Source organism: uncultured Holdemanella sp. (assembly GCF_934754935.1).
Classification (GTDB): Bacteria; Bacillota_I; Bacilli_A; order Erysipelotrichales; family Erysipelotrichaceae; genus Holdemanella.
The window spans coordinates 1-43,029 of sequence record NZ_CAKVJB010000020.1; the positions used below are offsets into that span (position 1 = coordinate 1).

At 35.3% G+C, this 43,029-nt stretch carries 38 protein-coding genes, 1 tRNA gene and 1 pseudogene; 33 read left to right on the forward strand and 7 right to left on the reverse strand.

Features of this window, described 5'->3' with window-relative positions:
- Positions 1-197 precede the first annotated feature (197 nt).
- The gene (gene cls, locus Q0E86_RS06500; RefSeq protein WP_295755522.1) at positions 198-1,733 is read left to right on the forward strand and encodes a cardiolipin synthase; all 1,536 of its coding nucleotides are present in this window, start codon (positions 198-200) and stop codon (positions 1,731-1,733) included.
- Positions 1,734-1,753: 20 nt separating this feature from the next.
- Here the strand turns inward: cls and fumC are convergent, their stop codons facing one another.
- Positions 1,754-3,127 carry a class II fumarate hydratase gene (gene fumC, locus Q0E86_RS06505; protein WP_295755523.1) on the reverse strand — a complete coding sequence of 458 codons (1,374 nt, stop codon included), beginning with the start codon at positions 3,125-3,127 and terminating at the stop codon, positions 1,754-1,756.
- Positions 3,128-3,226: 99 nt separating this feature from the next.
- Between fumC and pulA the strand changes: the two genes are divergently transcribed.
- From pulA to Q0E86_RS06550, 9 genes are all read left to right on the forward strand, one after another.
- Positions 3,227-5,335 (forward strand): type I pullulanase, encoded by a 2,109-nt coding sequence (pulA, locus tag Q0E86_RS06510; protein WP_295755525.1) that lies wholly within the window; start codon positions 3,227-3,229, stop codon positions 5,333-5,335.
- A gap of 45 nt (positions 5,336-5,380) precedes the next feature.
- Positions 5,381-6,892: an IMP dehydrogenase gene (locus tag Q0E86_RS06515; RefSeq protein WP_295755527.1), complete on the forward strand. Its 1,512-nt coding sequence runs from the start codon at positions 5,381-5,383 to the stop codon at positions 6,890-6,892.
- 55 nt (positions 6,893-6,947) lie between these two features.
- The gene (locus Q0E86_RS06520) at positions 6,948-8,084 is read left to right on the forward strand and encodes an anaerobic ribonucleoside-triphosphate reductase activating protein (protein ID WP_288519435.1); all 1,137 of its coding nucleotides are present in this window, start codon (positions 6,948-6,950) and stop codon (positions 8,082-8,084) included.
- A gap of 1 nt (position 8,085) precedes the next feature.
- Entirely contained in the window at positions 8,086-10,044 is a 1,959-nt protein-coding gene (gene nrdD, locus Q0E86_RS06525) for an anaerobic ribonucleoside-triphosphate reductase (protein WP_295755532.1), read from the forward strand.
- Between the two features lie 11 nt (positions 10,045-10,055).
- A complete protein-coding gene (gene proC / locus Q0E86_RS06530; protein ID WP_295755534.1) occupies positions 10,056-10,862 on the forward strand; it encodes a pyrroline-5-carboxylate reductase in 807 nt (268 codons plus the stop codon).
- Between the two features lie 2 nt (positions 10,863-10,864).
- Positions 10,865-12,154 (forward strand): leucyl aminopeptidase family protein, encoded by a 1,290-nt coding sequence (locus tag Q0E86_RS06535; protein ID WP_295755537.1) that lies wholly within the window; start codon positions 10,865-10,867, stop codon positions 12,152-12,154.
- A 69-nt stretch (positions 12,155-12,223) separates the two neighbouring features.
- A complete protein-coding gene (locus tag Q0E86_RS06540) occupies positions 12,224-13,285 on the forward strand; it encodes a branched-chain amino acid aminotransferase (RefSeq protein WP_270484396.1) in 1,062 nt (353 codons plus the stop codon).
- 109 nt (positions 13,286-13,394) lie between these two features.
- A complete protein-coding gene (locus Q0E86_RS06545) occupies positions 13,395-13,580 on the forward strand; it encodes a hypothetical protein (protein WP_295755539.1) in 186 nt (61 codons plus the stop codon).
- On the forward strand, positions 13,567-13,746 hold the full coding sequence (locus Q0E86_RS06550; protein WP_295755541.1) for a hypothetical protein: 180 nt from the start codon (positions 13,567-13,569) through the stop codon (positions 13,744-13,746). The genes Q0E86_RS06545 and Q0E86_RS06550 overlap by 14 nt, the downstream gene beginning before the upstream one ends.
- A 227-nt stretch (positions 13,747-13,973) precedes the next feature.
- Here the strand turns inward: Q0E86_RS06550 and Q0E86_RS06555 are convergent, their stop codons facing one another.
- Entirely contained in the window at positions 13,974-14,462 is a 489-nt protein-coding gene (locus Q0E86_RS06555; RefSeq protein ID WP_295755543.1) for a DUF1836 domain-containing protein, read from the reverse strand.
- Positions 14,463-14,574: 112 nt separating this feature from the next.
- On the opposite strand from Q0E86_RS06555, the gene Q0E86_RS06560 reads away from it, so the two are divergent.
- Entirely contained in the window at positions 14,575-15,420 is an 846-nt protein-coding gene (locus Q0E86_RS06560) for a DegV family protein (protein WP_295755544.1), read from the forward strand.
- Positions 15,421-15,471: 51 nt separating this feature from the next.
- Here the strand turns inward: Q0E86_RS06560 and Q0E86_RS06565 are convergent, their stop codons facing one another.
- Positions 15,472-16,998: an L-lactate permease gene (locus Q0E86_RS06565; RefSeq protein WP_295755546.1), complete on the reverse strand. Its 1,527-nt coding sequence runs from the start codon at positions 16,996-16,998 to the stop codon at positions 15,472-15,474.
- A 248-nt stretch (positions 16,999-17,246) separates the two neighbouring features.
- Between Q0E86_RS06565 and mraZ the strand changes: the two genes are divergently transcribed.
- The 9 genes and pseudogenes from mraZ to ftsZ form a co-directional block, all read left to right on the forward strand.
- Entirely contained in the window at positions 17,247-17,678 is a 432-nt protein-coding gene (gene mraZ / locus Q0E86_RS06570) for a division/cell wall cluster transcriptional repressor MraZ (protein WP_295755548.1), read from the forward strand.
- 6 nt (positions 17,679-17,684) lie between these two features.
- The gene (rsmH, locus tag Q0E86_RS06575; protein ID WP_295755550.1) at positions 17,685-18,611 is read left to right on the forward strand and encodes a 16S rRNA (cytosine(1402)-N(4))-methyltransferase RsmH; all 927 of its coding nucleotides are present in this window, start codon (positions 17,685-17,687) and stop codon (positions 18,609-18,611) included.
- A 5-nt stretch (positions 18,612-18,616) separates the two neighbouring features.
- The gene (locus Q0E86_RS06580) at positions 18,617-18,892 is read left to right on the forward strand and encodes a hypothetical protein (protein WP_295755551.1); all 276 of its coding nucleotides are present in this window, start codon (positions 18,617-18,619) and stop codon (positions 18,890-18,892) included.
- 18 nt (positions 18,893-18,910) lie between these two features.
- Complete coding sequence (locus Q0E86_RS06585; protein ID WP_295755553.1) at positions 18,911-21,103, forward strand: penicillin-binding protein; 2,193 nt, start codon at positions 18,911-18,913, stop codon at positions 21,101-21,103.
- A 116-nt stretch (positions 21,104-21,219) separates the two neighbouring features.
- Entirely contained in the window at positions 21,220-22,638 is a 1,419-nt protein-coding gene (locus tag Q0E86_RS06590) for an APC family permease (protein WP_295755555.1), read from the forward strand.
- Positions 22,639-22,696: 58 nt separating this feature from the next.
- On the forward strand, positions 22,697-24,019 hold the full coding sequence (locus tag Q0E86_RS06595) for a M18 family aminopeptidase (RefSeq protein ID WP_295755557.1): 1,323 nt from the start codon (positions 22,697-22,699) through the stop codon (positions 24,017-24,019).
- Positions 24,004-24,552, forward strand: a complete 549-nt coding sequence (locus tag Q0E86_RS06600; RefSeq protein ID WP_295755559.1) for a hypothetical protein — start codon at positions 24,004-24,006, stop codon at positions 24,550-24,552. Before Q0E86_RS06595 ends, Q0E86_RS06600 begins: the two co-directional genes overlap by 16 nt.
- Positions 24,553-24,678: 126 nt before the next feature.
- A complete protein-coding gene (locus tag Q0E86_RS06605) occupies positions 24,679-25,938 on the forward strand; it encodes a hypothetical protein (protein ID WP_295755561.1) in 1,260 nt (419 codons plus the stop codon).
- Between the two features lie 10 nt (positions 25,939-25,948).
- A pseudogene (ftsZ, locus tag Q0E86_RS06610) lies at positions 25,949-27,064 on the forward strand (cell division protein FtsZ); the annotation flags it as partial.
- A 176-nt stretch (positions 27,065-27,240) separates the two neighbouring features.
- On the opposite strand, the gene Q0E86_RS06615 reads toward ftsZ, so the two are convergent.
- Positions 27,241-27,316: transfer RNA gene (locus Q0E86_RS06615), tRNA-Gln, on the reverse strand.
- Between the two features lie 191 nt (positions 27,317-27,507).
- Here Q0E86_RS06615 and Q0E86_RS06620 point away from each other — a divergent pair.
- Genes Q0E86_RS06620 through gltX form a run of 6 tightly spaced genes read left to right on the forward strand, consistent with a single transcriptional unit; the run spans position 27,508 to position 34,681 of the window.
- Positions 27,508-29,721 (forward strand): SpaA isopeptide-forming pilin-related protein, encoded by a 2,214-nt coding sequence (locus Q0E86_RS06620; protein ID WP_295755562.1) that lies wholly within the window; start codon positions 27,508-27,510, stop codon positions 29,719-29,721.
- The gene (locus Q0E86_RS06625) at positions 29,718-31,289 is read left to right on the forward strand and encodes an isopeptide-forming domain-containing fimbrial protein (RefSeq protein WP_295755564.1); all 1,572 of its coding nucleotides are present in this window, start codon (positions 29,718-29,720) and stop codon (positions 31,287-31,289) included. Before Q0E86_RS06620 ends, Q0E86_RS06625 begins: the two co-directional genes overlap by 4 nt.
- Positions 31,261-32,016: a class C sortase gene (locus Q0E86_RS06630; RefSeq protein WP_295755567.1), complete on the forward strand. Its 756-nt coding sequence runs from the start codon at positions 31,261-31,263 to the stop codon at positions 32,014-32,016. Before Q0E86_RS06625 ends, Q0E86_RS06630 begins: the two co-directional genes overlap by 29 nt.
- Complete coding sequence (locus tag Q0E86_RS06635) at positions 32,013-32,876, forward strand: SpaA isopeptide-forming pilin-related protein (protein ID WP_295755569.1); 864 nt, start codon at positions 32,013-32,015, stop codon at positions 32,874-32,876. The genes Q0E86_RS06630 and Q0E86_RS06635 overlap by 4 nt, the downstream gene beginning before the upstream one ends.
- A gap of 36 nt (positions 32,877-32,912) precedes the next feature.
- On the forward strand, positions 32,913-33,176 hold the full coding sequence (locus Q0E86_RS06640; RefSeq protein ID WP_295755571.1) for a GIY-YIG nuclease family protein: 264 nt from the start codon (positions 32,913-32,915) through the stop codon (positions 33,174-33,176).
- A gap of 41 nt (positions 33,177-33,217) precedes the next feature.
- Entirely contained in the window at positions 33,218-34,681 is a 1,464-nt protein-coding gene (gene gltX / locus Q0E86_RS06645; RefSeq protein WP_295755572.1) for a glutamate--tRNA ligase, read from the forward strand.
- Between the two features lie 643 nt (positions 34,682-35,324).
- Here gltX and Q0E86_RS06650 read toward each other — a convergent pair.
- Positions 35,325-36,158, reverse strand: coding sequence for a Cof-type HAD-IIB family hydrolase (locus Q0E86_RS06650; protein ID WP_295755574.1), 834 nt, complete (start codon positions 36,156-36,158; stop codon positions 35,325-35,327).
- A 77-nt stretch (positions 36,159-36,235) separates the two neighbouring features.
- On the opposite strand from Q0E86_RS06650, the gene Q0E86_RS06655 reads away from it, so the two are divergent.
- From Q0E86_RS06655 to Q0E86_RS06685, 7 genes are all read left to right on the forward strand, one after another.
- Positions 36,236-36,934 (forward strand): hypothetical protein, encoded by a 699-nt coding sequence (locus Q0E86_RS06655; RefSeq protein ID WP_295755576.1) that lies wholly within the window; start codon positions 36,236-36,238, stop codon positions 36,932-36,934.
- Positions 36,935-36,953: 19 nt separating this feature from the next.
- Positions 36,954-38,732 carry an aminopeptidase P family protein gene (locus tag Q0E86_RS06660; protein WP_295755578.1) on the forward strand — a complete coding sequence of 593 codons (1,779 nt, stop codon included), beginning with the start codon at positions 36,954-36,956 and terminating at the stop codon, positions 38,730-38,732.
- An 11-nt stretch (positions 38,733-38,743) separates the two neighbouring features.
- Complete coding sequence (locus tag Q0E86_RS06665) at positions 38,744-39,214, forward strand: CpXC domain-containing protein (protein WP_295755580.1); 471 nt, start codon at positions 38,744-38,746, stop codon at positions 39,212-39,214.
- Between the two features lie 31 nt (positions 39,215-39,245).
- The gene (gene galE / locus Q0E86_RS06670; protein ID WP_295755582.1) at positions 39,246-40,247 is read left to right on the forward strand and encodes a UDP-glucose 4-epimerase GalE; all 1,002 of its coding nucleotides are present in this window, start codon (positions 39,246-39,248) and stop codon (positions 40,245-40,247) included.
- A 12-nt stretch (positions 40,248-40,259) separates the two neighbouring features.
- Positions 40,260-41,318 (forward strand): tryptophan--tRNA ligase, encoded by a 1,059-nt coding sequence (trpS, locus tag Q0E86_RS06675; RefSeq protein ID WP_295755584.1) that lies wholly within the window; start codon positions 40,260-40,262, stop codon positions 41,316-41,318.
- A gap of 11 nt (positions 41,319-41,329) precedes the next feature.
- Positions 41,330-41,674, forward strand: coding sequence for a cupin domain-containing protein (locus Q0E86_RS06680; RefSeq protein ID WP_288519484.1), 345 nt, complete (start codon positions 41,330-41,332; stop codon positions 41,672-41,674).
- Between the two features lie 331 nt (positions 41,675-42,005).
- Entirely contained in the window at positions 42,006-42,176 is a 171-nt protein-coding gene (locus Q0E86_RS06685; RefSeq protein ID WP_295755586.1) for a hypothetical protein, read from the forward strand.
- Positions 42,177-42,279: 103 nt separating this feature from the next.
- Here Q0E86_RS06685 and Q0E86_RS06690 read toward each other — a convergent pair whose 3' ends face one another.
- A complete protein-coding gene (locus Q0E86_RS06690; protein WP_295755588.1) occupies positions 42,280-42,567 on the reverse strand; it encodes a type II toxin-antitoxin system YafQ family toxin in 288 nt (95 codons plus the stop codon).
- Positions 42,564-42,839, reverse strand: a complete 276-nt coding sequence (locus tag Q0E86_RS06695; RefSeq protein WP_295755590.1) for a type II toxin-antitoxin system RelB/DinJ family antitoxin — start codon at positions 42,837-42,839, stop codon at positions 42,564-42,566. Before Q0E86_RS06695 ends, Q0E86_RS06690 begins: the two co-directional genes overlap by 4 nt.
- Positions 42,840-43,029 lie beyond the last annotated feature (190 nt).

Below are 43,029 nucleotides of genomic sequence, written 5' to 3' on the forward strand. Positions count from 1 at the left end.
AGAAAATTTGACATAAAAAAAGCGCTACATAAGCGACATTTGGAATATTTACGATTTTACAACTGTCGAACTACCGTTTCACGGCGACAATAGTTGGGCTTGCACCTGCGAAGATAGCTAGCTGCCGGGTCTTTTTTTATACTTTTAAGGACTTTTGTCCGCTTTTTTTTTATACGCTTCAAGGGTATAATATACATATGCAAAAATTATTAAAATATTGTAAATCCAAACCTATATATATCATATTAGCCTTATTATTACAGATGATCACATTGTTTGTTCTAATGAGTTATTTTAGTCAACGCTTCTTCATAGTGAACTTTATTCTAATCGCATTTAGTTTATGTGTTTCATTACATATTATCAATCGTGATTCGGATTCAAGTTCAAAATTATTATGGGTCTTGTTGATTATGGCATTTCCGATTTTTGGTGGAGTTGTCTATTTATTGATTGGCAATCGTAAGATTCCTAAAGCTTTAATGATCAAAGATAGACAAGCGTATTCGGATTATAAGAAATATGCGCTTCAAAATGTTGAAATCCTAGAACACCTACATGAAGATGATTATGTATTAGATAAGATGATCTCTATGGCTTGGTCTAATGGATATTTTCCTGTATATGAAAATTGTTCAGTTCAATATTTTCCTTCTGGCGAAGAACAATATCAAGCATTTATTGAAGAATTGATCAAAGCGAAAGACTTTATCTTTATTGAATTTTTTATCATCAATAAAGGTGTCATGTGGAATACGATCTTACAGATCCTTCTAGATAAGGCAAGCATGGGAGTTGATGTTCGTGTTATTTATGATGATATGGGATCATTAACCTATTTACCTAGAGACTATGCGAAATGGTTAAATGATCGTGGTATTAAAACACATGTATTTAACCCTTTGCGCCCTCAACTCGCAATGCAGATGAATAATCGAGATCATAGAAAAATCTTGGTCATTGATGGCAAGGTTGCCTTTACGGGTGGTTGTAATATATCGGATGAGTATATCAATACGAAAAAACGCTTTGGACATTGGAAAGATATGGGATGTTTGATCAAAGGACCTGGTGTAGAAATGTTTACCATTTCTTTTCTACAGATATGGAACTATCAAGCGAGTGAATATACTTCTTATTCTCGTTTTATTCAAGATCGAGCTTGTTTTTCTAAATTGAAAGAAAAAGGGTTCATTATTCCATTTTCGGATTCTCCAACGGATCAAAATAATACAGGACTTCATATGCATTTAAATATGCTTGGATGTGCCAAAGATTATTTCTGGATATCTACACCCTATTTAATTTTGGATGCTGAAATGATCTCATCATTAAAACTTGCGGTATCTAATGGTGTAGATGTACGTATTGTAGTTCCTGGTATTCCCGATAAAAAGATGGTGTATCAAGTCACAAAAGCTAACTTTGATGTGTTGATCAAGGCTGGCGTTAAAATCTATGAATATACACCGGGTTTTATCCATGGTAAAGTATGTATTATCGATGATTCAAGTGCTGTGGTTGGAACCGTGAATATGGATTTTAGATCATATTATCAGCATTATGAATGTGGTGTGTGGATGCATGAAGTCAATTGTTTGAAAGATATAAAAAATGACTTTGAAGAAATATTCAAAGTCTCACATGAAGTTTCATTAGAAGAGTGTATAAACACCAATCCAATTGTAAAAATTTATCGAAATGTATTAAAGGTATTTAGTCCTATTCTATAGGATCAAATACCTTTTGTGTTTTATTTATGAATCATTTTTTCGGGTTGAACATACAAATCAAATTCATCGCTAGTCAAATAACCCAATTCTAAAATGGCTTCTTTTAAAGTTAAATTATTTTTGAACGCATATTGACTTGCATGACCTGCTTTTTCATAGCCAATGACTGGATTTAAACAAGTCACCAACATTAATGAATTATGTAAGTTTTTATCCATAGTTTCTTTGTTGGCTTTTAATCCATCTAAACAATGAATTGTGAAAGAGTGGATTGCATCACTTAATAATTGAATGCTCTGATCCATGTTGTAGGCAATTAATGGCATAAATACATTCAATTCGAAGTTTCCTTGACTTGCACCAATGCCAATAGCTGCATCATTTCCCATGACTTGTACGGCAACCATTGTCAAGGCTTCACATTGTGTAGGATTCACTTTTCCTGGCATGATACTTGATCCTGGTTCATTGCTTGGAATATCAATTTCATGAATGCCACTTCTTGGACCGCTCGCAAGCCATCTTACATCATTGGCAATCTTCATGCAGTTGGCCGCAAGACCTTTTAGAGCACCACTCGTATAGACCATGGCATCTTTACTTGTTAGGGCATGGAATTTATTTGAATCTGGAATAAAGGGTAGCTTTGTTTTTTCAGAAATGATTTTTGTGACGATTTCATCAAAACCTTCTGGACAATTGATTCCAGTACCTACTGCTGTTGCACCACAAGCGAGTTCATAAACATATTTTAAACTGTCTACAATTTGAGCTTTACTATGCTCAATCATAGAACGGTATCCACTTAATTCTTGTGAAAAATATAATGGTGTCGCATCTTGAAGATGGGTTCTACCAATCTTGATAATACCTTCATTTTCTTCTTCTAATTTTTTGATTTGGTTAATCATTTCATCTAATTGAGGAAGAAGTTCTGTATTGATTTTTTGTGCCACCATGATATGTAAAGCAGCTGGGAAAGTATCGTTTGAACTTTGAGATGCGTTTACGGTGTCATTAGGATGAAGAATGTTTTCTTTTGCGTATTCATTTCCTAACATCGAAATGACTTCATTGGCATTCATATTGGTTTGTGTACCAGAACCTGTTTGCCAAACATGCAAAGGAAATTGATCTAAGTATTGTCCGTCTTCTATATTTTGACATACATGGACAATGGCTTCACATTGTTTTTCACTGATTTTATTGAAATGAAGGTTGGCTTTGGCACAAGCTTCTTTCAAAATCGCAAAACTATGAATTAAAGATTTTGGCATTAATTCTTGTCCAATCTTAAAATTCTCTAAACTTCTTTGAGTTTGTGATTTCCAATATTTATCGGCTTCGACTTTGATTTGGCCTAAGCAATCTTCTTCTATACGATATGTACTCATTTTGTTCACCTCTATGCAGTAGTTTAACATTTTTTTAAAAAATTGTCTTTATACATGTTACAATATAGTCGTAACTTAAGGAAATGAGGAGTGCTACATATGCGAATGAAAGAGCCATATGAGGCTTATTTAGATGATTATAATTGTTTGGATGTTTATATGTCCAAAAATTTTTTTGGTGGAAAAAGCCGAATCTTCCACATGAAGGATACAAAGAACCGTATTATCCCTTTGACAATACAGTCACAATCCGATTTATATAATGGATTTACCCATTATGCACTATCTTTAAATGGAAATTTAGAGATTGGCCAAGAATATACAGTCTATGATGAACATTGTAAGACTTGTGTTGCCAAATATTCTCATATTGTCAAAACAGAGCGTTTTGCGAAAGAGTTTAAGTATGAAAAAGATGATTTGGGTGTGATATATACACCTGAAAAAACTACTTTTAAAGTATGGGCACCAACAGCCTTAGCCGTCAATGTTGGATATGTCTTGAATGGTAAGAAGATCGTTGAATCGATGACTCGAGAAGATAAAGGAGTTTTTTCACTTACTATCAATAAAGATCTAAATGGAGTACATTATTCTTATTTAGTTCGAGTCAATGGTGAATATAAAGGGGTAACAGATCCATATACTTGTTTTAGTGGTCCGAATGCACAATATAGTGTCATTATGGATCCTAAAAGTTTAAAGCTTCCCGAAAAAATCAAATTGAAACCTATGGATAGTGAATGTGATGCGATCATATATGAAGCAAGCATTCGTGATATGACAAGTCAAACTGGAATTGGTGTATCGCATCCTAAAAAGTTTGCGGGTTTTACGGAAGAAAATGAAGTCACAAAGGCCCATAATACAGGCTTTAGTTATTTAAAATCATTGGGTATTACGCATGTACAATTGATGCCTGTGTTTGACTTTGGCAGTGTTGATGAAGTATATCCAAATATCTTCTATAACTGGGGATATGATCCGGTGCAATATCGTTGTTTAGAAGGGGCTTATTCATTAGATCCATCTAATGCGAAATTAAGAATTGAAGAATTTGCGAAACTAGTACATGATTGTCATAAAGCAGGAATTCGTGTCAATTTAGATTTGGTGTTTAATCATGTGTATGTTAAAGAAAACTTTGCGTTAGAAAACATGGTTCCCGATTATTATTTCTTAATGAATCGTGAGGGTGAATTCTCAAATGGTAGTTTTTGTGGAAATGATATTGATACCCAGCCTTATATGGCACGTAAATACTTTATAGAAACATGTAAAAAAATTATTGAATTGTATGATGTGGATGGATTCCGTTTTGATTTGATGGGAATTCTAGATTATAACTTGATGAATGAAATTAGTGAAGAGTGTAAAAAAGTAAAACCTGATTTTATGATTTATGGTGAAGGTTGGAATATGCCAAGCTTTGTAGCTGAAGAGATTCGTGCTTCACAATTGAATCAAGCTAAGATGCCACATGTAGGTCATTTCTCGGATCGTTTCCGTGAAGTGGTTCGTGGATCAAATGATGAACTTTCACGTAAAGGATTTGCGTCAGGTCAAGCGGATTTGATCTATCAGGTCAAATGTTGCATGGGAGCAAGTTGTTTAGATCATGTGTTTGATAGTCCTACAAAAGTAGTCAACTATGTAGAGTGTCATGACAATCATACTTTATGGGATAAAAACCGTGTTTGTTGCCACGGGGAGAGTCGTGATTTAAGGGAGAAGCGTCAAATTCTTGCGAATGCGATGGTATTACTTGCGCAAGGAATTCCATTTATTCATTGTGGACAGGAGTTTGGGCGTACTAAACAAAATTTAGGCAACACATATAATCGTTCGGATAACTATAATCGTGTGGATTATCAAAGAAGAGATCATCATATTGAAATTGTGGAGCGTACAAAAGAATTGATTGAAATTCGTAAAGCACATCCTTGTTTTAGATTGAGTACAACTGAAGAAATTGAAGCAGGTGTTCAATTTGATACGATATATGATCAGGTCTTAGTATATTCTTGTCAAAAAGATACAGATCATTGTGTAGCTTTCTTCAATCCTACAAATATTCCATATGATTATCACTTGGATCAGCAGGCTCGAATCTTGTTTGACAATGGCAGCAGCAATCCTTTAGATACGTTTGATATTCATATTGCCGCATTTAGTGTTGTCGTTTGTCAAATTGGCTTGACGGCTTAGAACTCAAAACATATAATATAGTTTAAATTGAGAAGGAGATATAAAATGGCAAAATTTTTTGAAGAACCATCTAGAACGTTCAGTGAGTATTTATTGATTCCTGGTTACACAGGTCCGGATTGTACACCGGATAAGGTGAGTTTGAAAACGCCTTTAGTTAAATTCAAAAAAGGTGAAGAACCTGCACTTTCTTTAAATATTCCAATGGTAAGTGCTGTAATGCAGGCTGTTAGTGGTGAAGAAATGGCTTGTGCACTTGCACGTGAGGGTGGAGTAAGTTTTATTTACGGTAGTCAAACAATTGAGTCTCAAGCCGCTATGGTTCGAAAAGTAAAATCGACTAAGGCTGGATTTGTTGGCAGCGATTCAAATATTAGCCCTGAAGCAACATTAGAGGATGTGATTGCGCTTCGTAAAAAAACGGGACATTCAACAATGGCTGTTACTGACAATGGTCAAGCTGATGGAAAATTAGTAGGTATCGTAACAAGTCGTGATTATCGCGAAAGTCGTATGGATCATTCGATTCAAGTAAAAGAATTCATGACTCCATTTGAAAAATTGATCGTTGGAAACGAAGATATTACATTATCAGAAGCAAACGATTTGATCTGGGAACACAAATTAAATCAATTGCCTATTGTTGATCAAGAACAACATTTAAAGGCTTTTGTGTTTAGAAAAGACTATGAATCACACAAAGACAATCCAAATGAATTATTGGATGAAAATAAGCGTTATGTCGTTGGTGCTGGTATCAATACACGTGACTATGCGACTCGTGTACCTGCATTAGTTGAAGCTGGAGTTGATGTTTTATGTATTGATTCAAGTGAAGGATATTCAGCATGGCAAGCTGAAACAATCAAATGGATTCGTGAACAATATGGTGATAGCGTAAAAGTTGGTGCTGGTAACGTGGTTGATGGAGATGGTTTCCGTTTCTTAGCCGATGCGGGTGCAGACTTTATTAAGATTGGAATCGGTGGAGGTTCTATCTGTATTACACGTGAACAAAAAGGTATTGGACGTGGACAAGCTACAGCTACAATTGATGTCGCAAAAGCTCGTGATGCCTATTTTGAAGAAACTGGTGTTTATATTCCAATTTGTTCAGATGGTGGTATCGTACATGATTATCACATTACATTGGCATTGGCATTTGGAGCAGACTTCGTTATGTTAGGTCGTTACTTTGCGCGTTTCAAAGAAGCTCCAAATAAAATTGTAAGTGTGAATGGAAACTATATGAAAGAGTACTGGGGTGAAGGTAGTGCTCGTGCTCGTAACTGGCAAAGATATGATGTTGGTGGAGACAAAAAAATGTCATTCGTTGAAGGTGTTGATTCATATGTTCCTTATGCAGGAAGCTTAAGAGACAATGTTGGACTATCTCTTTCTAAGATTCGTCATACAATGTGTAACTGTGGATGTTTGACAATCCCTGAACTTCAAAAAGATGCAAAGGTTACTTTAGTATCTAGTACAAGTATTGTCGAAGGTGGAGCTCACGACGTTGTTGTTCGTGATGAACATTTCGACGCAAAACCACAATAATCTCAAAAGGACTTCGGTCCTTTTTTTCTATATGAAAATCGCTTATAATACCTATATGGAAAAACAAAATGATTTATTGATGGATTCAAGTATTCTATATCGAAGTACACAAAAATATTATGATAAAATGCTTCAGGATTTAAATTTAAGCTATGCCCAACTGCCTATTTTAATTGAAATCTATGAGAATGAAGGGATTTCTTTGCAGCAAATTGTGCAGGTTGGAGGCTACGATAAGGGAACTGTGACTAAAAATGTTCAAAAGCTGAACACTTTGGGATACGTTTCCATTTTAACAAGCGCAAAAGATAAGCGTGCTAAAGAATTATATACAACGGCACTTACTAAAAAACATATTTCTGAAATTTATGGAATTCGAAGAGATTGGTGGCATCATATTACGCAAGATCTAAATGCGGATGAAATAGAAGTTTTCTCAAAGTTTTATCAAACGTTATCCAATCATGCGCGAAGTTATGCGGATCTAGAGCAGACAAATCTTCAATTTTATAAATTAAAAAAATTATCCTTATCCGACTTTGATCCTTATTTAAGTTGTTCGTTATATACGGGTGGATGTAATTTAAAGTGTCCATATTGTCATTCAAAAGATTTGGTGTATTTAAAGGAAAATATGTATCCGATTGTCAATGAAAAGATCAATGAATATTTAAAGAGTCATCATAAAGATTTAGAGGGAATCTATATTTCGGGTGGTGAACCCTTGATGCATGAGGGAATCCTTTCTTTTTTACAATATGCCAAGTCACTAGACTATAAAATCAAGCTTCATACCAATGGTATGTTCTATGATCGTTTAAAACGAATCTTAAAAGATGGACTGGTTGATTATGTGAGTTTAGATATAAAAAATGCGCCGAGTGCCTATGCGAAAACGTGTGGTGTGGATGATGTGGATCTAAAGGATATTGAAAAGTCATTGAATGAATTAAAAACATCTTCTTTCGATTATGATATTTGTATCACATTGGTCGATGAATTTCATAATGAAAAGACGATGGATGAATTAGGTCAATGGATTCAAGGTGTGGATCATGTTGTATTACAGCCTTTTAAAGATTGTTCTACAACGATTGATCATTCTTTGCGCAGTCCTAGTTTTGATCAGATTTTAAAATATAAAACAATATTAGAACAATATGTCAAACATGTAGAGATATGGGGGAACTAGTATGATAGAAGTCGAAAAAAGGGATGGATCGATAGTCAATTTTGATTCATCAAAAATCTTTTCTGCGATCTCAAAAGCCTTTGATTCTTTACATATGGAAAAAGATGATGCGATCATCAATTTATTGGTGTTACGGGCTACGGCAGATTTTCAAGCGAAGATCAAAGAAAATCGAATCAGTGTTGAAATGATTCAGGATAGTGTTGAAAAAACGTTGTCAGAATCGGGGTATTATCTGGTTGCGAAAACATATATTTTGTATCGTAAACAAAGGGAAAATGTACGTAAGATCCAATCGACAGCCAATGAATATATTCATTTAGTGAATTCGTATTTGCATAATAATGTGCCTTTAGAAGATGAAAACTCACTCGCTACATATTCTGTGGGTGGTTTGATTCTTTCAAATTCAGGAATGATCACATCGAATTATTGGTTAAGTGAAGTGTATGATGCACAAATCACCAATGCCCATAAAAATGGTGATCTATATATTCATAATATTCATATGTTGACGGGGTGTAGTGCTGGATGGTCTTTAGAAGATTTGATCTTGCGTGGCCTTCCTTCTGTGAATAAAATGATCTCCTCTTTACCTGCTAAACATTTGGGTACATTATGTAATCAAATGGTGAATTTTTTGGGTATTATGCAAAATGAGTGGGCAAGTGCACAATCTTTAGCGCATTTTGATACGTTATTAGTGCCTTTTATCCATAAGGATCAATTATCAAAAAAGATGGTGTATGATTGTCTAGAAAGCTTTATTTATGGGATAAACATCCCTTCTAGATGGGGAACGCAAGCTCCATTTAGTCAGATTACTTTGGATTGGAATATTCCAAAAGAATTTTTAAACAGAAAGGCAATCGTAGCAGGGCGTGAAGAAGATTTTACATATTCAGATTGTCAAGCCGAAATGAGAATCTTGCATGATGCATTATTTGAAGTCTTGAATAAAGGCGATATATCGGGGCGTGGTTTTCAATTTCCAATAGTTGCCCTTTATTTACATTCAAACTTTGATTGGATGCATGAAGAAGAATTGTTTAAGGCTTGCGCGAAATATGGAACGCCTTATTTTTTAACACAAGAAAAGCAGGATGTAGAGGGGTATTTTGGATATAAACCTTTGTGTGGCAGTATGGGAATTGTCACTTTGAATCTAGTTCGATTGGCTTATTTATCAAGTTCTAAAGAAGATTTCTTTAAGCGTTTAGATAGCTTGAGTGATGTGGCTATACGTTCATTTAAAGTGAAAAGACAAGTCTTGAATCAATTGTTAGAGGCAGGACTATATCCTTATACAAAAGCTTATATATCCGATTTTAATAATTACTATGGAACATTAGGTGTTGTGGGCATGAATGAGGCTTGTATCAATGCGAAATGGCTGCAGAAAGATTTGATGGATGTGCATGCGCAAAACTTTGCACAAGAGATATTGAATTTTTTAAATCAAAAAATTTCAAGCCAAGCACAAAAGCTAAATCTAGAGGCAACGCCTGCTGAAAGTGTATGTACGCATTTTGCGAAAATCGATCAAGAGAAGTATCCAGAAATTCAAAGTCATGGCTATTATACGAATTCAACGCATTTAGATGTTGCCAGTACGGATGATGTATTTGAGGCTTTGCGTATGCAACAAAAAGTACAAACTCTTTATAGTGGGGCTACTTCTTTTCCGGTTTTTATTGATCATGGGATTGAAAATTGGAAAATGGCTGCGCTACTAGTAAAAACAATTTATGAAAACTACAACATACCTGTCTTTACAATTACGCCAACGTATTCGGTTTGCGAAGATCATGGGTATGTGTCTGGAAAACAAGATGTTTGTCCAATCTGTCAAAAACCATTAGAAATCTATTCAAGAGTATCGGGTTATTATCGTAATCTTGAGGATTGGAATGAGGGTAAACAAAAAGAGTTTTCAAGAAGAAAGACATATTCGATTTAAGGAGGGATACGATGAGAGAAACAATTGGATTTATTGGGGCTGGAAACATGGGTGGTGCCATGATTGAAGGGATTGCCAAAAATAAATTATTTAATACGATTTGGGTGTGTGATCATCACCAGGAAAATTTGGATCGTTTACATGAAAAGTATGGTGTTAAAACGTCTTTAGATGAAAAAACGGTAGCACAAAATAGTGATGTATTGGTTTTGAGTGTGAAGCCTAAACATTATCCTAAATTGATTGAAACAATCAAAGAGAGTGTAAAAAGTGATGTGATTATTGTCGATATTGCGGCAGGGGTAACTATTTTGGATGTTAAGAAATATTTTGGCAAGGATGTAAAGGTTATTAAGGCTATGCCAAATACGCCAGCTTTAGTTCTTCAAGCTATGAGTGCTATTTCGTTTGATGATTTAGTGACTGAAGAAGATAAGAATTGTATCACATCTATTTTTAATAGTTTTGGAAAATGTGAAGTGGTTGATGAAACTATGATGGATGCCGTAACGAGTGTGAGTGGTTCAAGTCCTGCTTATGTATTTATGTTTATTGAAGCTATGGCCGATGCAGCTGTAGCCCAAGGACTACCTCGAAAACAAGCGTATACATTTGCCGCGCAAGCCGTTTTAGGAAGTGCTCAGATGGTATTAGAGACAGGTATGCATCCGGGTGCATTAAAAGATATGGTATGTTCGCCTGGTGGTACAACGATCGATGCGGTGTGCGAACTTGAAAGAACAGGATTTAGAGCAAGTGTAGAATCGGCAATGCGTGCTTGTGGTGAAAAATCAAAGAAAATGACGGAGGGAAAATAAGTATGAAAAATATTTGTATCGGATTATTTGAGGGAGAAGCATTACCTGAAAGTTTAGCGGCTTTTAAAGATGTGAAATTGGATTTAGAATTTGGCAAGATCACAACGATTCATACATTAAATCAATTGGATTGTGAAAAAATCGTAGTCGTTGGTTTGGGTGATGGTAAAAAGAATATCAAGGAAGCTTTTAGTAAAGTTGATGCGGATGATTATTTAGTATATGTTAATGAAAATACGGCGTATGCGGCTGGTTTTGGACTTGTATATGGTGCGTATAGTTATAAAGAGACAAAGGTGTATGACTTAGAAAGTGATGGATATACGGCTGAATTTGAAAAGGGTAAAACAGTTGCTTCCATTGTGAATCATGCGCGTGAACTAAGTGATATGCCGGCTAACTTTTTAACACCGGATCATTTGGTGGATGAGGCCAAGGTGGTTAGTGAAAAGTATGGTATGGAAATTGAAATTTTAAATCAAGAAGATTTAGACCAACTTGGTGCTGGTGCACTTTTAGCGGTGAACCAAGGTTCAGACAGGCCTTGTTTTATGGTTGTGATTCGTTATGATGGTGGAAAAGAAGAAGAGGATTATACGGCACTTGTTGGTAAGGGTCTTACTTATGATGCAGGTGGCTACAATATCAAATCGAACATGCATGGTATGAAGTACGATATGTGTGGAGCTGCCAATATGCTTTGTGCTTTAGAATTATTGGCAGAATTAAAAGTGGAAAAGAATATTGTGTGTGTTTTACCTATCACAGAGAATAAAATCAATGGACATGGCTTTGTCGATGGGGATGTGATCACAAGTTTAAGTGGTAAGACGATTGAAGTCACAAATACGGATGCAGAAGGAAGATTGATTTTGGCAGATGCCTTGACAATGGCGCAAAAATTAGGGGCTACTCGTGTTATTGATATGGCAACTTTAACAGGGGCTTGTGTTCGTGCTTTAGGAAGTACATATACGGGAATCTTTAGTAATGATGATAGTTTCTATTTGCCTTTCTTAGGCGCTTCAAAAGCTACAAAGGAACAGATTTGGCGTTTGCCTGTGGATGAGTATTTCCATTCGGAATTAAAGTGTTCTAAGGTAGCGGATATTGTCAATTCAAAGACTTTGGGTGGAAATGCAAGTTTAGCAGCAGCATTCTTGGAAGAATTTATTGAAGAAGGAACAAAGTGGATCCACTTGGATATTGCGGGAACAAGCGATAAGGATGAAGTGGCTACGGGTGTCATGATTGAGACAATTGTTCATTTCTTTGAAAATGAATGTAAATAAATGAAAACGTATTGAAATAAATCACAGAACGTGGTATCATCATACGTGTTTAGAAAAGAGGACAAATTAATGGAAGTACAATTTGTAGAAAGTAAAAACTTAAAAGAAAAACCAACCGGAGCTTTAGGTTTTGGTAAATACTACACAGACTATATGTTTGTGATGGATTGGGATGCTGGTCAAGAATGGCATGATGCAAGAGTCGTACCTTATGGACCATTAGAATTTGATCCAGCAAGCATGGTATTGCACTATGCACAAGAAACATTTGAAGGTTTAAAGGCGTATCGTACTAAGGATGGTAAGGTTCAATTGTTTAGACCTGAAATGAATGCGAAGCGTTTTGCGAACTCAAATAAACGTTTGAGTATGCCAACTTTACCTGTGGATATGTTTGTGGATGCAGTAAAGACAATCGTTAAATATTCTGAAGACTGGATTCCAACTGGAGAAGGAGAATCTTTATATATTCGTCCATTCATGTTTGCGACAGAAGCTGCGATTGGTGTACATGCAGCTAGTCATTATAAATTCATGATTATTTGTTCACCTGTTGGTGCTTATTATGCCGAAGGTGTTAACCCAGTTAAGATTTATGTTGAAGATGAATATGTTCGTGCTGCCAAAGGTGGTACAGGATTTACTAAGTGTGGTGGAAACTATGCAGGTAGTTTAGCTGCTCAAGTAAAGGCTGAAGAATTGGGTTATTCTCAAGTATTATGGTTGGATGGAGTTCACCGTAAATATATTGAAGAAGTTGGTTCTATGAACGTTATGTTTGAAATTGATAATAAGATTGTGACAGCTCCATGTGAAGGTACAGTACTTCCTGGTGTTACTCGTGATTCGATTTTACATATCTTAAAGGATTGGGGATATGAAATTGAAGAAAGACATTTAGCTGTTGATGAATTGATGGAAGCTGGTCACAATGGTAAACTTCAAGAAGCTTGGGGAACTGGTACTGCAGCCGTAATTAGTCCAATTGGAGAATTGTACTATAAAGGTGATGTTGTGACTGTTTCTGATTTTAAAACAGGTGAATTAACACAAAAACTATATGATACTTTAACAGGTATTCAATGGGGAACGATTGAAGATCCTTATGGATGGACTGTTGTAGTCGATTAATTTGATGAAGGTGTACGTTGTACATCTTCTTTTTTGTTTAAAATTTAAAATTTCTTTAACTGAATGCTTACATATTCATGATATAAATGATTCAGAAAGAAGGATGCTTATGAAAGGAATATGGTTGATTGTAGTAGGAAATATATTGTTTTTGGCTTCGGCAATATTTGATGGAAGTACTAGAAGTGATTTTAGTGATTTTTCAAGTGGTGTATTGATTGGATTATCACTAGGATGTAACTTAATTGGGATTATCTTGGCCGCAAAAGAGATTAAATCAAATGAAAAAGTATAGAGTATCCTTGTCGATTTGGTTCGTATTTGAGATGGTTGCCCTTTCTTTGTATATATCCACAAAGAACTTGTTTTATTTATTTAACTTTACATATATTGGGACTTGTGTTGGAGTCGGTACAAGCTTAATGTCGTCTAATAATAAGTATGCAAGAAATTTTGTGTAGAGGTATATATGTTACGAAAGGTGACGTGTGATAATGCGAGTTTGCAGTAAAACTTAACTCTAATTTTGCATCTTAACATAAAAAGAGTTGAAATACAGAAAAAGAGTTAAGATTGGCGGTGAACAAACGAAGTATCTCAATAAAGTTCTTGGAATGGAAGTTACTTATGGGTATGTGGAGGAAGATAGATGGTTCATGGTAGTGAATAAAAAAATAGAGATTGCTCTCTATTCTTGTTCGTATTTGTTTAGGGTATATTCTGTATGCATCTTATAGATGATGCATTGAATGACATTATCCATTAATTCTTGTTCGGGATTGGTGTTTTCAAATGTGATCGTATTGCGGTTGTTTTTGAAAACATCATTTAAGGAGTCTTCAAATCGAGATATAAATAAGTCATAGGCTTGTTCAATCGTTGAATCTTTCATATTTGTATAAATATGAAGTAAAGATGTGATTTGTTGCATGGAATAGCATCTTTTTAAGATGGTTAAAACTAAAAAGTAAGCTAAATGACTTTTTGTATAATGTTTTTTTACTGGAGGATGAACAATACCTGTTTTGACATAATTGTTGATCATAGATTTGGTGATGAATTTTTCATCGTTAAAATATGTATCTTTTAATTTGTCGTTGATATAAGTGATAACTTGGTCCATATAGAGTTCGATTTCAGGTAAGTCGTTCCATCTTGGAAATGTATAATTTTTCATAATCATAGTGTAACATAAAATGAATTCTTACACAATCTAGAAATTAATACTAGATGTATTGACTTATTGTTATATCTATATTATTGTTTATCTAAAGAGAGGTAAAAAAAGAATGATTCATATTATTTCTGATTCATCGACTTTGTATTCGATTGAGTCGGCAAAGAAAAAAGGGTTGTCGATTGTTCCTTTGAATATTACTGTTGATTCACAAACATATCGAGATTTTGAGGATATCACGAGTACACAATTATTAACGATGATTGAAGAGCACAAGATTCCTAAAACATCACAGCCAAGTCTTGGAGAAAAAATTGATTTATATAATGAATTTACCAAAGATGGGGATGAAGTCATTGATATCGCCATGGCTTCTGGATTGAGTGGAACGTATCAAACGGCTATGATGGCGAAAAATTCTTGTGACAATCCAGATTTAGTTCATGTAGTAGATACACAAACATTATGTGGACCACATCGTTTAATGGTGGATACGGCTTTAGAGATGGCTGAAAATGGGGCAACAGCTAAAGACATCGTAATGATGATCGTACAAAGTCGTATGCAGGAAGAGTCTTATCTTGTTCCTGTAGATTTTCAATTCTTAGTTCGTGGTGGAAGAATCAAAGGGTTAGCAGCTACTTTGGGTGGCGCATTAAAATTAATTCCAATTTTGAAAAAAGGCGTAGACGGCATAGGCTTAGATAAGTTTGGTGTAAGCCGCACTTATAAAAAAGCTGTCAATATGGTGGTTGAAGATTTTAAAAATAATGGTTTTGATTCCAATTATACATTCTACATTTCACATGCCTTTAATGAAGAATTGGCGATGATGTTTGAAAAGAAGATCAATGAAACTTTTGAAGGTGCAAAAGTTGTGATTTATCCTTTATCACCTGCATTTATTACGCAGGGTGGTCCTGGATGTGTTGCAGTACAGGCAATTAAAATGGCTTAAGGAATTTTCCTTAAGCCATGTTTTTTTTTCTTTTTTTAATCTTTACCTACTTTAGAACACCATCTGACCAAAATAAGCCACAAAACTCATTGCGATAATAAAAGCTACACCATAAGGTAAGATCATGGATAATAATTTAGAATCTTGTCCTTGTCCATCTACACTGCTTAATGCGATTGCGATAGATTGTGGTGACAACATTTTACCAGCCGCGACACCAAGTGAGTTTAATGCGACGATCCAATATGGATTGGCATCTAAACTTTGTGCAGCACTTTCTTGTACAGCACCAAATAATACACCTGAACTTGTTCCTGAACCCGTTACAAATGTTCCTAGACATCCAATCCATGGAGCAAAGAATGGATAGAAACTTCCAGTTACAGCTATCGCAAACGATGCGATCGAAGCAATCATACCTGCATAGCCCATGATTTTCGCACATCCAAGTACACATAGCATTGTGATAATGGTTTGTGACATTTGTTTAAGTGTGGCGATAAATACCACTTTAAAATCTCTAAATGTAGCTTTTTGAATCAATCCACCCAAAATTGCCGATAAGAAGATCCATACACCTGGTGTGTTGATCCAAGTAAATGTCATTGTGCTTGGATTTTCTCCTGTATAAACAATAGCTGTTGATGCGAACTTTGATAAGAATGTATTGACTGGAGCTATTAATTTTGAAGTCGATAATAAGAAGATAAAGATAAAGATAAATGGAGACCAAGCTGTTAATGCTTTTTTAACAGTGATTTTTTCTGCTGCCTCTAACTTCATTTCATATTCAGGATTTGGCTTTACTTTTGAACCGAATAGAATTGTACATAATAATGAACATACACTTCCAACGACAACACTAAGTTCAGCACCTACAAATTTAGCAACGATCATTTGTGGAATTAGAAAACTAAGTCCAGATACCAAAGTTACAGCTGTAACTCCTTTTAATGCCTTCACGCCTTTTCCCGTTGCCATGACGATCAAGAATGGACATAGCAACATAAATGGTGCCAATTGAAGTGTTTGTGTAAATGCCAATTGGGTATTTTCAAGTCCAACTAGATTTGCCAAAGTAACGGTTGGAATACCAATCGATCCAAATGGAGTTGGAACACCATTGGCAATCAGGCAGACTAAGCATGAGAATAAAGGTTCAAAACCTAAAGCTACAAGCATACTTGCAGGAATGGCAATGGCAGTACCAAAACCAGCCATACCTTCCATAAATCCTCCAAAACACCATGCGACTAATAAAACTAAGATTCGTTTATCACTTGAAACACTGGTAATCATTTGTTTGATGATTTCCATACCGCGTGTACGTAGTGACAAATTATATGTAAATACAGCTGCGATAATGACTACAATAATGGGCCATAGTGCCATTAAGAAACCTTCACAAGCAGCACTCATTGTATTTAGAAAACTTTGTTGCCAAATCGCAATGGATAAGAGTGCGGAAATAATTAAAGAACCAAAGGCAGCTTTATATGTGGGCCATCCAAGTACGGTTAGCGCAAATATCAGCCACAAAATGGGACAAAGTCCCAAAATAAAATATAGAAAACTCATATCATCTCTCCCTTATGTGTGTTGATTATATCAAAGTGAGATAGATTGTCAAAAGAAAAACGCTAAAAATAGGCGTGTAAGCGTAATCAAACAACAAATGATGGTAAAAAATGTGGTTATTTTTTGACTAACTAAGGGATTAAAAAAATTAATACATTTTTTGATAATGTTGTGGCCTTTTTGAGTGGAATGATGTATTATAGTGGTACAAAGTAGCATATTGTGTCATAGAGTGGGGGTGAAGACACATGTTCATGGGGGAATACGCGCATAACATAGATCGTAAGGGGCGATTGATTATGCCAGCTAAGTTTCGTGAGGAACTAGGTGAACATGTTGTCGTAAACCGAGGACTTGATGGATGCCTGTATGTATATACGGTAGAGCAATGGCAGCAAGTGTATCAAAAGCTATCAACTTTGCCTTCGACAAATAAAGACGCACGTATGTATCAGCGTATGATGTTGTCAAAAGCAGCAGAATGTGAAATGGATAGTCAGGGTCGAATTTTAATTCCATCCTCTTTAATCGCCTTGGCTTCTCTTGAAAAAGAATGTTTGATTATAGGTGTAGCGAACCATTTGGAAATTTGGTCTAAAGAACGCTGGGAAGCTTTAGAAGAAGAGCAGAGTGCATCTTTTGAAGAAGCGGCCGAACACTTATCGGAAATTATGGGGTAGTAATGAATGGAACATATTAGTGTATTATTGAATGAATCGATTGACATGCTACAAATAAAAGAAGATGGGATCTATGTGGATTGCACACTGGGTCGAGGGGGACATAGTAGTGAAATCTTAAAACGTTTAACAAGTGGACATTTATATGCGTTTGATTGTGATCAAAATGCGATTGATGAAAGTATGCCACGTTTAAAGGCAATTGGAGATCATTTTACTTTGATTCATTCTCCTTTTGAAAATTTAAAGAGTGAGTTAGCAAAGCGTGGTATCAATTTTGTAGATGGTATATTTATGGATTTGGGTGTATCAAGTCCGCAATTCGATGATGGCCAAAGGGGGTTTAGCTATCGTTCGAATGCACGCTTAGATATGCGTATGGATCAATCCCAAGAATTAGATGCCTATATTGTAGTGAATACGTATGATAAAGAAGATTTGATTCGTATTTTAAAGCGTTATGGCGAAGAGCCTTTTGCGGTTAAGATAGCCAATAAGATCTGTAGTGCTAGAGAAAACGCACCAATCGAAACGACATTTGAATTGGTGGATGTGATTAAATCAGCGCTTCCAGCTGCTGTTTTAAGAAAAAAGGGGCATCCAGCGAAACAAACGTTTCAGGCGATTCGTATTGAAGTAAATCATGAATTAGAACAATTAGAGACTGTATTGCATGATGGATTAACGATGTTGAAGCCACATGGAAGAATGGCAGTCATCACATTCCATTCTTTAGAGGATCGAATTGTGAAAGAGATTTTTAAAGAGGTGGCCGTTGCCAAAAAGGTGAATAAGAGGCTGCCACAAGTGGGGACAGAAAATTTAGAATATCAATTGGTAAATCGAAAACCGGTTTTAGCAAGTAGTGAAGAATTAGAAATGAATAATAGGGCGCATAGCGCAAAATTAAGAGGGATAGAGAAGAAAGGATGATGCATATGCAAAGAAAGTTTAATTTAACAGGTGCACTTGTTTTAACTTTATTTGTGTTGTCATTGGTCTTCTACTTCGCATCAAAAACATATGTAAGTTCAATGAATCTTTCGCTTTCGGTTCAAGAGAGTGAGTTAGCAAATGAAATTGCGCAGAAAGAACAATCTGTAGAAGAGCTCCAAAATGAAGTCAATACGTTACAGGAAAAGGGTCGATTGTTAGGAATGCTTGACAATGAAGTCTCTGATAATGAAAATAATATATATGTAATAAATGACTAGATGGAGTGGTGATGTATAATGTCGGTTCGAAAAAGTAATAATGAACTTTTTAAAATGATTTTACGAATGACACTTATTGGAACATTAGTGGTAGCTAATGTTCTTTTCACTATGGTTACACATAGGCATTTATGGTCGCAAAAAGATGTATTGGATAAACGTATCGCATCGAGTATTGTCGAAAAGACGGTTACCGCAAAAAGAGGTACGATTTATGATCGTAATCATACTGTTATTACGCAACAAACAACTGCCTATACGATCGTCGCCTATTTAGATTCGGGAGTTGTAGATGCCGATGGAAATCCAAATTATGTCAAGAATATTGCGTCTACGGCTAAAAAGTTAAAGTCTGTTTTAGGGGATGAAGTCAATGAAAAGACGTTGATCAAAATTATGAAGTCGGCTAAAAAGTCGGGTAAATCGCAAACAGAATTGGGTGCGGGTACGAAGCGTATTAAAAAGAGTGTCATGAAAGAAATCAAAAAATTAGAAATTCCGGGAATTGGCTTTATTGATGCGGTATCTCGTTATTATCCAACAACGCCATATTCTTCCAATCTAGTTGGGTTTGCGGCTTATGATGAGGATACACAATCAATCGAAGGAAAGATGGGTCTAGAGCTATCTTTAAATGAATTGTTGAAAGGAAAGAATGGTTCAGAACAATATCAACAGACGGTGGATGGTTCTAAGCTTCCGGGAACTACAAAAGTTATCGAACAAGCTAAAAATGGAAAAGATGTTGTGCTGACATTGGATTCTGGATTACAGTCAACTGTGGAAGCTCAATTGCAGGCTACCATGGAAAATGAGAATGCCAAATCGGCATGGTGCATTGTGATGGAAGTAGAAACGGGTAAAGTCTTGGCTTGGGCAAGCTATCCTACTTTTGATCAGAATGAACATAAAGAAATTCCTAGCTATCAAGATGCGATTTCTACAAGTACGTATGAGCCGGGTTCAGTAATGAAGCCATTTACGTATGCGATTGCGATGGATACAAATGTATATCCTTATAATCAAACTTTTCAATCTTATCAATTTTGGTACAACTACGATCCAAATACCGCAAAGATTTCTCGTGTGGCCATTGGTACAGAGACACCATATCCATATATTGCGGATGCGTTGGATGAAGATTTTGGTACGATCACCTTTGATCAAGGTTTGGCTTTTTCAAGTAATGTGGGTATTTGTGAGTTATTAGCCAATTATGTCAATTATAGTCAGTATTGTGATTATTTAGATAAGTTTGGGTTCTTTCAAAAGGTAAATACGCCTTATGTAGCGCAATCTTTGGGCGTGAAGAATGTGGGGCTTCCAACCGATTATTTGTCGACTGGATTTGGTCAGGCAAGTTCAATTACGGTTTTACAATTGTGCCAAGCCTATACGTCTATATTTAATGATGGAACTATGATGCGTCCATATGTCATTGATTCGATTGTGGATAGTGATACGAGACAAACGGTAAAGAAGTATAAGAAAAAGGCTGTGGGTACGCCCATTTCGTCTCAAACCGCAAAAGAAGTGCAGGAATTGATGTCGCATGTAACGGATGAAGGGGCGAGTGGTCATCGTTTTAAAATGGATGGTATTGACTTATTGATGAAAACGGGAACGGCACAAATCTATAATGAAAATTTAGGTAAATATGATCCGGATTATCATACTTCCAGTGTCATGGCGGCAGCTCCTGCAGATGATCCAAAGGTCATGGTGTATTATGGCTTGGTTTCTACCAATATTACTTCATATTCGGCAGAACCATTTAAAAAGATCATGCGTGATACATTGCAGATATATGGTGTTTCTACAACACCTACAACCGATACCCAAGATACGTATGAGAAGTGGGAGAGTTATTCAATGCCAAGTTTAGTCAATCATACGATTGATTATGCGCATGAGAAGATGAAAGATAAAAAAGTGCATTTTGAAGTGATTGGTGATGGTACAAGTGTCGTGGGTCAATATCCAGATTCCAATATCACAATCAATTCAAATGATCGTGTTTTTGTGTTGACAAATGGTAGTAAGATCACAATGCCCAATATGACGGGTTGGACGCGTAAGGATATTACGGTGTTCTGGCAGTTGACGGGTATTGGCATAAAGACGAGTGGTTATGGTAAGGTAACAAGTCAAAATGTAGAAGAGGGTACAACGATTTCTACGGATACAAAAATTGAGGTGAATTTAGAGTAAAAGAGCGAAAGCTCTTTTTTTTCGGTATACAAAATGAAATGGATTTTGTTTTCAAGTTGACAAATGTCATTCGGGTTGGGTAAAATTAATGTTGAGTGAAAGAGGAGAGAGTAAAAATGAATGATTCACAAAAAATGAAGTGGTACACACTTGCGTTTATGTGCTTTTCCACACTTTGGGGATTTGGAAACGTTCTAAACGGATTTATGTACTTCAACGGAATTCAAGTTATCTTTTCTTGGATTTTGATGTTTGCGCTTTACTTCGTACCTTATGCATTAATGGTAGGTGAGTTAGGTTCAGCATTCAAAAATTCAGGTGGAGGTGTAAGTTCTTGGATTCACGAAACAACTGGTCCTAAGGCTGCATACTATGCAGGTTGGACTTATTGGGCATGTCACATTACGTACATTGCTTCAAAGGGTTCTGGTGGTTTAAAAGCATTAAGCTGGATGATCTTCCAAAACTCAGAAACTTATGCATCTTTTAACACAAAAGCGGTTCAGTTTGCGACATTGGCTGTATTATTACTATTCAGTTATGTAGCGAGTCGTGGTTTAAATCCATTGAAGAAAATGGCTACAATTGCTGGTTCTAGTATGTTCGTTATGAGTATTCTTTATATCGTAATGATGTTTGCAGCTCCAGCTATCAATCCAAATGGTGGATATTTAGCTATGGATTTCAGTTTCAAAAACTTGATTCCAACTTTTGACTGGAAATATTTCAGCTCATTGTCAATCTTAGTATTTGCGGTTGGTGGATGTGAAAAGATTTCACCTTATGTAAATAAAGTTGAAGATCCTTCTAGAGGATTCCCTAAGAGTATGATTTTTGCCGCTATCATGGTTATCATTTGTGCTATTTTTGGTACAATTGCGATGGGTATGATGTTTGATCCTGCTGTAATCGATGCGAACTTTGACTCATACAATGCGAATGGTTCTTATTGGGCATTCCAAAGATTAGGTGAATACTATGGTATGGGTAATGTATTGATGATCGTTTATGCAGCTTGTAACTGTATTGGACAATTCTCTACATTAGTAATTAGTATTGATGCTCCATTGCGAATGTTATTGGATAACGAAGATGCTCGTCAATATATTCCATCTAAGTTATTACGCAAAAATGATGCAGGTGCATATTCAAATGGTATCATCATGGTTGATATTCTTGCGGGTGCAATCATCTTAGCTCAGGCTTTAGTTCCAAATGCTGATACAGTACTTCGTCAGTTGACGCAGTTAAACTCAGTAACAATGCCAATGCGTTACTTATGGGTATTCTTCGCCTATGTTATGTTGCGTAAGAAAACAGATATTTTCCACCGTGACTATAAATTTGTGAATAATAACACAGTTGCGATTGTATTTGGTGCATGGTGCTTTGTATTAACAGCAGCTTGCTGCTTACTTGGTATGTATAAAGCGGGCGATATGTATACAACATTCTTAAATATTATCACTCCAGTTGTATTAACAGCTTTAGGTTTGATTTTACCAGCAATCAAGAAAAAAGAGGCAAAAAATTAATTTTGCCTTTTCTTCTTATTTGTGGATAATTATATATAGTCAAGGAGATGTTTTTATAATGAATACAGTAGAAATTTCAAATGAATTAATTCAATTTATTGAGTCAAGTCCAAGTATGTTTCATTCAATCAAAACGATTCGTACTTATTTAGAAGAAGATGGATTTACATATCTTCCTGAATCTAAAGCTTGGGATGTAAAAGCGGGTGGAAAATATTATACAATTCGTAACCACTCAAGTTTGATTGCGTTTAAGGTAGGTAAGGATCTTGAATCTTATCATTTCCAAATGTGTGCAAGTCACTCGGATTCTCCAACTTATAAAGTGAAGAATGTGCCAGAGCTTGAAGGACCAAAAGAATATTTGCGTCTAGATGTAGAGGCTTATGGTGGTATGATCGATAATACTTGGTTCGATCGTCCTTTAAGTGTTGCGGGTCGTGTACTTGTTCGTAATGGTTCTAAGATTGAATCTAAATTATTATATATCGATAAAGATATTTTGATGATTCCAAATGTGGCGATTCACTTTAATCGTGAAGTCAATAATGGTTATAAATATAATCGTCAAATCGATTTATGTCCAATGTTCTCTTGTGGTGCACTTAAAAAGGGTGCTTTTGACAAGATGGTTGCGGATGAATTAGGCGTTAAGGCAGAGGATATTTTAGGTAAAGACTTATTCTTAGTCAATCGTCAAAAAGGTTTAGTTTGGGGATTGGAAAATGAATTTGTTTCAAGTCCTAAATTGGATGACTTACAATGTGCATTCGTTTCATTGAAGGCTTTTATGGAAGCTGAAAATGAGAAGAGTGTTAATGTATATTGTTGTTTTGATAATGAAGAAGTGGGTTCAAACACAAAACAGGGTGCTATGTCTACTTTCTTAAAGGATGTATTGCACCGTATCAATAATGGTTTAGGTAAAACGGAAGAAGAGTATTATCAGGCTATCGCAAAAACTTTCTTGGTAAGTTGTGATAATGCGCATGCACTTCATCCAAATCATCCAGAAAAGACAGATGCCGTAAACTATGTCACAATGAATGGCGGTATTGTCATTAAGGAAAGTGCCAACCAGAAATATACAACGGATGCGTTTAGTCGTGCGTTATTTACTGGGGTTTGTCAAAATGTAAATGTGCCAGTACAAAGTTTTGCGAATCGTAGTGATAGTGTTGGTGGTTCTACTTTAGGTAACTTATCAAATACACAGGTAAGTATTCATGCGGTAGACTTTGGTTTAGCTCAGCTTGCGATGCACTCATGTTTTGAAACAGCAGGTGTTAAGGATACGGAATATGCGATTATCGCATTGAAGGAATTCTATGAAACAAATGTGCAGATCGATGAAGCTGAATCAGTATGTCTAGAGAAGTAATTGTTCAAAGAATAGAGAAGTCGGATTTGATTGATGCGAAAAAGGAATTGATGATTGAAATTGTCCAAAATAAGAAAGAGGATGATTTTGATAAGAAAATCGATCGTTTGTATCGTCAATTTTCTAAGAGTTCTTCGTTTAAAAAACATGCGGAAAAGATGGTTTGTCGGGATGATGAAAAGTTAAAGATTTGTAACATGATGCTTGTGATGAGTGTGACTTTGACTTTGTTCTTTTTAAAGGCTGTCTTGTTTTCGAGTTATGTTGTGAATTTTAGTATTGATGCGATCGTTGGTTGTCTAGCCTTCGTATTCTCATTTATTAATGTTCGTACAAAATATAGAACTTTAAGAAGATATGATTTAGTACGTGACTTTATCTATTTGGATGGTTTATCTTTACTTCTTTGTGTTTTGTTTAAGATGTTCTTTCCTGTACAGGTTGATTTTTCATTGATTATTTTATTGGTGGATTATTATTTGTGTAAGAAAAGATTTAAGGAAAAAGCATTTAAAATGTTGGAAGCAAATTAGCAAATTTAGGGGTATCACAATATGTGGTACTCCTTGTTTTTTCTCGTTTGATTTTAAAGACTAGCCTTCTATTTTTAATTCAATTATGGTATTATTGTTAAGTAGTATGTAAAAAGGAGACGTCGAATGAGTAAGAAAAGAGTTTATGCGGCTATCGAAATTGCTGATCAAGAGATTCGTCTTATCGTTTTAGAGATATTTGAAGCTCGTTACAACGTTTTAAGAACAGAAAGAGTTGCTTGTTCAGGTGTAGATAAAAATCAAAAGATTGTCGATGAAAGTGCTATTGTTACAGCCATTCGTCAAGCTATAACGAATGCACAGGCAGCTTTAGGATACCGAATTGAACGTGTATTATTGGCTGTTCCTAGTGTAAATGTAATGCGTAGCTCACAAAAGGTACGTGTACAGATTGAAGATGGAACGAAGAACATTCGTTTATTCCATATTCAACAAGGATATAAAAACGCGATTCAAAAACGATTGAATGAAGATGTAGAATTTGTAAATGCGAATAAGGTTACTTATGAAGTAAATGGTACAGTAAGTCAGAAGCTTCCATTGAATCAAGAATGTGAAGATTTCATGATGGATGTAGATTTATTATATGCAGATAAGGAAACGATTTATTCCTATGCTCGTTGTGTTGAGCAGGCAAATCTTGAAATCTTGGATCTATGTTTAGATTCATTTGCGATTGGTCAGGAAACAGCAGCTTTAACACAGAGTACAGAAAGAGTTACAATTCAAGTTGATTTGGAACAGAATCATTCTACTTTAGCTTTATTTAGCACAGGTCGTTTGATGACTTGTACAACTTTGGATTTTGGATATTTATGGTTCATTGAAGATATTCAAAAGAAATATAAGTTGAGTGATGAGGTATGTTACAGATTGTTGCAAAATATTTTCTCGGGTCAAGAAGATGAAAACAGCGATGTGATCATTTATATTGAACAAAGAGAAGATATGCGTGTAGAGATTACGGCAAATGAACTTGCGAAAGCTTGTTTACCTCGTATTCGTCAATGGATTGCAGCTGTCAATGATGCATGTTTACCAATTGTTCGCCAAGGAAAATCAAGATATGTCATTACTGGACAAGGAAGTAATATTCCTGTATTGAAGGATTTAGATAAATCATTCAATGCGAGTGCAATGATCTATCAAGAACAAGCAATTGGTGCAAGAGATGGTGCATTTGTATGTGGCTTAGGTATGGCATATGCTTGGCAAGATATCAATCGTATTCACCATGATGACAGAATCAGTGCAAACAATAATGAATTGGAAGCAAGTATTGATGCGATCAATCAAAAGGCATCAAGTGTTGAAGGTGGATTTACAAAGAAATTAAAGAATGCTATTTTAGCAGAAGAAGAATAAAAAGAGAGGAAAATATTATATGACTGAATTTAATCAAGTAGCAAATATTAAAGTATTTGGTGTTGGTGGTGGTGGATCCAATGCCGTTAACCGCATGGTTGCTGATGGTGTTAAAGGTGTTGATTTCTATATCTGCAACACAGATGTACAAGTAATGAAAAATTCTCCTTGCGATAATAAAATCGTTTTAGGAAAAGAAACTACAAAAGGTCTAGGTGCTGGTGGTAATCCAGAATATGGACGTAAAGCGGCTGAAGAAAGTGAAGCTGAAATTCGCGAATCTGTAAAAGGAAGCGACATGGTATTTATCACTGCTGGTATGGGTGGTGGAACAGGTACTGGTGCTGCTCCATTGATCGCAAAGATTTCTAAAGAAGAAGGTGCTTTAACAGTTGCGGTTGTAACTCGTCCATTCACTTTTGAAGGTCGTCGTCGTGCAAACAATGCCAAAGAAGGTATTGAAGAATTGAAAAAATATGTTGACTCATTGATCATTGTATCAAATGACAACTTATTAGATGTTATTGGACGTAAACCAATCGAAGAAGCATTCCAAGCTGCAGACAATGTATTACGTCAAGGTGTTCAAACAATCTCTGATTTGATTGCTGTTCCTGCATTGGTTAACTTAGACTTTGCGGATGTTCGTAGCGTTATGCAAAACCAAGGTCGTGCATTGATCGGTATTGGTATGGCAGAAGGAGAAGATAAAGCTATTTCTGCTGCTGAAAAGGCAATCCAATCTCCATTATTGGAAGCACAAATTTCTGGTGCTAAATCTGCTATCGTAAATATCACTGGTGGTGACAAAGTTAGCTTATTTGATGCTCAAAATGCCGTATCTGTAATCCAAGATGCTGCTGGTGGAGATGTTGACTGCATCTTCGGTATCGCAATCAATGAACAATTAGGTGATGCAATCATCGTTACAGTTATTGCGACAGGATTTGAAGAACCAAAAGAAAAACAACGTAAAAGACGTAGTGAACCAGTCATCAAACAAGTTGCGAATGATGCATTATTTACAGAACCAAAAGTTCAAGCTCCTGTAAATTCAGGTGTTGTAACTAGTGTTGAAAACAACTCAAATGATGAACAAATTCCTAATTTCTTCTTCAATCGTTAATTCACACATTTAGAGAGCCTAGGCTCTCTTTTTTTGTGCTTATACCGACAAAATAATGACGGTAATATTGAATAAATGTTGGTGATGTCGGTAATGAAGTTAAAAATGTCGGAATAAATGTCGGTATTGTTTCAGAAATACAAAAAAAACAGAGAATTTCTTCTCTGTACTAGGCATGGCTGGGGTACTTGGATTCGAACCAAGGAAATGTCAGATTCAGAGTCTGATGCCTTACCGCTTGGCTATACCCCAATGTGCCTATTTATAATACACTATTGGTTATTTTTTTACAAGTGTTTTTTCATGTAAAGCACTTGTTTTTTTGCGTTTTAGATCAGATAGGTGCAATCGTTTGAAATTGCTTGGAATTCACGTTGTTTTCACATTGAGTTGTCACAATTATAGGTGAGAAGAAAAGAGTATATAAACAAGGGGGTGAAGGAATGAAAAAGAAGATTTATATATGTATGAGTATTCTTATGGTGTTGTTTCTTTCTTTGACAATGGTACATGCCAATGAATCAACGACATATCGTTTGAGTGAAAAAGAAATGGAGATGATGGATGAATATAGTAAGGGTAATGTAAATACGCCTGAATTTATTCAGTTGCGAAAAGAAAAGGCCGAAATCTATGGATTAGTCGACTATTGTGATGAAAACTATATTTTAGAAGAGGACTTCTATGATGAGTATGCCGATGCATATTTGATGCAAAATGGATTGATGATACTCGATCGATATAGTGCTGGATTTGATTCAAGTTCTAGCTTTATGATGGCAAGATCTGCGAGTGTCACAAATGTATTTCACCATCGCTATACAGATCGTAATGGGTATTATCTAGCGAATTGTTTGTATCAATTATCGAATTCTCACTATGCCTTTTGTGCTCAAGGATTAAATGCCAATCCATCAAGCGGAAGTGTCACATCTGATCCTTATTTAGTAAGTGATGTGAATTTGAAAAAATGTTTATATTACGGCTATAACGGTCCAGGTGATATATTAACTTCTCGCTATGGCGAAAGTGCTGCCATTGTATTAACGGATGAATTGGTTTCAAATGCGTATTCATCAAATTGTATCAGTAAGGCACTTTCCAATGGATATCACTGGAATAATGCGGTCAGCGCATTATGGAATGAAGTCACTTCAAAGCCAGAACCAAGTGGTTACGATGTTTATTTAGTTGATGTTGCAGGACAAGCCTATAACTGGCAAGGTGTCATGACAAGTGTTCAAAAGTTGGCATATGGTGTAAATAGTCCTAAGGGAAGTGTTCAAATTCAAAAGAGCAGTCGCTTAAGTGATGTAAGCACAAATAATTCTATGTATGCATTAAAAGATGCGAAGTATGGTTTATATAGTGATTCTGGTTGTACAAAGAAGATTGGTGAATTTATTCTGGATGAAAAGGGAAGTTCAAATATCATTTCAAATTTAAGCGTTGCGAAATATTATGTTCGTGAAATCAATGCACCAAAAGGATATGCCAAAAATGAGACGGTATATCCTGTAGATGTAAAGAGCAATCAAGTTGTAGAAGTAGCTGTATCGGATGTTCCTTATACAAATCTAGTGAGTTTGATGTTAGTTAAGAAGGATAAGGAGGATTCATCTAAGCCTTTAAAAGATGCGCAATATGTATTCAAGTTTTATGATCAAGATTCTACTGCTGAATCACCACTACGTACTTGGACAATGAAAACAGATGGCGATGGAAAGATCTTACTGGATGATGCCCATAAAGTATCTGGAGATGATTTCTATAAAGATGTGGATGGAATGATTTGTTTACCACTAGGAACTATTACAGTACAAGAGGTTGTGCCACCTAAGGGTTATTTATTGGATCCAACTGTCTTTGTTCAAAAGCTTGAAGAAAAGAATGTGATGTCAACACATATAAATAGTTTTAAATACTTTAATGTAGTGGACAAAGCCAATTACTTAAAACTGATTAAGGTGCAAGAAGGTACGGATATTCCTTTGTCAAATGTTACTTTTAAACATTTTGTGAATGGTTCAACCTATATTGGACAGGATACCACAAATGAGAAGGGTGAAATTGAATTTGTGGCACTTACAAATGGTAAACATACGCTACAAGAATTTAAGACAATCGATGGGTATGTATTGGATGCAAGTCCAATTGAATTTGAGGTTCTAGAAGATGGGAGTATTACAGGCGTGAATTCTGTAATTAAAGTGGAAAATAAAGTGAGACCTTTCTCATTAAAGATTCAAAAGAAGAATGATCAAAATGAGCTTTTGGATGGTGCCGTATTTGGTTTATTTAAAGATGAGAAATGTACAGAGTGTGTAAAAGAGGCTACAACACAAGATGGTGTTGTGGTATTTGAAGGTTTAAAAAACAAGGAAACCTATTATGTAAAGGAAGTAAAAGCTCCTGCAGGTTATCGAGTGAATAAACAGGTGTATTGTTTGAGCACGGATTTTGTGCCTGTAAATAACCAATATGATGTATATATCAACCAAGAAAAAGTGAATGGTTTATATGAAGATGGAACGGTAAATATGGAGTTTATCAACCAAAGAATGGTAAAGCTTCCGCATACGGGTAGCACAAAAGCTTTATTGATGAGTGTGATTGGTATGTTTTTGATGGTTAAGAAATTGAAGGAGAAGGAATGAAAAAAAGAAATTTGATCTATACAGGACTATTGATGTTGTCTTTAGTGACAACACCTGTATATGCAGCCGATAAAAGAGTGGAAGTCACAAATGGGGTTTGTGCACTTGAAGAGGGAAGTGCAAGTATTGTCATTCAGGCCAATGATAAGCAGCCAATGAAAGGGAAAACTTTCCGTATGTATAAGTTGTTTGATACAGAAGTTTCCAGTGATAATGCGTCTACAAGTTATACATTAAATCCTGTGTATGCGTATAAAATCAAACAGATTGTAAGTACGAAATTGAATCGTAGTGTCGATGATCAAGATGTGCTTGATTATATGCGATCATTAAATAATTCGAATAATCAAAGTGAGTATCGTCAGTTTGTTGAACAAGTTCAAAATTCTATTATGAATTTAGATTCATATATCATTCATGTAGATAGTACAGATGTGAATGGTAATTTTGTGATTGATAAATTGGCATATGGATTTTATTTGATTGATGAAGTGACGAATGTGATCAATACCCATGGTGCAAGTTCATTGACGATGGTTAATACGGCAAGTCCAAGAGTCATTATGCAGATCAAGTCAGATTATCCAAGTGTTGAAAAAAAGGTATTTGAAGATGACAATTCGATTGGTTGGAATGATATTGGTGACTTTGAGATCAATCAAGATATTCCATTTAAATATGTATCGAAAGTGCCAGATATGAGTGGGTATAAAACATATTTCTTTGAGTTTGAAGATGAAATGGATCCATGTTTATCTTTAAGAGCGGATAGTGTGAGATTAAAAATCAAAGATCAATTCGTTGTTCAAAATAAGTATACATATACTGCGACAGATCGTGGCTTTAAAATTACGTTTACCGATTTAAAACAGGTTTCTAATATTCAAAAAGGAGATTCTATAGTCTTATCGTATACGGCTTATTTGAATGATAATGCAGCGCCTAAGATTTCAAACAGGGGATTTGAGAATAAGGTTCGTGTAAATTTTTCAAATGATCCACAAAATGAATCGAAGGGACAATCGCCTTGGGATTGTGTTGTGTGCTACACATATCAATTGAATGGGTTAAAGACCAATGAGAAGAATGTGAAATTAAAGGGCGCTACTTTTAAAGTGTATCGTGATGCGGCTATGCGTGATGAAGTGAAAATGAAGAAAACGGATAGTGGCTATGTCGTTACAGATGGTCAAAGTGAAGATATTGTTTCAAATGCGAATGGTGAATTTGTGATTTTTGGTTTAGATCAGGGTACGTATTATTTAAAAGAAACAAAGGCACCAACTGGATATCAACTGTTGCGTAAACCAATTGAGCTTACGATTTCTCCAAAATTCGTTGAGAATCGAAATAACTATCGTTCAAATGGAGATGGTTTGTTGAAATTAGAGGCTACTAGTTTTAATACACCATTGAATGTGAGTCAATCAGATGCGATTATCGGATTAAAGGTTATTAACCAAACAGGAACGAAACTTCCTGTAACAGGATCTTTTGGAACTGTAGCCTGCGTAGTAACGGGTGCAGGAATTATGGTGTATGTATGTAAAAAGAAAAGGGAAGAATAATTTTTTATTCTTTCTTGGCTTTTTGCTTTGTGTATTGCCAATAATCTTGAATTTGGTGTTTCAAAGCCGCATGGAAAATGTGATTTCAAGTTTTTATCTTGAAGAGGATACAACGCAAAATAAGTTTGTAGAGGATGCGTATTTAAATGCTGAGCTATACAATCAACAATTATTTTTGGATCAAAAAAGAGAAAATTATGACACGATTTTAAATTTGACTTCTACACAAATCATGGCCACCATCCAGATTCCAGTCATTGATGTAGATCTTGCCATTTATCATGGTACGAGTGATGAAGTATTGAATCGTGGCATTGGACATTTTGAATTTTCAAGTTTACCTGTTGGAGGTAAAAATAGTCATTGTATATTAACAGGACATCGTGGCATGCCGAGTGCGAAGCTTTTTACGCGTTTAGATGAATTAAAGAAAAAGGATCGTATCTATATTCATGTCTGCAAGAAAACTTTGGTTTATGAAGTTGTAGATAGTTTTGTGGTAGAACCGGAAGACATATTGGATATGGGTATTGAAGAGGGTCAAGATCTTTTAAGTCTAGTTACATGTACGCCGTATGGTATTAATACGAAAAGGTTGGTTGTACAGGCAAAAAGAATATTTCCTAAAAAGAAGGTTCAGCCAAGAAAATCATACTCAATGCGAGAATTGTTGTTTTTAATGATTCCAGTTGTATTCTTGATTGTATTTAAGGTGGTGAAAAGGTGAAAAAAATAGTTTTATTTATTATGATGTTTTTTTGTAGCATTATGCCAATCCATGCGAATAGTCAAGCTTCTATCACAATTGAACTACAGGATTCTATTGATGATTTGTCGAAGGAAAATGTGGATTTTAAGCTTGTACAAGTCGCAAAATTGGAAGATGGATATTTTGTGTTGAATGATGCGTTTCAAGATTTAGATGTGGATTTTAATGTGGAATTAAATGCCGAACAGATTGATAATTTGTGTGATGAGATCCAAAAGAAAAATGTGGATGGTCTGCATATTAAAACAGATGCGAAGGGAATTGCCAAAGTAGAGGATATTGAACATGGCTTGTATTTTATAGATCCTGTCGATATTTGTGGATATGAAAATATGCGTCCAATGTTAGTGAGTGTTCCGCAATGGCAAGAGGATGAACTTGTTTATAGTGTGGTTGTGTATCCGAAGCATAGTCCGTTTGAAAAATTGATTCTTAAAAAGATAGATCGGGATACAAAGCAGGAAATTTTAGATGAAATTGAATTTACAAGCTACAAAGATAAGGATTGTAAAGAAAAAATCACTTCTTATAAGGGAAGTGGTACAATTTCAATCTTGATGCGTAATCAAGTAATGTATTTAAAGGAGACAAAGGCGCCTAAAGGATATGATAAGTCGGATAGAGTTCTTTGTGTAAAAGTTGTCGATGGTTCATTGTATGTGGATTCAAAGAAATTGGATTCGAATGTATTTGAGTTTGAAAATACCAAGATCCATGTTCCAACAGGGATTGAATATCATGGAAATATCTATGTCACTTTAGGATTAATTGCGCTTGTGATCCTTTTACATTTAATCAATAAGAAACTTCGAAAGTAAGGCAATTTGTCTTACTTTTTGTGTTATGATAAGCATATGGATACAAAGGCTTATGTTTATATATTAGAATGTAACGATCATACGTATTATACGGGGTATACGACTGATGTTGAAAATCGGTTAAAGATGCACAATTTGGGTAGGGGTGCTAAATATACGCGGGCAAGAAGGCCTTGTCGGTTGGTATATAGTAAAGCGTGTGATTCTAAATCTTCGGCAATGAAATTGGAGTATAAAATCAAACAATTGTCGCGAAAAGAAAAGGTCGACTTGATTCTAGGTGTATTGAAAGAATTGTAGTTTCGTATTATTATAATAGGAGCGAAAGGATGATATAGACTATGAATAAAACAAGAACTCGTTTTGCGCCGAGTCCAACTGGCTATATGCACATTGGAAATTTGCGTACAGCTTTATTTGAATTTTTAATTGCCAAACACGAAGGTGGCGACTTCTTATTGCGTATTGAGGATACAGACCAAGAGCGTAAAGTAGAGGGTGCTGTAGATGTTATTTATAAAACTTTAAAAGAGTGTGGTTTGAACTGGGATGAAGGACCAGATATTGGTGGTGACTTCGGTCCTTATGTTCAAAGTGAACGTTTACCTATGTATAAAGGGTATGCCGAGGATTTAATTAAATTAGGTGGAGCTCACTATTGTTTCTGTAGTGAAGAGGAAATTGAGGCTCAAAGAAAAGAAGCTGAAAGCTTAGGAATTTCTTTTAAGTTCAATGATCCTTGTAAGCACTTGAGTGCTGAAGAGGTACAGGCAAAATTAGATGCGGGTGAACCTTATGTCATTCGTCAAACTATTAAAAATGTGGGTGAAACTTATTTTGATGATGAAGTATATGGTCGTATTGAAGTGGATGGAGATGTTCTAGATGAACAGATCTTAATTAAATCAGATGGCTATCCAACTTATAACTTTGCGAATATTATTGATGATCACCAGATGCAAATTTCTCACGTTGTTCGTGGAAATGAATATTTATCAAGTACACCAAAATACAACTTGATCTATGATGCGTATGGATGGGATCGTCCTACATATGTACACGTACCTCCTGTAATGAAGGATGAGCACCACAAATTATCAAAACGTAATGGGGATGCTTCTTTCCAAGATTTAGTTGCGAAAGGATATTTGCCAGATGCGATCATGAACTATATCGCACTTCTTGGTTGGGCTCCTGAAACAGAACAGGAAATCTATACTTTGGATGAATTGATCAAAGTGTTTAATATTCACCGTATTTCAAAATCTCCAGCGATTTTCGATATTGATAAATTGACTTGGATGAATGGTGTTTATTTAAGAAATATGGATGAAGATACATATTATGAAACAGTTCGTCCATACTTAGAAAAAGCAGTTCATGGACCTTATAACTTAAGGGAAATCGCAAAAATCATTCAACCTCGTATTGATATTTTGAATCAAATCGAAGAGAGTGTTGATTTCTTTGATACATTAGTGGATTATGATTTAGAGATGTATCGTCATAAGAAGATGAAGACAAATCCTGAAGTTGCCTTAAAAGCTTTAAAAGCCAGCAAAGCTGTTTTAGAAGCATTTGATCAATGGGATAGTATGGAAGCTTTACATGATTGTCTACTAGCTCTTCCAAAAGAATTGGAAATGAAGAATGGACAAGTATTGTGGCCAATTCGTACAGCTGTTAGTGGTAAACAATTCACTCCAGGTGGAGCTATTGAAATTGCGTTTATCTTAGGTAAAGATGAAACATTGCGTCGTATCCAAGTGGGTATTGATCGTTTAAGTGAAATCGTAGAAGAGTAACATATACAAACGCTTAGAGAAATCTAGGCGTTTTTTTGTGATGTATCGGCAAAAAAACAAATTATAAATGATTCTAAAATTATGAAAATTGCCGATAAAATTGATTCTAGAATAGAAAAATGCAATAACTTGCAAAAATCTATTCTAAAGATCTAATGATACTAGAGTATTTGAAATCTAATATTTAAGAAATGATGAATTGGTGCATCAAATTCTATTGTATAAGAGTAATAATTTAATGATTGTATGGTTCAAAGGACATCGAAGATAATTGTCATCGCAATTGATAATTAAAACATTATTTAGTAGAATAATGGCAAGGATAGCGGTAGAGAATTCTAAGTGAACCTACTTGCGCAAGAAAGTCTCTCGTTTTTGGGAGGCTTTTTTTGTAGAAGGAGAATATAAAAATGTCTAAACCATTCAAAACATTAGACGAACAAATTAGTGTTTTAAAAAGTAGAGGACTGACCACTAAACTATCTTTGCTTTGTAACAATTATTACAATGTAATAAAAAATATAATGCTCATGTTGCGTATCTTTAAGTGGATGCGTTGGAGGGATAATGTAATCGTAATGCATTAAATCATCAATCAATATCCTGGTATGATTAAAGCCCCATTTTGAAGTGGGGCTTTTCATTAGATTAGATTCAATTCTTTAAAGGCATGATATATACCATCATCATCTAAGGATGTTGTGATCCTATCTGCTTTATCTTTGATTTCTTGTGGTGCATTACCCATCGCAATGCTTAGATGTGCTTTTTCAAACATAGGAAGATCATTGAAGCCATCTCCAATCGCAATGGTATCTTTGATGTCGGCATTGAAGTATTTAACGACTGAATCTATGCCTGTTGCCTTATTGATATGATAAGAAGTGATTTCACCACTTTCTTTTCCTAAAGGTGCAAATGTTGCAGGAATCACATCAAATTTATCTGAAAGATCTTGTTGGATCTTTTTGTATGGCGTTTTGCCATTGTCGATGACAGAGACTTTGTTGTAGTCAAGATCTAGAATGTTGTCGACAACAGTAATTTGACTTGTCAAAATCGTAAGGCCATGTTTGGCCTTTTCTTCTGCACTTTTGCCGGCACATTGTTGCTCGACCATTTTTAACATTGTGTCTTTTGTATATTGAGTGGCATAGATGCCTGTGCTACTTTCAAAGTTAGCGGGAATGTGATTTGAAAGAAGGTAGTTTGATAAATATTGACTTTCTTCTTTGGATAATGCGTTTTCTTCAATGATTTCATGTTCGCATTCAATGGTTGCACCACTTCCGGCAATGATTGCGTCATAGTCGATTTCTAGCATAGGGCCAAAGATTTCAATGCGTTGTCTTCCTGTGCATAAAATAATTTTATGACCGTTTTTTTGAGCTTGAATACAAGCTTTAATTGCGCTATCTGGAATGTAGCCTTCGTGATGAAATAGTGTGCCATCGGCATCTAAAAAAATAAGTTTCATTTTAAACCTCTCTAAATTGGACGAAATGATATTTTTATTCTACAATAGATAGGTAAATATTTAAAGGGGAGGATATAATGGGTGATTATATTGTGATGGGCATTGTTGGTATATTGGTCCTTGTGATGTCGGTTTTACCTAAGACGGTCTATAATGGGATCACATATACGTTTTCAATGCATAAATATGGAATTCGAAAAATCCAAAGATATCGCACAACAACCGATTCAATTGCGAATTTGATTATTGGTATATTGGTTGTCTTTAGTATATTTTATTGTTTCATTCCATTCTATTCCGTAGTATATGCGATTCTATTTGTTTTGAGCTATTTGTGTCTACTTGCACAGGTGAATCGTGTAACGTCAAAAAAGACGCAGTCAGTCGCTCGAACTGTGATTATATTGAATAATATTTTTGCGGGAATTAGTTTTCTAGGGGCGCTTGGCTTTATGAATGGACATATGGCAGATGGTGTGATCAATCAATTCATGTTGGATTTTCATGCGCATAAAGTATTTGATATTTTATACCTTCTACAAAATCGTACTTGGATGTATTGGTTGTTTCAAGGAGTGTTATTTTTATTCCCACTATTTATCATGTGGTCACATTTTAAATATATGCGTTTAGAAAACAGTGTAAAGGCTGTTTACTTTATAACATACATTCTTAAAATGTTATTTTTAATAGTTGTGGTTGTATGTTTTTCTGTGGGTGCCTTTGAATTCTTGGATAAAGTCTATCAGGTGGATGCCCTAAAGAAAATGGCATAGAGAAAGAAGGATTTAAAAAATGGTTACAGAAAGAATTTCAAAATTACGTGCAAAAATGATGGAAAACAATGTGCAGGCTTATATTGTACCAACAAGTGATTTCCATGAAACCGAATATGTTTGCGACTACTTCGCATGTCGTAAATATATGTCTGGCTTTACAGGTAGTGCAGGTGTTTTAGTTGTATTGCTTGATAAAGCAGCACTATGGACAGATGGCCGTTATTTTATTCAGGCCGCAAGTCAGCTTGAAGGATCAGGTATTGATTTGATGAAAATGGGTCAGCCTAATGTTCCGGAAATTGATGCGTATATTGTTGAAAATCTAAAAGAAAATGACACAGTTGGCTTTGATGGTCGTGTCATGAACACAAAGGATGCTCTAGCATATAAGTCTGTGTTTGATTTAGCACACCTAAATATGAATGTAAATCTAGACTTAGTCAATGAAGTATGGACGGATCGTCCTCAACTTCCTAGTACTCCAACTTTTCATTATTCTGAAAAATTCTCAGGTGAATCGGTAGAAAGTAAGTTAAGTCGTTTGCGTGCTTTCCTTAAGGAAAACAAGGTGGATTCTATTGTACTAACAAGTGTGGATCAGATCGCATGGCTTTATAATTTAAGAGCCCATGATATTCCTAACTTTCCAGTCGCATTAGCTTATTCCATTGTTTCACTTGAATCAGCTTCTATTTATATGGATGCATCTCGTTTGGATGAATTGAGTAAAGAAGAATTCACAAAGAACAATGTCACTGTTTGTGGATATCATGATATTTATTCGGCTACAAAAGCTTTAACGGGTTCAGTTTTAGTCGATCCATCAAGTGTAAATTATGCGATTGTTTCGAATTTAAGTGCGAAGACTGTATTTAAGGAAAGTCCAATCATTTTATGGAAGGCTTTAAAGAATGATACAGAATTAAAATGTACGAAGTGGGCGCATATTAAAGATGGTGTGGCTGTCACAAAATTAATGTATTGGCTAAAGAAGAATGCGGGTAAGATTGAAATGAGTGAGATGAGTGTTCAATCTAAATTACAAGTTCTTCGTAGTGAACAAGAAAATTATTTAGAGGATAGTTTTGGTACGATTTGTGCATATAAAGAACATGCGGCTATGATGCACTATTCTTCAAAGCCAGAAACAAATGTAAATATCACAAATTCGGGTATGCTTCTAATTGATAGTGGTGGACAATATTTAGAAGGTACAACAGATATTACGCGTACATTTGTCTTGGGAAATATTAGTGAAGAAGAAAGATATTGGTTCACAAAAGCTTTGCGTGGACACATTCGTTTATCCGATGCACACTTCCTATTTGGATGTTCAGGCATCAACTTAGATATTCTTGCCCGTGGACCATTATGGAATCAAGATATGGATTATCAATGTGGTACAGGACATGGTGTTGGTCACTTATTGAATGTACACGAATCTCCAAATGGATTTAGATGGAAAGTGTTGCCACATCGTAATGAAATGTGTGTATTAGATGAGGGTATGATTACTTCAAATGAGCCGGGTGTATATTGTGAAGGTAAGTTTGGAATTCGCCATGAAAATGAAATGGTTGTCGTAAAGGGCAATGTAAATAATTATGGTCAATTCATGCATTTTGAACCATTAACATTTGTACCTTTTGATTTAGATGGTTTGGACGTTTCTCTATTGACAAATGAGGAAAAGGCTTGGTTAAACAACTACCACAAAGAAGTATTTGAAAAAATCAGTCCATATTTAAGTAGTGATGAGGCTGAGTGGTTGAAATTGGCTTGTAGATCGATTTAATGAAAGAGAGAATGATACCAATAACATGTCCACATTGTGGGCATGTTTTTGAGATAAAAAGAGATACGGTTGTGATTGCACAAATGGATAGTGTGGCAAGAATTCGCTTGAATGATGGTTCGTATTTTATGCATCAATGCCAAAATTGTAAGTCGATGTTTTATTTGTACTATCCATTTCTATATCGAGATCCGAAAAAGAAGTTTAATCTTGTCTTGACCGAACAAAAGCGTATTGATAATTTGAGTGAAGATGAGAGGGTTGTACTTTGTCATAGTGTTTCACAGTTTCTTTTGGCCTTTAAAATCTATGATCAGTGTTTAGATCCGAAGATGGTATTGGTTAAAAAGAAACAGTTAGAAAAGAAATTGAATCGAAGTGTTAAGTTTGATTATTTTGATATGAAAAATCATTGCCTTTGGTTTGAGGATAAAGCCGTATCTTTAACAGAAAAAGAATGTAAAGAGATTCTTATTTTGTAGTATAATAGCAGATAGAAATGAGGTTTTAACTATGAATATTTTAATTGCCGGTGGAACTGGATATATTGGTAGTCATATTTGTGTTGAATTATTAGAGAGTGGTCATGATGTAGTCGTGATTGATGATTTCTCAAATTCAAAACCAGATGTATTGGATTCTATTTATAAAATTACAGGTAAACATGTTAAGTTTTATGAATTTAATGTCTTAGATGAAGAAAAGACAGAGGCTGTATTTAAGGAAAATAAATTGGATGCGGTCATTCATTGTTGCGCATTTAAAGCGGTTGGTGAAAGTGTTCAAAAGCCAATTGAGTATTATACAAATAACTTGATGACAACATTGATTGTTGCCAAGATGATGAAAAAATATCATGTACCAAGTATTGTATTTAGTTCAAGTGCAACAGTATATGGAGATCCTGAAGTGGTTCCTTTAACAGAGGATTGTAAGCTAGGTGAAACGACAAATCCTTATGGTGCTACAAAGGCGATGATGGAAAGAATCTTAACGGATGTGCAGTTCGCCAATCCTGAAATGAGTGTAACTTTACTTCGTTATTTCAATCCAATTGGAGCGCATGAATCGGGATTGATTGGTGAAAATCCTAAGGGAATCCCAAATAACTTAATGCCTTATATTATGAAGGTAGCTACTGGAGAACTTCCTGAACTTGGCGTATTTGGGGATGATTATGATACACCAGATGGAACGGGTGTTCGTGACTATATTCATGTCGTAGATTTAGCGAAGGGTCATGTATTGGCAATTGAAAAGTACAATACGCCTGGTGTTCATATTTGTAACTTGGGAACCGGAAAAGGCTACAGTGTATTAGATATTGTACATGCCTTTGAAAGAGTGAATGGAATCAAGATTCAGTATGTCATCAAGCCTAGACGTGCTGGTGATATTGCGACTTGTTATGCAGATCCTACTCGTGCTAAAGAACAGCTTGGTTGGGTAGCTGAAAAGAATCTAGATGACATGTGTAGAGATACATGGAATTTTGCGAAGAAACAATTATTGTAGAATGAGGTATTTATGGCAAAAATTATTTTAACGGGGGATCGTCCCACAGGAAAATTACATATTGGACATTATGTTGGTTCATTAAGAAATCGTGTTCTTTTACAGAATTCTGGGGAATATGATGAGATTTATATTATGATTGCGGATGCACAGGCTTTGACAGACAACTTTGACAATCCGGATAAGGTTCGTGAAAACATTTTGGAGGTTGCCTTAGATTATTTGGCTTGTGGTATTGATCCAAATAAGACAACGATTTTTATTCAGTCTGAAATTAGTCAATTAACCGAATTGACATTCTATTATATGAACTTGGTTTCTGTAAGTCGTCTTCAAAGAAATCCGACAGTAAAGGCTGAAATTAAAATGCGTGGATTTGATGCGAGTATTCCGGTTGGATTCCAGTGTTATCCAATTTCACAGGCTGCTGATATTACAGCGTTTAAGGCTACGACAGTTCCTGCTGGAGAAGATCAGATGCCTATGATTGAACAAACGCAGGAGATTGTTCATAAATTTAATTCAATTTATGGTGAGACTTTAGTTGAGCCTAAGATCTTATTGCCTCAAAACTGTGCTTGTTTACGTCTTCCTGGTACGGATGGTAAGGCGAAGATGTCTAAATCATTGGGTAACTGTATTTATTTATCGGATGATGAAGAGACAATTAAAAAGAAAGTTATGAGTATGTATACAGATCCTGATCATATCAAGGTCAGTGATCCTGGTAAGATTGAGGGTAACTGTGTATTCACATATTTGGATGCGTTCTGTAAGCCTGAGCATTTCGAAAAGTATTTGCCGGAATATGAAAACTTGGATGCATTAAAAGCACACTATCAGCGTGGTGGTTTAGGGGATGTGAAAGTAAAACGTTTCTTAAATAGTGTTATGCAAGAAGAGTTGCGTCCAATTCGTGAAAGAAGATTGGAATGGCAGGCTAAACTTCCTGAGGTTGTCAAGATTCTAGAAGAGGGTACAAAGAAGGCTTATGCGACGGCGGAAAAGACGTTGGATGAAGTGAAGTCTAGTATGAAGATCAATTATTTCAAAGATAATTCTTTGATCTAGGAGTATAGAAAATGGTAGTAGTTGATAAAGAAAATTTTATGGGTGGTACTGGTATTGCGCATTTTGAACATGTCATGAGCGCTGAAGAGATGCATGGTATGAATCGTGTCTATGCCAAGGTCACTTTAAAGAAGGGTTGTAGTGTTGGTTATCATGTGCATAATGGAGATGGCGAAGATTACTTCGTCCTTTCTGGAGTTGCAACTTTGGATGATAATCATGAGAGAACTTTATATTTAAAACCGGGTGAACATTATTTTACACCGAGTGGGAAGGGTCATAGTATTTTAAATGAGCAAGATGAGGATTTGGTCTTCATGGCTTTGATTATTTATGATTCACAACAAAAAATATAAACAGATTACTAATTTGTGCAAACGCAATGAAAAAATTTGATATATAATACTATTGGTTTTGTGAAAGCGTTTTCGCACATAGAACTATTTCTCTCTATAATATTTCTGTGAGAAATAATCCGTCAATATATTCTCTTAAATCGCGACTTAACGGAGGATACATAAAGAGTAGGAATGCGCGCCTACTCTTTTTTGTTGGTTAAACTTTGTGTATACTAGATATAGGAACTTCTGAAGTGGGTAAAAGGTGCGTCTCACATGTCGTAGTGGCCTGGGTAAGCATCACCGGGCAGATGTTCTTTATTTTTTGATGAAAGGTAGGGTATATTATATGGCAATTAAGAGCTTTACAGATACATATAAAATTAAAGGTTCTGATGTAGATCGATTTTGTCGTATTATGTCGGATACAAAAAAAATCAAGATTAAAATAACATATGATCATCATGATCTAAAAGATGTTGAAGAATTCAAAAAAATGTTTGGATTTGTAAAAAAATGATAGTGGTCATTTACAGATAATCGTTTTGGATTATTTAATTTTTATTGCTGCATAAAGTAAAAAACACCCGGTATTTTGATGAAGTAATACCGAGTGCTCCTTTTTACTTTCCAAACAAATCGCTATGTGTTCCTGTTCGGGTTAATGTTAACACGAGTAAATCATTTTCAATTTGATAGACTAGTAGCCAATCTGGTTGAATGTGACATTCACGATAACCAATCCAGTTTCCGGTTAATGCGTGATCTTTATTCTTGTCTGGAAGTTCTTCGTTGCTAGCTAATTTACGAATAATGTTGTCAAGAAGGTCGATATCAAGATGACGTTTCATCGCAAGCTTATAATCCTTCTTAAATTGATTTGTCCAAACGATGTCTAAATGCTTACTCATTCTTTTAATGCCTTTAATGCTTCCTCTACATCAGAGTATCGCTTTACAGATGAATCATGTGCAATGCGTTCTGCTTCCAACATTGCTGCTATTGTTTCTTTATTTGGTTTCTCCATACGAACATCAAAAGGGAAACCGCCTACACGAAGTGATTGACGAAGAAATACATTAATAGCAGTAGTAAGATTGATACCTAATTCGCTATACATAGCTTCGCATTGTTTCTTAATATCACTGTCCATACGGACACTAAAATTAGTTGTATTAGCCATAAATGTCAACTCCTTATCTATTTATTACACATAAATTGTACATCTAATGCATTGCATAGTCAATCTAATAGATATATATTACATACAAAAAAACTGAATGATTTGTAGGAATATCCTTAACTTTGCAGAATTTGTATAACTAAAAAATAAAAGAAGCATTAGTAGCTAAATTCACCAATGCTTCTGTCAA

What these genes read in the sequence shown, in the direction of transcription:
- Q0E86_RS06595 (WP_295755557.1), top strand. Translation starts at nt 22,697, where the DNA reads ATGAATACAGTAGAAATTTCAAATGAATTAATTCAATTTATTGAGTCA.
- Q0E86_RS06695 (WP_295755590.1), bottom strand. Translation starts at nt 42,839, where the DNA reads ATGGCTAATACAACTAATTTTAGTGTCCGTATGGACAGTGATATTAAG.
- Q0E86_RS06585 (WP_295755553.1), top strand. Translation starts at nt 18,911, where the DNA reads ATGTCGGTTCGAAAAAGTAATAATGAACTTTTTAAAATGATTTTACGA.
- mraZ (WP_295755548.1), top strand. Translation starts at nt 17,247, where the DNA reads ATGTTCATGGGGGAATACGCGCATAACATAGATCGTAAGGGGCGATTG.
- Q0E86_RS06565 (WP_295755546.1), bottom strand. Translation starts at nt 16,998, where the DNA reads ATGAGTTTTCTATATTTTATTTTGGGACTTTGTCCCATTTTGTGGCTG.
- Q0E86_RS06605 (WP_295755561.1), top strand. Translation starts at nt 24,679, where the DNA reads ATGAGTAAGAAAAGAGTTTATGCGGCTATCGAAATTGCTGATCAAGAG.
- Q0E86_RS06620 (WP_295755562.1), top strand. Translation starts at nt 27,508, where the DNA reads ATGAAAAAGAAGATTTATATATGTATGAGTATTCTTATGGTGTTGTTT.
- Q0E86_RS06655 (WP_295755576.1), top strand. Translation starts at nt 36,236, where the DNA reads ATGGGTGATTATATTGTGATGGGCATTGTTGGTATATTGGTCCTTGTG.
- Q0E86_RS06590 (WP_295755555.1), top strand. Translation starts at nt 21,220, where the DNA reads ATGAATGATTCACAAAAAATGAAGTGGTACACACTTGCGTTTATGTGC.
- Q0E86_RS06640 (WP_295755571.1), top strand. Translation starts at nt 32,913, where the DNA reads ATGGATACAAAGGCTTATGTTTATATATTAGAATGTAACGATCATACG.
- fumC (WP_295755523.1), bottom strand. Translation starts at nt 3,127, where the DNA reads ATGAGTACATATCGTATAGAAGAAGATTGCTTAGGCCAAATCAAAGTC.
- cls (WP_295755522.1), top strand. Translation starts at nt 198, where the DNA reads ATGCAAAAATTATTAAAATATTGTAAATCCAAACCTATATATATCATA.
- Q0E86_RS06630 (WP_295755567.1), top strand. Translation starts at nt 31,261, where the DNA reads ATGTATGTAAAAAGAAAAGGGAAGAATAATTTTTTATTCTTTCTTGGC.
- Q0E86_RS06520 (WP_288519435.1), top strand. Translation starts at nt 6,948, where the DNA reads ATGGAAAAACAAAATGATTTATTGATGGATTCAAGTATTCTATATCGA.
- galE (WP_295755582.1), top strand. Translation starts at nt 39,246, where the DNA reads ATGAATATTTTAATTGCCGGTGGAACTGGATATATTGGTAGTCATATT.
- Q0E86_RS06600 (WP_295755559.1), top strand. Translation starts at nt 24,004, where the DNA reads ATGTCTAGAGAAGTAATTGTTCAAAGAATAGAGAAGTCGGATTTGATT.
- Q0E86_RS06665 (WP_295755580.1), top strand. Translation starts at nt 38,744, where the DNA reads ATGATACCAATAACATGTCCACATTGTGGGCATGTTTTTGAGATAAAA.
- rsmH (WP_295755550.1), top strand. Translation starts at nt 17,685, where the DNA reads ATGGAACATATTAGTGTATTATTGAATGAATCGATTGACATGCTACAA.
- Q0E86_RS06555 (WP_295755543.1), bottom strand. Translation starts at nt 14,462, where the DNA reads ATGAAAAATTATACATTTCCAAGATGGAACGACTTACCTGAAATCGAA.
- Q0E86_RS06680 (WP_288519484.1), top strand. Translation starts at nt 41,330, where the DNA reads ATGGTAGTAGTTGATAAAGAAAATTTTATGGGTGGTACTGGTATTGCG.
- gltX (WP_295755572.1), top strand. Translation starts at nt 33,218, where the DNA reads ATGAATAAAACAAGAACTCGTTTTGCGCCGAGTCCAACTGGCTATATG.
- Q0E86_RS06650 (WP_295755574.1), bottom strand. Translation starts at nt 36,158, where the DNA reads ATGAAACTTATTTTTTTAGATGCCGATGGCACACTATTTCATCACGAA.
- Q0E86_RS06690 (WP_295755588.1), bottom strand. Translation starts at nt 42,567, where the DNA reads ATGAGTAAGCATTTAGACATCGTTTGGACAAATCAATTTAAGAAGGAT.
- pulA (WP_295755525.1), top strand. Translation starts at nt 3,227, where the DNA reads ATGCGAATGAAAGAGCCATATGAGGCTTATTTAGATGATTATAATTGT.
- Q0E86_RS06580 (WP_295755551.1), top strand. Translation starts at nt 18,617, where the DNA reads ATGCAAAGAAAGTTTAATTTAACAGGTGCACTTGTTTTAACTTTATTT.
- Q0E86_RS06550 (WP_295755541.1), top strand. Translation starts at nt 13,567, where the DNA reads ATGAAAAAGTATAGAGTATCCTTGTCGATTTGGTTCGTATTTGAGATG.
- Q0E86_RS06685 (WP_295755586.1), top strand. Translation starts at nt 42,006, where the DNA reads ATGGCAATTAAGAGCTTTACAGATACATATAAAATTAAAGGTTCTGAT.
- Q0E86_RS06540 (WP_270484396.1), top strand. Translation starts at nt 12,224, where the DNA reads ATGGAAGTACAATTTGTAGAAAGTAAAAACTTAAAAGAAAAACCAACC.
- nrdD (WP_295755532.1), top strand. Translation starts at nt 8,086, where the DNA reads ATGATAGAAGTCGAAAAAAGGGATGGATCGATAGTCAATTTTGATTCA.
- Q0E86_RS06545 (WP_295755539.1), top strand. Translation starts at nt 13,395, where the DNA reads ATGAAAGGAATATGGTTGATTGTAGTAGGAAATATATTGTTTTTGGCT.
- trpS (WP_295755584.1), top strand. Translation starts at nt 40,260, where the DNA reads ATGGCAAAAATTATTTTAACGGGGGATCGTCCCACAGGAAAATTACAT.
- Q0E86_RS06560 (WP_295755544.1), top strand. Translation starts at nt 14,575, where the DNA reads ATGATTCATATTATTTCTGATTCATCGACTTTGTATTCGATTGAGTCG.
- Q0E86_RS06660 (WP_295755578.1), top strand. Translation starts at nt 36,954, where the DNA reads ATGGTTACAGAAAGAATTTCAAAATTACGTGCAAAAATGATGGAAAAC.
- Q0E86_RS06535 (WP_295755537.1), top strand. Translation starts at nt 10,865, where the DNA reads ATGAAAAATATTTGTATCGGATTATTTGAGGGAGAAGCATTACCTGAA.
- Q0E86_RS06625 (WP_295755564.1), top strand. Translation starts at nt 29,718, where the DNA reads ATGAAAAAAAGAAATTTGATCTATACAGGACTATTGATGTTGTCTTTA.
- proC (WP_295755534.1), top strand. Translation starts at nt 10,056, where the DNA reads ATGAGAGAAACAATTGGATTTATTGGGGCTGGAAACATGGGTGGTGCC.
- Q0E86_RS06515 (WP_295755527.1), top strand. Translation starts at nt 5,381, where the DNA reads ATGGCAAAATTTTTTGAAGAACCATCTAGAACGTTCAGTGAGTATTTA.